This window comes from Rhodococcus sp. SGAir0479 (genome assembly GCF_005484805.1).
GTDB lineage: Bacteria > Actinomycetota > Actinomycetes > Mycobacteriales > Mycobacteriaceae > Prescottella.
The window spans coordinates 969,712-1,027,382 of the sequence record NZ_CP039432.1 but is presented as its reverse complement, the minus strand read 5'-3'; the positions used below and the strand labels follow the sequence as shown (position 1 = coordinate 1,027,382).

The following is a 57,671-nucleotide window of genomic DNA, read 5'->3' as shown; positions in this document are numbered from 1 at the left end:
GAGATGCTGCGCTCCGGCGTCGTGGGCCGGTTCGCCCCGATCACGTCGGGGCTGGCGGTGGTGCTGCTGGCGAACGTGGCGATCGGGGCGATCCTAGGGTTGGGTCTGACCGCCGTCGGCCTCCCGGCCCTGGGGTCGTGGAACCTCGCGGCCGCGGTGTGCATGGTGGGCCTCGTCTTCGGTGCCACGTCGGCGCTGTTCTCCCAAATCACCGAGCACGCCCGCACCGCGAGCGGATTCGGGTCGGTCGCCGTCGCGCTTGCCTACCTGCTGCGCGCGATCGGTGACGTCCGCGCCAAGGAGGACGGCAGTCTGTGGTCGTGGCTGTCCCCCATCGGCTGGGGACAGGCCACCCGTGCCTACGTCGACGAACGGTGGTGGCCGCTGCTGCTCGGCGCGGTCACGGTCCTCGTCGGGGTGGTGGCGGCGTACCTGGTGGTGGGCCGGCGGGACGTCGGCGCGGGGTTGGTGGCACCGCGCGGCGGCCCGCCCCGAGCGGGCGCCGCGCTCCGCGGGATCGCGGCGTTGACGATGCGGATGCAGCGCAACCAGATCCTCGCGTGGGCCGTCGGGGTGGCCGCACTCGCATTTCCCACCGGGGCGCTCGGCCGGCAGGTCGCCGACTTCGTCGACCAGGATCCGCGGCTGGCCGGGTTGTTGCCGGGTGGTGAGGGCAACGCGGCGCAGGGCGCGTTCGCGCTGTACCTGGTGTTCCTGACGATCATGGCGTGCATGTACGCGCTGACGGCGGTCCAGTCGATGCGGGGTGAGGAGAGCGCGGGCCGCGCCGAGGACGTGCTGTCGACCCCGGTGTCGCGGTTGCGGTGGCTCGGGGCGCAGCTGGCGGTGGTCACCGCCGCGACCGTGCTCATCACGCTGGCCGCCGGCGCCGCGATGGGAATCACCGCGGCCGCGACCCTGCACGACGGCTCGATGTTCGGTCGTCTCGTGGGCGCGGCCGCGAATCTGCTGCCGGCGACCCTGGCCGTGGTGGGCGGGACCGCCGCGGTCTACGCGTGGTTCCCACGGCTGCTCGCGGTGGTGTGGGTCTACCTCGGCTATGCGCTCGTCATCGGCATGTTCCTCGAGGTGCTGCCGGACTGGACCGGCTGGGCCTCACCGTTCCACTGGACGCCGAACCTGCCCGCCGACGAGTTCGACATCGTCCCGCTGATCGTGCTGGTCGTGCTCGCGGCCACGTTGTACGCGTCGGCCCTCATCGGCTTTCGGCGCCGCGACATCCAGTCCTGACTGCGTCCGGGAGGTCCCCGTGCCCGATATCGACTACCGGCTTTCCCAGCAACTGCTGCTGCGTACCGATCTGCCCGGGCCGCGCTCGCGCGACCTCGCCGCCCGCCGCCGCGCGGCCGTCGGCGCGTGCGTCGCCTCGGTGGTCCCCGTGTACGCGGCGGATGCCGACGGCGGCGTCATCGTCGACGTGGACGGCAACTCGCTCGTCGATCTGGGCTCGGGCATCGCGGTGACCGGGGTGGGCGCATCCAACCCCGTCGTGGCCGCCGCCGTGCGGGAGCAGGCGACGCGGTTCACACACACCTGCTTCATGGTCACGCCGTACGAGGAGTACGTCGCGGTCGCCGAGCGCCTGGTCGCGCTCACGCCCGGCGACCACGACAAACGGGCGGTGCTGTTCAACTCGGGCGCCGAGGCCGTCGAGAACGCCGTGAAGATTGCTCGGCACGCCACCGGACGCAACGCCGTCGTCGCGTTCGACCACGCGTACCACGGACGGACCAACCTCACGATGGCGCTGACCGCGAAGAACGTGCCGTACAAGGACGGTTTCGGCCCGTTCGTGCCCGAGGTGTACCGGATGCCGATGTCGTATCCGTTCCGGGAGCCGCCCGCCCCCGACGGGACGACGGTGACCGGGGCGCAGGCCGCCGCCCGCGCGATCGATCTGATGGACAAGCAGATCGGCGTCCGCCGGATCGCGGCGCTGGTCCTCGAACCGATCCAGGGTGAGGGCGGATTCATCGTGCCCGCACCAGGTTTCGTCCCGACGCTCGCCGGGTGGGCCCGCGCCCACGGAATCGTCTTCGTCGCCGACGAGGTACAGACGGGACTGGCCCGCACCGGCGCGTGGTTCGCGTGCGAGCACGAGGGTGTGGTCCCTGACCTCACCACGATCGCGAAGGGCATCGCGTCGGGCCTGCCCCTGTCGGCGGTCGTCGGCCGCGCCGACCTGATCGACGAGGTGCACACCGGTGGTCTCGGCGGCACGTACGGCGGCAACCCGGTCGCGTGTGCTGCGGCGCTCGCGACGCTGGACCAGATGCGGGATCTCGAACTGTGCGACCGAGCCCGTCGCATCGAGGAGCTCGCCCGGCCGCGCCTGCAGGCGCTCGCCGACGACGTCGGCATCGTCGGTGAGGTCCGCGGCCGCGGCGCGATGCTGGCGCTCGAGTTCGTCCGGCCCGGCACACGCGAGCCGAATCCGGAAGCCACCAGGGAAATCGCGGCCCGCGCCCTCGAACACGGCGTCGTGGTGCTCACGTGCGGTACCTACGGCAACGTGATCCGACTTTTGCCGCCGCTGGTGATTCCCGATGAACTTCTGTCAGCTGGGCTCGAAGTCCTCGAGAACGCGATCCGCGCGACCTGAGCGGCCGCGACCGGAAGCCGCCGTGGCCGCCGGCGCACGTCACACGTACGGCGCGGCTACCAGTCCCAACTCGGCGTCGGTGGCGAGCAGTCGGTGATGCGGCAGGACCCGGACCGTGTAGCCCACCGACCCCGACACCGGCAGCGGCGTGATCGCCTCGAACACCTCGCCGAGTCCGTCGGTCCCGGTGTGCGCCATCGGCACGGTCGTGACGTCGGTGAGGTCCTCGTTCGCACCGACCCGTCCCAGCACTGCCTGCACGACCACATCCTGCGGCGACAGGCCGCCGAGGCGGACGAACGCACGCAGCGAGAGGTCGGCGCCGATCTCCGGGTCGTCGGGCAGGCCCGCGCTGTCGACCTGCGCCACCTGCACCCCCGGCCAGGCGGTCTCGACCCGGCGTCGGTACCCGGCGATCTCCCGGGCGCCGGAGAAGTTGTCGGGCAGCACGTTCCGGGACGCGACCGCGGCGGGCGCGTAGTACTCGACCGCGTAGTCGCGGACCATGCGCGACGCCAGCACCTTCGGTCCGAGGCTCTGCAGGGTGTGCCGCACCATCTCGATCCAGCGGGTCGGCAGCCCGGTGTCGTCGCGGTCGTAGAACCGGGGCAGCACCGACCGTTCGAGCAGTTCGTACAGCGCCGTGGCCTCGAGGTCGTCCCGCCGGACCTCGTCGGCGACGCCGTCGGCGGTCGGGATCGCCCACCCGTTCCCGCCGTCGAACATCTCGTCCCACCAGCCGTCGCGGATGGACAGGTTGAGGCCGCCGTTGAGCGCCGACTTCATGCCCGACGTCCCGCACGCCTCGAGCGGCCGCAGCGGGTTGTTGAGCCACACGTCGCAGCCCCAGTACAGGTAACGGGCCATCGACATGTCGTAGTCGGGCAGGAACACGATGCGGTGCCGGACGTCGTGCTGGTCGGCGAACCGCACCACCTGCTGGATGAGGGCCTTGCCGCCCTCGTCGGCGGGGTGGCTCTTACCGGCGACAACCAGCTGCACGGGGCGATGCTCGTCGAGCAGCAGCGCCCGCAACCGTTCCGGATCGCGCAGCATCAGCGTCAGGCGCTTGTAGGTGGGGACGCGGCGCGCGAAGCCCACGGTCAGCACGTTCGGGTCGAACACCTGCGCGGTCCAGCCGAGCTCGGCCTCGGTGGCGCCGCGCTCGAGCCACGACGCGCGGACCCGTCGGCGCACCTCGTCCACCAGCCGCGCCCGCAGCACGCTGCGGGTGGACCACAGCTCGGCCGGATCGGCCTCGCGCAACCGTTCCCAGCCGCGGGCCTCCTCCAGCATGTCGGGACCCACCAGGCGCCGGCCCAGATCCATCCACTCCCGAGCCGCCCAGGTCGGGGCGTGGACCCCGTTGGTCACCGATCCGATCGGCACCTCCGCGGCGTCGAACCCCGGCCACAGCGACTCGAACATCTCCCGGCTGACCTCGCCGTGCAGTTTCGAGACGCCGTTGGCGCGCTGGCCCAGGCGCAGCCCCATGTGCGCCATGTTGAACACGCCGGGATCGTTCTCGGCGCCGAGCCCGAGGACGCGGTCGACCGCCAGCCCGGGCAACAGCGTCGACTCGCGTTCGCCCTCACTGCCACCGAAGTAGCGGCGCACCAGATCCGCCGGGAACCGGTCGATGCCCGCCGGGACCGGAGTGTGGGTGGTGAAGACGGTGCCCGCACGGACCGCGGCGAGGGCAGCGTCGAAGTCGAGACCGGAACCGGTGACCAGTTCGCGGATGCGTTCGAGACCCAGGAATCCGGCGTGCCCCTCGTTCATGTGGAACACCTCGGGATCGGGCAGACCGTGCGCGCGGGTGTAGGCGCGGACCGCCCGGACACCCCCGACCCCGGCCAGGATCTCCTGCTTGATGCGGTGGTCCTGATCGCCGCCGTACAGCCGGTCGGTGACCGCCCGCAGCTCCGGGTCGTTCTCGGCGATGTCGGAGTCCAGCAGCAACAGCGGCACCCGGCCCACCTGCGCGATCCACACCCGCGCACGCAACACCCGACCGCCCGGCATCGCGACGTGGACCAGCACGGGGGCGCCGCGGACGCCGTCGGTCCCGCTCTCGGTGAGCAGGCGCAGCGGTAGGCCCTGGGGGTCGTGCGCGGGATAGTGCTCGGCCTGCCAGCCGTCGGCGGTGAGCGACTGCCGGAAGTATCCCGACCGGTAGAGCAGCCCGACGCCGATGAGCGGGAGCCCCAGATCCGACGCCGCCTTCAGGTGGTCGCCGGCCAGGATGCCGAGCCCGCCGGAGTAGTTCGGCAACACCTCGGTGACGCCGAACTCCATGGAGAAGTACGCGACGCCGGTCGCCAGCTCGGCGCCCTTGCCGAGTTGATGCTGATACCACCGCGGGCGGGTCAGGTAGTCGTCGAGGTCCGCGGCGGCGCGGTCCAGATCCGCCAGGAAGGTGGAATCGACCGCGAGATCGTCGAGCCGGTACGGGTCTACCTCGCCGAGCATCCGGACCGGATCGTGGCGCAACCGCGCCCACAGCTCCGGATCGATCGACGCGAAGAGGTCCTGGGTCGGCGGATGCCACGACCACCGCAGGTTGGTCGACAGCGGCCCCAGCGCCGCGAGGCGCTCGGGCAGATGGGCTCGGACGGTGAACCGACGCAGGGCTTTCACGCCGCGAACACTACCGACAACCGCGCCCGGTGATCGAGCGGTGAAACCCGTCCCGCCGATTCGGTGCCGCGCGATCCCCGCGCCGCCCGAACCTCTGAACTACCGTTGACCCGTCACCATCCTGTCCCCGGGACAGCCGGAGCCCGAACGGAGTACGCGTGCCAGCTCGCCTCGCCATCGACGATGTGCTGCCCTCGATCGACGGAGGGCGGTTCCCGGCGAAGGCCGTGGTCGGTGAGGTCTTCCCGGTGTCGGCCACGGTGTGGCGGGAAGGGCATGCCGCGGTCGCCGCCACACTCGTGGTCCAGGGACCCGGCGGTCCGGGCGATGTTCTCCGCATCCCGATGCATCCGGGACCGCAGCTCGACGCGTTCCACGCCACCTTCACCCCCGCCGCCGTGGGCACGTGGAGCTACCGCATCGAGGCGTGGGGCGACCCGATCAGCACGTGGCGTCACGCCGTCGAAGCGAAACTGGGGGTGGGGCAGGGTCCCGCCGACCTCGCCAACGACCTCGAGGTCGGCGCGCAACTGTTCGAGCGGGCCGCCACCGAGGCCGAGCCTCGGGACCGCGACCGGTTCCTGGCCGTGGCGGCGTCGCTGCGATCGGATCGCCAGCTCCCCGTGCGCGTCGCGCCGGCGTTCGCCGGGGAGGTCGCCGAGGCGCTGCGAGCGCGACCCCTGCGTGAACTCGTGACGTCGTCGCGATCGTACGACGTCGTCGTCGATCGTCGCCGCGCGCTGTTCGGCTCGTGGTACGAGTTCTTCCCCCGGTCCACGGGCGGCTGGGACGAACACGGCGCACCCCGCCACGGCACGTTCGCGACGGCCGCCGAGGACCTGCCGCGGATCGCCGCGATGGGTTTCGACGTCGTCTACCTGCCGCCGATCCACCCGATCGGCGAGGTGAACCGCAAGGGGCCCAACAACTCCCTCACCGCCGGCCCGGACGACGTCGGGTCGCCGTGGGCGATCGGCTCGGCCGACGGGGGGCACGACGCGATCCATCCTCGGCTCGGGACCGAAGCCGACTTCGAGGCGTTCGTCGCCGACGCGCAGCGGCTGGGACTCGAGGTCGCGATCGACTTCGCGCTGCAGTGCGCCCCCGACCATCCCTGGGCGCGCGAGCATCCCGAGTGGTTCACCGAACTGCCGGACGGGACCATCGCCTTCGCCGAGAACCCGCCCAAGAAGTACCAGGACATCTACCCTCTCGACTTCGACCGCGACCCGGACGGACTGCACGCCGAGGTCCTGCGCGTCGTCCGGCACTGGATCCGGGCGGGCGTGAAGATCTTCCGGGTCGACAATCCGCACACCAAGCCGCCGGACCTGTGGGAGTGGCTCATCGCGGAGGTCAAGCGCAGCGACCCGGACGTGCTGTTCCTGTCCGAGGCGTTCACCCGGCCGGCGCGGTTGTACGGGTTGGCCAGACGCGGCTTCACGCAGTCGTACACGTACTTCACCTGGCGGGTGCACAAGTGGGAGCTCACCGAGTTCGGCAACGAGCTCGCCGCCAAGGCCGACGAGGCGCGTCCCAACCTGTTCGTCAACACGCCGGACATCCTCCACGAGAGTCTGCAGCACGGCGGACCGGGCATGTTCGCGCTGCGGGCCGCGCTGGCCGCGACCCTGTCCCCCACGTGGGGCGTGTACTCCGGTTACGAGCTGTTCGAACACGTCGCGGTGCGGCCGGGCAGCGAGGAGTACCTCGACTCGGAGAAGTACCAATTGCGCCCGCGGGACTTCGCCGGCGCCCGCGCGCGGGGTGAATCCCTCGAATCGTGGATCGCCACCCTCAACCGGATCCGGCGCGCCCATCCGGCGCTGCAGCAGCTGCGGAACCTGCACTTCCACCACGTCGACAACGACGCGCTCCTCGCGTACTCGAAGTTCGACCCCGTCACCGGGGATGCGGTGCTGACCGTCGTCAACCTGGACCCGTTCGGCGCACAACAGGGGTTCATCTCGCTCGATCTGCCGGCCCTCGGCCGGGACTGGCACGACCACCTGTCGGTGCACGACAAGGTCAGCGGCGAACAGTACGAGTGGGGGCAGCACAACTTCGTGCGGCTGGAGCCGTGGCGAGCGTGTGCGCACGTCCTGGCGCTGCCACCGGTCCCCCTGGAGGCTCGCCGCCGGCTCGCGGACCGGGACCACAACCCGTGAGCGCGCCCACGGCGGTCTGTCCCCCGGACCCACAGGACCTGACACTGCTGGCGCAGGGCACCCACCACGATCCGCACTCGGTGCTCGGCGCGCACCCGCACGCCGACGGCACGGTGATCCGCGCGCTGCGACCGGGGGCCGAGTCGGTGTCGGTGCGGATCGGCGGCCGGGACCATCCGCTGCACCCCGTCGCCGACGACGTCTTCAGCGCGCTGCTACCGGTGCGCGACCTCGCGGACTACCGCCTCGTGGTGACCTATCCGGGCGACCACGTCGTCGTGACCGCGGACGGTTACCGGTTCCTGCCCACCCTCGGTGAACTGGATCTGCACCTGTTCGGCGAGGGTCGGCACGAACGCCTGTGGGACGTCATGGGCGCGCACCGCCGCACCTACGAGACCCCGGACGGTGTCGTGCACGGGACGTCGTTCGCGGTGTGGGCGCCCGCCGCCCGTGGGGTGAGTGTGCTCGGCGAGTTCGACCTGTGGGGTGGGCGGACGTTCCCGATGCGGGCCCTGGGGGGCACGGGCGTGTGGGAACTCTTCGTCCCGGACGTCGGCCCCGGCGCGATGTACAAGTTCCGCATCCACGGCGGCGACGGCGTCGTCCGCGACAAGGCCGACCCGATGGCGTTCGCCACCGAGGTCCCACCCGCGACCGCGTCGATCGTCACCGAGCCGGCGCATCGCTGGAGCGACCACGAATGGATGACAGGACGGGCGGGGATCGACCCGAGCCGCGAACCGATGAGCGTCTACGAGGTCCATCTCGGCTCGTGGCAGCCGGGGCTGGGTTACACCGAACTGGCCGACGAGCTGAGCCGGTACGTCATCGAGGCCGGCTTCACGCACGTCGAGCTGCTGCCCGTCGCCGAGCACCCCTACGGCGGGTCGTGGGGCTACCAGGTGACCTCGTACTACGCCCCAACCGCCCGCTTCGGCACCCCGGACGACTTCCGCGCGTTCGTCGACCGTCTGCACCGCGCCGGGGTCGGCGTCATCGTCGACTGGGTGCCCGCGCACTTCCCCAAGGACGAGTGGGCGCTCGCGCGGTTCGACGGCACCGCCCTCTACGAGCACGCCGACCCCCAGCGCGGGGAACAACTCGACTGGGGCACCCACGTTTTCGACTTCGGACGCCGCGAGGTCCGTAATTTCCTGGTGGCGAACGCGCTGTTCTGGATCGACGAGTTCCACGTCGACGGGCTGCGCGTCGACGCTGTCGCGTCCATGCTCTACCTCGACTACTCGCGCCCGCCGGGACAGTGGACCCCCAACGTGCACGGCGGCCGGGAACACCTCGAGGCGGTGGCGTTCCTGCAGGAGATGAACGCGACCGTGCACAAGCTGCACCCCGGTGTCGTCACGATTGCCGAGGAGTCCACCGAGTGGCCCGGCGTCACCCGGAGCACCGGCGTGGGCGGCCTGGGATTCACGATGAAGTGGAACATGGGCTGGATGCACGACACACTCGGCTACCTGCGGCGCGATCCGATCCACCGCACCTTCCACCACAACGAGATCACGTTCTCGCTGATGTACGCGTGGAGCGAGCACTACCTGCTGCCGATCAGTCACGACGAGGTGGTGCACGGCAAGGGCACCCTGTGGTCCCGGATGCCCGGCGACGACCGAGCGAAGGCCGCCGGGGTGCGGGCGCTGTTGGCGTACATGTGGGCGCACCCGGGCAAGCAGCTGCTCTTCATGGGTCAGGAGTTCGGGCAGAGCACCGAATGGTCCGAGGAACACGGGCTGGACTGGGGCCAACTCGAGGACCCGGCGACCGGCGATCTGCACCGCGGCCTGTGGCAGTTGGTGTGCGAACTCAACGCGGTCTACCGCGCCTCCCCCGCTCTGTGGACGCTCGACACCACGCCCGGCGGGTTCTCGTGGATCGACGCCAACGACACCGCGAACAACGTGCTGAGCTTCCTGCGCTACGGCAGCGACGGTTCGATCGTCGCGTGCCTGTTCAACTTCTCCGGGTCGACGCATTCGAGCTATCGCGTGGGTCTGCCGGAACCGGGCGTGTGGTCTGAGATCCTCAACACGGACGCACGCGACTTCCGCGGATCGGGAACGGGAAACTTCGGTGCGGTGACGGCGACCGAGCATCCGTGGCACGGTCGTCCCGCGTCGGCGGAGGTGACGCTGCCGGCGAGCGCAGGTATCTGGATGAGGCTGGAACGTGGAGGGGGCACCGGGTGACTGGGCTCGACCGATGACGTCGCGCGTGCGGGCACTGCTCGCGCTGGTGGCTGTGGTGGCGACCGTCGTGACGGGGTGTGCGTCGACCGTCGGCGGACGCGCGGTCTCGATCTACGAGGACCCGTTCACCGTCGCGGGACTGCCCGCCCAGGGCGGGCCGAGCGGCCCCCGGCCCGGCGTTCCGGACTCCAACCGAGCGGTGGTCGGCACCGACCGAGGTGCGATCGACACCCTGGCGGCCAACGCGATCACCGACATCGAGTCCTACTGGGCGGGCCAGTACCCGACGATCTTCAAGGGCACCTTCCGTCCGGTCGGGACGCTGGTGTCGTGGAACCCCGACGATCCCGCGGCTCCCGAGTTCTGCGGCTTCCAGACCCGCGACGAGGTCAACGCCGGGTACTGCACCGAGGACGACGCGATCGGCTGGGACCGCGAATACCTGCTGCCGAGCTTGGTCGACGCGTTCGGGCCGATGGCGGCCGTCATGGTCCTCGCCCACGAGTACGGGCACGCGGTGCAGCAGAAGGCGGGCCTCGTGGGCGACGACGACCCCGGCATCGTGTTCGAGCAGCAGGCGGACTGCTTCGCCGGCGCCTTCGTCCGTTACATCGCCGAGGACGGCGCCGCGCACTTCACGCTCAACACGTCCGACGGCCTCAATTCCGTGCTGGCCGCGACGGTGTCGGTCCGCGACACCGACCCGAGCGATCCGGAATCGACGCACGGTTCGGCGTTCGAACGGGTCACCGCGGTGCAGCTCGGATTCACCGACGGGCCCAGCGCCTGCACCCGGATCGACACGAACGAGATCCTGTCTCGCCGCGCCGAACTGCCGCAGAGCTTCGACGGCACCGCCGACGACGGCGAACTGCCTGTCACCGAGGAGTCCGTGCGGGCGATCGTCGCGTCGTTCGGCGCCGTCTTCGCGCTGGCGGATCCGCCCACGTTGGACTTCGCGGGAGCCGACACCGGATGCGCCGACGGCGCAGCGACCGAGCCGGTCTCGTACTGTGCGACCACCAACACCATCGGGGTCGATCTGCCCGCCCTGGCCGAACGAGGACGCCCGCGAGACTCCGACAGCGACGCGATCATCAGCGTGGACATCACCGGCGACTACAGCGCGTACGTGCTGCTCGCGTCGCGCTACACCTTCGCGGTGCAGAAGGCGTCGGGGATGTCGCTGCGCGGTCCGCGGGCGGCGCTGCGCGCGGCGTGCCTGTCGGGCGCGGTCACCGCCGCGCTGAGTCCGGGCAACGCCCAGACCACCGACGGCAGCCGCGGGGTGTGGCTGAGTGCGGGCGACCTCGACGAGGCCATCTCCGGTCTGCTGTCGGACGGGCTGGCCGCGAGCGACGTGGACGGCAACACCGTGCCCAGCGGGTTCTCCCGCGTCGACGCGTTCCGCACCGGAGTGCTGGCCGGACAACAGGCGTGCGACGGCCGCTACCGGTGAGCCACTGCGTCGGGCCCGGCGGGGCCCGACGCTCGGCCGTCGAACACGGTGCTCAGTACAGGGCCGACGCCAGCTTCCGTCGAGCCGCGGTCACGACCGGCTCGGCAGGATCGAACAACTCGAAGAGCTCGAGCAGCCGCGTGCGCACCCGGGTCCGGTCGTCTCCGGCCGTCCGCCGCACGAGCGCGACGAGCCGGTCGAAGGCAGCCTCCGGACGCTGCGAGTACAGCTCGGCATCGGCGGCGGCGAACTGCGCGTCGATCGAGTCGGGTTGCGCGTCCGCCGCCTCGATCGCGTCGGTGGGCAGGTCCTGGACGCGGCCCAGGAACTTCACCTGCCGCAGCGCGGCCTGCGCCTGGGCGTTGTTGGGCTCGGAGTTGAGGATGAGTTCGTAGGCGGCCTCGGCGCCGGCGAAGTCGCCCTCGTCCAGTGCATTCTCGGCGGCCACGAAGCGCGGGTCCTCCGGCTCCGGTTCCGGCTCGGCGCCGGTGGGTGGGCCGGCGAGCTTGCCTTCGACCGCCTCCTGCAGCGCGGCGATCCACTGCCGCAGCTGCGGTTCGGGCTGGGCTCCGGCGAAGTCGGCCAGCGGCTGACCGCCGGCGATCGCGACGACCGTCGGCACGGACTGGACGCCGAAGGCCTGGGCTATGCCCGGATTCGCGTCGACGTCGACCTTGGCGAGCACCCAGGTGCCGCCGCCCTCGTGTGCGAGCTTCTCCAGCACCGGGGACAGCTGCTTACACGGCCCGCACCACGTGGCCCACAGGTCGACGACGACCAGGACCTGCATGGACCGCTCGAGAACCTCAGTCTGGAAGGTCGCATCGGTGACGTCGACGACCGGTGCCAGGCCGGTGCCGGTCGCCGGGGCGGAATCGCTGCCGGGGCCGGTGGGCGGCGCGCTCGGCGGTTGCATTGCGCGCTCCTTGAGACCGGAGAGGTCGACGGCTCCGGACATGGCCGCAGCGATTGCAGGGGACGGACGAGAACCGGGTCGAGTCACGGATTCAGTTTGTCACGAGATGCGGGCCGGCAGCCATTCCGGCCCGCATCCCTCGGCGTCAGCGCACCGACGAGGGGGTGGGCTCGCCGGCCGCACTCGGACCGGGAACGGACAGCTCACCCAGCCGGCCGTTCCGCGCGGCCCACCGCTCGAACCAGATGGTCATGAACGGCGGGACGCTCGAGACGAGCGCGAGGAGCAGGGTCTTCACGTCCCACTTGAGCGACCAGGCGGTCACCAGCGTCACGACGACGTACAGCATGAATCCGGCGATGCCGTGGACCATGCCGGGAATGCGGATGGCTTCCTCGTATCCGAGCACCCACTTGAAGAACATGGCGACCAGCAGCGCCGCCCAGGTGACGGCCTCCCAGAGGGCGACCAGGCGGAACCGCTTCGCGGCGGTGGACACGTCGAGGATGTTTGCCATGGCCGTCATTCTGCCTGATGACCTACGACGCCCCGTAGTTGAGACTGGTCACAGTCCCGGCCACGGGGCGTCGTGCGGGCACGGAGGCTACTTCGCGGGCACCCGGACGATGAGGGCGTCGCCCTGTCCGCCGCCGCCGCACAGTGCGGCCACACCGACACCGCCGCCGCGGCGCTGCAGTTCGAGCACCAGATGCAGCGTGATGCGTGCGCCGGACATACCGAGCGGGTGACCGATCGCGATCGCGCCGCCGTTGACGTTCACCTTCGCCGGATCGATGCCCAGTTCGCGCGTCGACGCGATACCGACGGCCGCGAACGCCTCGTTGATCTCGACGACGTCCAGATCCTTCGGGTCGATGCCCTCACGCTCGCACGCGCGGGCGATCGCGCGGGCCGGCTGCGACTGCAGCGTCGAGTCCGGGCCGGCGACGACGCCGTGCGCGCCGATCTCGGCGATCCACTCGAGCCCGAGCTCCTCGGCCTTGGCCTTGCTCATCACCACGACGGCGGCGGCACCGTCGGAAATCTGCGACGCGGTACCGGCGGTGATCGACCCGTCCTTGGCGAACGCTGGACGCAGCTTCGACAACGATTCGACGGTGGTGTCGGCGCGGATGCCCTCGTCGGTGCTCACCACGATCGGCTCACCGCGGCGCTGCGGGATCGTGACCGGCACGACCTCGTCCGCGAACAGCCCGTCCTTCCACGCGCGCGCGGCGTTCTGGTGCGACGCGGCCGCGAACGCATCCTGGTCTTCCCGGGCGATGCGCTGATCGTCGTCGGAGTTGCGCTGCTCGGTGAGGTTGCCCATCGGCTGGTCGGTGAAGATGTCGTGCAGGCCGTCGTACGCCATGTGGTCGCGCAGCGTCACATCGCCGTACTTGAAGCCCTCGCGGCTCTTCTCGAGCATGTGCGGAGCCCGCGACATCGACTCCTGACCGCCCGCGACGACCACGTCGAACTCGCCGGCGCGGATTAACTGGTCTGCCAGCGCGATGGCGTCGATACCGGACAGGCACACCTTGTTGACCGTCAGTGCGGGCACGCTCATCGGGATCCCCGCTGCGACGGCGGCCTGACGCGCCGGCATCTGGCCCGCACCGGCGGTGAGGACCTGACCCATGATCACGTAGTCGACCTGGTCGGGCGCGACACCGGCCTTCTCCAGCGCGCCCTTGATCGCTACCCCGCCGAGGTCGGAGCCCGAGAGATCCTTCAGGGTCCCGAGCAGTCGTCCGACCGGGGTCCGCGCCCCGGCAACGATGACAGAAGTGGTCAAGATTCCTCCAGCGGTCGATCTTGGTCCGAGCCGCGACGACGTGCCGTGACCCGGCGAGAACAACTCAAACGGTAGCGCTACCGTCTGATACATGACATCTTCGTCCCCCAACCCCGCCGCGAGCGGACTGTCCTCGCAGCTCGTGACCGCGATCGACCACGTCGGCATCGCCGTGCCGGACCTCGACGCCGCCATCGAGTGGTACAGCAAGCACCTCGGCATGGTCTCCACCCACGAGGAGGTCAACGAGGAGCAGGGTGTCCGCGAGGCGATGCTCACGGTCGTCGGCTCGCCCGCCGGCGCCCCCGCGATCCAGCTGCTGGCGCCGCTGAACGAGAACTCCACCATCGCGAAGTTCATCGACCGCAGCGGCCCGGGCCTGCAGCAGCTGGCGTACCGCGTCACCGACATCGAGGCGATCAGCGCGCAGCTCCGCGACGCCGGCGTCCGGCTGCTGTACGACGCGCCGCGCCGTGGCACCGCCGATTCGCGCATCAATTTCGTTCATCCCAAGGACGCCGGCGGGGTCCTGGTGGAGCTGGTCGAGCCGGCCGCCGACGGCGGCCACTGACCCGGTTTCCGGGCAGCACCGCGGAGTGGGCCCGCGTGAAGGGGCCGGTTCCACTCCGCGGGCGCTGCAGTGGGCGCCCCCGGTAGATTGGCGGGCATGGCCTACGACCGCGGCATGCCGTTCACCATCGTCCGCAAGGGATACGACAAGGACGAGGTTCGGCGCTATTTCGACCGTTTCGACACCGAGCTCCGGCTCATGGCGACCGACCGCGACGCGGCCGCCGCGCAGGCGCGGGAACTGGCCAACCAACTCGAGGACGCGCGCGACGAGATCGACGAACTGCGCCGCGACGTCGACCGTCTCTCGGTTCCGCCCACCACCGCGGAGGGCATGAGCGAGCGGATCTCCCGCATGCTGCGCCTCGCGTCGGACGAGGCGTCCGAGGTCCGCGCCAAGGCCGAGGCCGATGCCGCCGAGATGATCTCGGTCGCCGAGCAGGACAGCGAGAACCTCCGCCGTCAGTACGAGACGAAGTCGGCCGAGCTCGACGAGCGCCGCGCCGCGCTCGAACGCGAACACGAACGCACCATGGAAGCCGCGCGCGCCGAGGCCGAGCGCATCGTCGAGGCGGCCCGGGCCGAGCGTGATCGGCTCACCGCCGAGGCCGAGGCCAAGCGCGCCCAGGTGCAGCAGGACTTCGAGATCACGATGGCGGATCGACGGGCGAAGACGATCGCCGACATCGAGGAGCTCGAGGCCACGAGCAAGGCGGAGGCCGAGCGCCGGCTGGCCGAGGCCACCCAGGAAGCCCAGCGTCTGGTCCAGGAGGCCACCGAGCAGTCGGAGCGCAAGATCGCGCACGCGAAGGAACTGGCCGAGGAACTGCGCGTCCTGCGGAGCCGAATCCTCGCACAGCTCCTCGGTATTCGCGGTCAGCTCGATTCGGTGCCGGCCATGCTCGCATCGGTGAATCGGGAGGCCGAGCTGCTCGACAACGCCGAGAACGCGGCGGAGACCGACTCCGACGACGACGTCGACGCCCCCGCCGAGACCGGCGACGCGGAGGTCACCGCCCGCGCGTAGCGCTCAGGACCAGCGGCGGGTCAGACCTCGCGTGCGGCGTCCCGCCCAGCATCCGGTGTGCCAGTGCCGGCGGTCGTCGGCGCCGCCGGCGTCGACCGGCCACGCGACCACGTGCGCCACGCCGGGGCGCACCTCCTGATCGCAGCCCGGGCACCGATACGTCTTGGTCGCCCGCGCGCCCGGAATCCGACGCACCAGGTACCGCTCGTCGTCGTAGCCGGCGGGGCCGGCCTCCTCGCGGGCGAGGGCGTTCCCGAAGAGGCCGCCGGTACCCCCGTCGTCGGACCGACGGACGGGCTTGCGGGGCTGGTTTCGGCGCGGCACCCCACCAGTCTAGGGGGCGCCGAGACGTCAGAAGAGACGGAACTCGGTGCTCTCGGTGCCGCGCAGCGCCTCGTAGTCGAGGACCAGGCAGCGGATGCCGCGGTCGGTCGCCAGCGTCTTGGCCTGCGGCTTGATCTGCTGCGCCGCGAACACCCCACTCACCGGCGCGAGCAGTGGATCGCGGTTGAGCAGTTCGAGGTACCGGGTGAGCTGCTCCACCCCGTCGATCTCGCCGCGCCGCTTGATCTCGACCGCGACGGTCGCTCCGTCGGCGTTGCGGCACAACAGATCCACGGGGCCGATGGCCGTCATGTACTCACGGCGGATGAGGGTGTACCCCTCGCCCAGCGTCTCGACGTGCTCGGCCAGCAGCTCCTGCAGATGGGCCTCGACGCCGTCCTTGACGAGTCCGGGGTCGAGACCGAGCTCGTGACTCGAGTCGTGCTCGATCTCCTCGATCGTGATCCGGAGTTCCTCGCCGGCCTTGTTGGTGACGACCCACAACTGCGCGGCGGCACCGTCCTCGCCGGCACCGTCGGTGGTCTCCGTCAGCCAGCACGGCGGGCTCATCCAGTTGAGCGGCTTGTACGCGCGGTCGTCGGCGTGGATGCTGACCGATCCGTCCGCCTTGATGAGGAGCAGACGCCGGGCCATCGGCAGGTGCGAGGTCAGACGACCGACGTAATCGACACGGCAACGAGCAATGACAAGACGCACCAGCCCACCCTAGTGGATTGTTCGGACTAGTCTCGAACGACCATGCATCCGCGCCGATCCGCCGCCACGCCCCTCGGTTCCCGTCTGCTCGGAACCCCCACCGAGACTCCTCGTATCCGACGCATCCGGGTGCAGACCCTCCTCACGACGTCGCTCGTCGGGGCCAACGTCATCGGGGCCGCCGTCGTCGCCGTGCTGCTCACGTTCGTGGTGCCGGGCCCCGATCTGCTCGAACCCGAGTTCCGGTTCCTCAATTTCGTGGTCGTCCCGGTCTACCTGGCGATCGCGCTGCTGGTCGGGACGATCCGGGGAACGCGGCGGGCGCTGCGCAGTCTGCAGTGGATCGTGCAGGACCGCACACCCACCGACCGCGACCGCAGGAAGGCGCTCACGATGCCGTGGCGCCTCACCCGCATGCAGATCGGCCAGTGGAGCCTGGCGTTCGTCTCCCTCACCACCGCATATGCGTTCGTCGATCCGGAGGCCATCCCGAAGGTCGGCTTCACGATCGCGTTCGGGGGCATCACGATCTGCGCATTCAGTCACGTGTTCAGCGAGTTCGCGCTCCGGCCGGCCGCCGCGCGCGCCCTCGAGACCGGCATCCGCCCCAGCGCCCGCCTGGCCGGTGTGGTGGGCCGCACGCTGTTGGCCTGGATCCTCGGGACCGGTGTTCCGGTGGCCGGGCTGATGATCGTCGCGGTCTACAGCTACTTCAGCAAGGACACGTCGAGGAACCAGCTCGAAGTCGCGATCCTGGGACTCGGTGCCATCACCTTGTTCTTCGGACTGCTGTTGATCCTGCTCAACGCGCGGGCGACGGTCGCACCGATCAGATCCGTCGAGGTCGGCATGCGGCGCATCGAGGACGGGCGACTCGACACGGCGATCGTGGTCTACGACGGCACCGAGCTCGGTGAGCTCCAAGCCGGATTCAACCGGATGGCGGACGGACTGCGCGAGCGTGAGCGCATCCGCGACCTGTTCGGGCGCCACGTCGGCCACGATGTGGCCGCGGCCGCCCTGGTCTCGCCCCCGACCCTCGGCGGCGAGGAGCGCGAGGTGGCCGTCTTCTTCGTCGACCTGATCGGGTCCACCGAACTCACCGCCACCCGGCCGCCGCGGGAGGTGGTCACGCTTCTCAACCGCTTCTTCGACGTGGTGGTCGACGAGGTAGACCGCCACGACGGCTTCGTGAACAAGTTCGAGGGCGACGCCGCTCTCGCGATCTTCGGCGCACCGCGCGACCTGGACGACGCGGCCGGGCAGGCACTGTCGGCCGCGCGCGCCATCGCGTCGCGCCTGGCCGACGAGGTACCCGAGTGTCGTGCCGCGATCGGTGTCGCGGCAGGCACCGCGGTGGCGGGCAACATCGGCGCACGAGAACGGTTCGAGTACACCGTGATCGGCGATCCCGTGAACGAGGCGTCCCGCCTGTCGGAGCTGGCGAAGGCCGACCCCGCTCGACTCCTCGCCTCGTGGACCACCGTCGAGCGTGCGCGGGCGACCGAGGCGCGCAACTGGCACTGCGGAGAACGGGTGACGCTCCGGGGCCGGACGTCGGATACCCAGCTGGCGCGGGCGGTCGAGGAGGGCTCCGCCGTCGCCGACGCGCAGCCCTCGGTCGTCATCTCGTCCGATTGACCGCGGTCAGCGAGCGTCGTACTCCTCGCGGTGCCCGAGGACCTCGGGCATGTGGTTCTGGGCCCAGTTCCTGAGGCCGCGAGTCACCTCGTGCAACGACGAGCCCAGTTCGGTGAGTTCGTACGTGACGGTGACAGGAACCGTCGGCGTCACCGTGCGGGTGAGCAGGCCGTCGCGTTCGAGGGAGCGCAGGGTCTGGGTCAGCATCTTCTGACTGACCCCGGCCAGCAGACGCGCGAGCTCCGAGTACCGCAGTGGCCCGGGCGTTTCCGGCGCGCCGGCGCCGTCGCCGCCCAGCGCACACAGCACCAGCACCACCCACTTGTCCGAGATCCGGTCGAGCAGTTGGCGACTGGGGCACACCGCCAGGAACGCGTTGTACTCCGCCTTGGCCCGGGCCCTGTTCTGGGCGGCGTTCGTGGTCGTCACGAGATCTCCTCTCACCCGAGGGTGGGTTACGCACTCGAAAGTGCCTACTTTCCGACAGGAAGCAACTCTCCAATACTGGATCACGGAGGCGGAGGACGCCACCGCCCTCGACACGAAAGGCACCACGATGAATTCACCCTCGACCGACCTTCCCGGAGGCACCTGGACCCTGGGCGACGCGACCGTCACGCGATTCGGGTATGGCGCGATGCAACTCGCCGGGCCCGGGGTGATGGGTCCGCCGGCCGACCGCGTCGGCGCCCTGGGCGTCCTTCGGGAGGCCGTCGACCGCGGCATCACCCATATCGACACCAGTCACGCCTACGGACCGGGCGTCACCAACGAACTCGTTCGGGAGGCGCTCCGCCCCTACCCGGACACGCTGTTCATCGCCACCAAGGTCGGCGCGGACCGCGACGAGCAGGGTGGTTGGCCGCCGGCCCGTCGGCCCGAGGACGTGCGCAGGCAGGTCCACGAGAACCTCCGGACCCTCGGCGTGGACGCCCTGGACCTGGTGAACATGCGCATGGGCAATGCGCAGGGACCTCGGGACGGCTCACTCGCCCCGGCATTCGAGACCCTTGTCGAACTTCAGCGTGAGGGCCTGATTCGGCACCTGGGCGTCAGCAACGTCACCGCGGCGCAGGTCGCCGAGGCGCAGAGCATCGCCCCCATCGTCTGCGTGCAGAACATGTACAACCTGGCGCACCGCCAGGACGACGAACTGGTCGACCGACTGGCCGCCGACGGCATCGCGTACGTGCCGTTCTTCCCGCTCGGAGGGTTCACGCCTCTGCAGGCCGAGGCGCTGTCGGCGGTGGCCACCCGAGTCGGAGTCACGCCGATGGCAGTCGCACTGGCGTGGCTCCTGCAGCGCTCGCCCAATATCCTGCTCATCCCCGGTACGTCGTCGACCGTGCATCTGCGCGAGAACGTCGCCGGCGCGGCAGTAGCGCTCGCCCCGGAGGACATCGACCGGCTGGAGGGTATCGCCCGCTGATCCACGCCGCTGCCGGCGAAGACGTGGTGCGGACATGCGAAAAACGCCGAAGGCCCCCACCATTACTGGTGGGGGCCTTCGGGAAAGGATGTTCGGCGGTGTCCTACTCTCCCACACCCTGTCGAGTGCAGTACCATCGGCGCTGGAGGGCTTAGCTTCCGGGTTCGGAATGGGACCGGGCGTTTCCCCTCCGCTATGGCCGCCGTAACTCTATGAAACTGTCACACATTCAACTCCCCGCCCGAACCCACAATCCCTGACGGATCGTGGTAGGGGGTGAATGGTATCTGTGTGTTGTTTCAGATACCGCACAGTGGACGCGTAGCTTCTTTGTGGTAAGTCCTCGGCCTATTAGTACCAGTCACCTCCACACATTACTGTGCTTCCAGTTCTGGCCTATCAACCCGGTGGTCTGCCGGGGGCCTTACCCCCTCGAGGGGGTGAGAAACCTCATCTTGGAACAGGCTTCCCGCTTAGATGCTTTCAGCGGTTATCCCTTCCGAACGTAGCTAACCAGCAGTGCTCCTGGTGGAACAACTGGCACACCAGAGGTTCGTCCGTCCCGGTCCTCTCGTACTAGGGACAGCCTTCCTCAAGTTTCTGACGCGCGCGGCGGATAGAGACCGAACTGTCTCACGACGTTCTAAACCCAGCTCGCGTGCCGCTTTAATGGGCGAACAGCCCAACCCTTGGGACCTACTCCAGCCCCAGGATGCGACGAGCCGACATCGAGGTGCCAAACCATCCCGTCGATATGGACTCTTGGGGAAGATCAGCCTGTTATCCCCGGGGTACCTTTTATCCGTTGAGCGACACCGCTTCCACTTGCCGGTGCCGGATCACTAGTCCCGACTTTCGTCCCTGCTCGACCTGTCAGTCTCACAGTCAAGCTCCCTTGTGCACTTGCACTCGACACCTGATTGCCAACCAGGCTGAGGGAACCTTTGGGCGCCTCCGTTACATTTTGGGAGGCAACCGCCCCAGTTAAACTACCCACCAGGCACTGTCCCTGAACCAGATCATGGTCCGAGGTTAGATGTCCAATACGATCAGAGTGGTATTTCAACAACGACTCCACACACACTGGCGTGCATGCTTCACAGTCTCCCACCTATCCTACACAAACCGAACCGAACACCAATACCAAGCTATAGTGAAGGTCCCGGGGTCTTTTCGTCCTGCCGCGCGTAACGAGCATCTTTACTCGTAATGCAATTTCGCCGAGTCTGTGGTTGAGACAGCAGAGAAGTCGTTACGCCATTCGTGCAGGTCGGAACTTACCCGACAAGGAATTTCGCTACCTTAGGATGGTTATAGTTACCACCGCCGTTTACTGGGGCTTAAATTCTCAGCTTCGCCATTACTGGCTAACCGGTCCTCTTAACCTTCCAGCACCGGGCAGGCGTCAGTCCGTATACATCGTCTTACGACTTCGCACGGACCTGTGTTTTTAGTAAACAGTCGCTTCTCTCTGGTCTCTGCGGCCCCACCCAGCTCACACTGCAAGAGTGATCACCAGACGAGGCCCCCCTTCTCCCGAAGTTACGGGGGCATTTTGCCGAGTTCCTTAACCACAGTTCTCTCGATCGCCTTAGTATTCTCTACCTGACCACCTGTGTCGGTTTGGGGTACGGGCCGTGTGAAAGCTCGCTAGAGGCTTTTCTCGGCAGCATAGGATCACTGAATTCGCCTCAATCGGCTACGCATCACGTCTCAGGCGTCATGAGTGGCGGATTTGCCTACCACTCGCCCTACACGCTTACACCAGTATTACCACTGACTGGCTCAGCTACCTTCCTGCGTCACCCCATCGCTTGGCTACTACCAGATCAGGTCCCGTGCATCCACATCCAGGTTCCCCGAAGGGAAGTAAGGACGCTTCAGGACGGTTAGTATCACTGATTCACCAGGGGCGCGTTCACACGGGTACGGGAATATCAACCCGTTGTCCATCGACTACGCCTGTCGGCCTCGCCTTAGGTCCCGACTCACCCTGGGCGGATTAACCTGGCCCAGGAACCCTTGGTCATTCGGCGGACGAGTTTCTCACTCGTCTTTCGCTACTCATGCCTGCATTCTCACTCGTGCAGCCTCCACACCTGGATCACTCCGGCGCTTCCATGGCTGCACGACGCTCCCCTACCCATCCACACCACTGCACACAGGCCCGTAGACCCGCATGGGTGTTATGTGAATGCCGCGGCTTCGGCGGTGTACTTGAGCCCCGCTACATTGTCGGCGCAGGATCACTTGACCAGTGAGCTATTACGCACTCTTTCAAGGGTGGCTGCTTCTAAGCCAACCTCCTGGTTGTCTTCGCGACCCCACATCCTTTTCCACTTAGTACACGCTTAGGGGCCTTAGCCGGCGATCTGGGCTGTTTCCCTCTCGACTACGAAGCTTATCCCCCGCAGTCTCACTGCCGTGCTCTCACACTCTGGCATTCGGAGTTTGGCTGACGTCAGTAACCTTGTGGGGCCCATCGGCCATCCAGTAGCTCTACCTCCAGAGTGAAACACACGACGCTGCACCTAAATGCATTTCGGGGAGAACCAGCTATCACGGAGTTTGATTGGCCTTTCACCCCTACCCACAGCTCATCCCCTCAGTTTTCAACCTAAGTGGGTTCGGGCCTCCACGACGTCTTACCGTCGCTTCACCCTGGCCATGGGTAGATCACTCCGCTTCGGGTCTAGAACATGCCACTCAAACGCCCTATTCGGACTCGCTTTCGCTACGGCTACCCCACACGGGTTAACCTCGCGACATGCCGCTAACTCGCAGGCTCATTCTTCAAAAGGCACGCCATCACCCCCAACACCGAAGTGTTCGAAGGCTCTGACGGATTGTAAGCGCACGGTTTCAGGTACTATTTCACTCCCCTCCCGGGGTACTTTTCATCTTTCCCTCACGGTACTAGTCCGCTATCGGTCACCAGGGAGTATTCAGGCTTATCGGGTGGTCCCGACAGATTCACAGCAGATTTCACGGGCCCGCTGCTACTCGGGTGTCCGTCACGACAGTCACCATGTTTTCGTCTACGGGACTCTCACCCTCTACGACAGGCCGTTCCAGACCACTTCGACTAACACGATGATTTCTTACTGTCGGCCAATCCGGCAGAATTGACAAGACGGATCCCACAACCCCACGAATGCAACGCCCGCCGGCTATCACACACCCATGGTTTAGCCTCTTCCGCTTTCGCTCGCCACTACTCACGGAATCACATGTTGTTTTCTCTTCCTGTGGGTACTGAGATGTTTCACTTCCCCACGTTCCCTCCACACGCCCTATATATTCAGGCGCGGGTAACCACACATCACTGTGGCTGGGTTTCCCCATTCGGACATCCTCGGATCTCAGCTCGGTTGACAGCTCCCCGAGGCTTATCGCAGCCTCCTACGTCCTTCATCGGCTCCTGGTGCCAAGACATCCACCGTACGCTCTTAAACACTTACAACAAAGATGCTCGCGTCCACTGTGCAGTTCTCAAACAACACACCCCACTCGAATTTCACGTCAGCACCATGCCCACCACCGAAGCGATGCGGTCTGCCTGACATCCGAACAGGATCGTTTCTTGCCTGGAGAAAATCACTTGCGTGTTCTCTCAGGACCCAACAGTATGCCGATATATCACCCACCAGCCGGCACTCGGGCCGACCACAACGCGGATGAGGTAGTCAGTGTTCCACCCATGAGCACCACCGGATTACATGTGAATCCGAAGTGGCTCTGCCCTCACACCGGCCCCGACTGTTCGAGGCGGTATGGGGAGATGCTCCTTAGAAAGGAGGTGATCCAGCCGCACCTTCCGGTACGGCTACCTTGTTACGACTTCGTCCCAATCGCCGATCCCACCTTCGACGGCTCCCTCCACAAGGGTTAGGCCACCGGCTTCGGGTGTTACCGACTTTCATGACGTGACGGGCGGTGTGTACAAGGCCCGGGAACGTATTCACCGCAGCGTTGCTGATCTGCGATTACTAGCGACTCCGACTTCACGGGGTCGAGTTGCAGACCCCGATCCGAACTGAGACCGGCTTTAAGGGATTCGCTCCACCTCACGGTATCGCAGCCCTCTGTACCGGCCATTGTAGCATGTGTGAAGCCCTGGACATAAGGGGCATGATGACTTGACGTCGTCCCCACCTTCCTCCGAGTTGACCCCGGCAGTCTCCTGCGAGTCCCCGCCATTACGCGCTGGCAACACAGGACAAGGGTTGCGCTCGTTGCGGGACTTAACCCAACATCTCACGACACGAGCTGACGACAGCCATGCACCACCTGTATACCGACCACAAGGGGGCACCTATCTCTAGGTGTTTCCGGTATATGTCAAACCCAGGTAAGGTTCTTCGCGTTGCATCGAATTAATCCACATGCTCCGCCGCTTGTGCGGGCCCCCGTCAATTCCTTTGAGTTTTAGCCTTGCGGCCGTACTCCCCAGGCGGGGCGCTTAATGCGTTAGCTACGGCACGGATCCCGTGGAAGGAAACCCACACCTAGCGCCCACCGTTTACGGCGTGGACTACCAGGGTATCTAATCCTGTTCGCTACCCACGCTTTCGCTCCTCAGCGTCAGTTACTGCCCAGAGACCCGCCTTCGCCACCGGTGTTCCTCCTGATATCTGCGCATTTCACCGCTACACCAGGAATTCCAGTCTCCCCTGCAGTACTCAAGTCTGCCCGTATCGCCCGCAAGCTTGGGGTTGAGCCCCAAGTTTTCACGGACGACGCGACAAACCGCCTACGAGCTCTTTACGCCCAGTAATTCCGGACAACGCTCGCACCCTACGTATTACCGCGGCTGCTGGCACGTAGTTGGCCGGTGCTTCTTCTGCAGGTACCGTCACTTTCGCTTCGTCCCTGCTGAAAGAGGTTTACAACCCGAAGGCCGTCATCCCTCACGCGGCGTCGCTGCATCAGGCTTTCGCCCATTGTGCAATATTCCCCACTGCTGCCTCCCGTAGGAGTCTGGGCCGTGTCTCAGTCCCAGTGTGGCCGGTCGCCCTCTCAGGCCGGCTACCCGTCGTCGCCTTGGTAGGCCATTACCCCACCAACAAGCTGATAGGCCGCGGGCCCATCCTGCACCAGTAAACCTTTCCAACCCCCGCCATGCGACAGGAGCTCATATCCGGTATTAGACCCAGTTTCCCAGGCTTATCCCAGAGTGCAGGGCAGATCACCCACGTGTTACTCACCCGTTCGCCGCTCGTGTACCCCCGAAGGGGCCTTACCGCTCGACTTGCATGTGTTAAGCACGCCGCCAGCGTTCGTCCTGAGCCAGGATCAAACTCTCCGTTGAAGACTCTAGATTTCGCAGCCGAAGCCACTAATCAGTCATAGACATCGAGTCAAATCACTAGCAAAAAAACTCAAACTAGCTTTGCACTGACCATCTCAGACGGAAGAATGAGACGATCAGCAAATACCCACACCACGCTGCGCAAAAGCACTACACGATGGTGTGGAGTACCAAATAAATAATTGGCACTGACATTCATCGACACACTGTTGAGTTCTCAAAGAACACGCGCACACCATCACTCGAAACTTTGCAGTTCCTCGTTCCGGGGCAACCGTTCCAGCTTATCCCACCCGGGATCCGAGTGCAAACTCGGCTCTCATCCGGGCCACCCGGACGCGGCTCCACCACCCTACACGAGGGCGATTCGACCAAACCGGGTGTGCCAGGCGCTCCCCGTACAACCTCGTTTTCCCTCGCTGACCTGTGAAGATCGCGTCCGGGTCGGTGTCCGTGTCGCTCTGACCTGGAATAAGTTACGGGAGTGTTCACCGAGCGTCAAACCGCCAGGTAGCGGCGGTGCGGCCGCGCATTCGCCCAGGTCGCGTGGCGCTGCCGACCGAAATCGGCCGGAAACCTGCTCCTGTGACGCCTCACACACGGTCAGGCGGAGGGCTGTTCGCCGTCCACCCGGCGGATGTCGCCGCCCAGCCCGACCAGGTCTTCGACGAACCGCGGATACCCACGATCGATGTGGTAGACGTCGTGCACCTCGGTCTCGCCGTCGGCGACGAGGCCCGCGAGAACCAGGCCGGCGCCGGCACGGATGTCCGACGACCACACCGGTGCACTCGACAGCTCCGGCACTCCGCGGACGACGGCGTGGTGGCCGTCGGTGCGGGCGTCGGCGCCGAGACGGATCATCTCCTCCACGAAACGGAACCGCGCTTCGAAGACGTTCTCGGTGATCATCGACGTGCCCTCGGCGATCGCAGCCAATCCGATGGCCATCGGCTGGAGATCCGTCGGGAAGCCGGGATACGGCAGCGTCGCGAAGTTGACGGCGCTGGGGCGTCCCTCCTGGACCACGCGGAAGCCGTCGGCCTCCACCGTGATCCGGGAGCCCGCCGCGCGGAGCTTCTCCAGGACCAATGTCAGGTGCTTGGGGTTCACCCCGTGCACGCGGACGTCGCCGCGGGTCATGGTGGCGGCTATCCCCCACGTGGCGGCGACGATCCGATCGCCGATGACCCGGTGCGACGTCGGCTCGAGGCGTTCGACCCCGCGAATCGTCAGCGTGGTCGACCCCGCCCCGGCGATCTTGGCCCCCATGCGGGTGAGCATGTTGCACAGGTCGACGATCTCGGGTTCGCGGGCCGCGTTGTCGATCACCGTCTCGCCCTTCGCGAGGACGGCCGCCATCAGAATGTTCTCGGTGGCACCCACGGAAGGGAAGGCCAGCCGGATGTTGGCACCGTGCAGGTCGTCGGCTTCCGCGACGACGCATCCGTGCTCGATCTCGCTGTGCGCGCCGAGAAGCCGCAACCCGGACTGATGCATGTCGAGCGGACGCGACCCGATCGCGTCGCCGCCCGGCAGCGCCACGACCGCCTTCCGGCATCGGGCCACCAGCGGACCCAGCACGCAGACCGACGCACGGAACTGGCGCACCGCCGCGAAATCGGCGTGGTGCTTGGGCTGTGCCGGGGTCGTGATCGTGGCGACGTCGCCGTCGAGCACCACCTCGCACCCGAGCCCGCGAAGCACCTCGGCCATCAACGGGACGTCGAGGATGTCGGGACAGTTGCTGATCACAGTCGTGCCCTCGGCCAGCAAAGCCGCGGCCATCAGCTTCAGGACGCTGTTCTTCGCACCCCCCACCGGCACCTCACCGACGAGTCGGTTGCCACCAGTGACTAGAAAGCGCTCACTCACAGTCGGACAGCCTAGCCAGGGCTCCGCTCCCCGCGCTGGGCGGTACCGTAACCACATGGCTGTGCATTTGACGCGGATTTACACCCGGACCGGCGACGATGGAACCACCGGTCTCAGCGACTTCTCCCGTGTGTCCAAGAATGATCCGCGTCTCGTCGCGTACGCCGATTGCGACGAAACGAACGCGAGCCTCGGGGTGGCGCTGGCGATCGGTGTGCCGCCCGAAGAAGTCGTCGAAGTGCTTCGTCAGATCCAGAACGACCTGTTCGACGCCGGCGCCGACCTCTCCACCCCCATCGTTCCGGACCCGAAGTATCCGCCGCTGCGCGTCACCGAGGCATACATCGAACGCGTCGAGGGGTGGTGCGATCTGTTCAACGAGCGGCTCGAGCCGCTCCACTCCTTCATTCTCCCCGGTGGGACGCCGCTAGGCGCACTGCTGCACGCCGCACGAACCGTCGCTCGCCGGGCCGAGCGGTCGGCATGGGCGGCGGTGGAAGCCAGCCCCGAGGACACCAGTCCCCTGCCGGCGAAGTACCTCAACCGGTTGTCCGACCTTCTGTTCATCATGAGCCGCCTCGCCAACCCCGGCGGCGACGTGCTCTGGCAGCCCGGTGGCGGCCGCACCCACTGACCGACGCGGAGACGCCGAAAGGGAGGCCGAATGGCCTCCCTTTCGTGTCGATCGTCCGGATCGGTCCGGGGTCAGGCGGGACGTCCCCGCATCGAGCGGCCCGACGGCCTCGACTCCACCCACGACAGGAAAGCCGTGAGGGCGCCGCGATCGAGCGCGATCTCGTACGTGCGCGCACCGTCGGAGACCTCGAGGATCACGATCTCGTCGGTCATGATGTCGTACTCGTTGCCGACCGGGCCGCGGCGGGCACCGATCTCGATTCCCTGCCGGCTCATTCGCGTGTCCGGTCCGGGCCGCAGACTCGACAGCTTGTAGAAGACGAGCGACGAGTCGCCGTACCGCACCACGCCGTGGCGCCAACCGCTGCCGCCGGGGGCCGGCGTGATCCGCAGGATCGCGGCGGTGCCCCCACGGCGCAATACCGTCAGTCGATACACGAAAGCCGCGACGCAAGCCGCGAGCAGCACTACCAGAATGATGAGAACTACCATCCCGATCGTCACTACTCGTCGGCTCCGTCGCGGCTCTTCGTGAACTGACTAGGCGCGCTCGACCGCACGCAGCTGACCCTTGGCGACCGCAATCGCCTCGAGGTCGTCGGTGGTCTCCGCCAGGACGGCCTTGGCCGCCTCGACGTCGACGTCCTGCGCCATGTCGGCCGACTCGGCGAGGATCGTCACCGTGGTGGCGGTCACCGAGAGGAAACCACCGTGCACGGCCGCGACCACACGCTCGCCGTCGACGGTCGTGATCGACACCACGCCGCCTTCGACGAGCTGGCCCAGGACCGGCTCGTGACCGGGCATGACACCGATCTCGCCCTCGGTCGTCTGGGCGCTGACCAGCTTCGCCGATCCCGACCAGAGTCGCTGCTCGACGGCAACGAGTTCAACGGTCATCTCAGCCATGTCGGTCTACTTTCCGGCGATCTTCTTGGCTGCGGCCTCGACGTCGTCGAGTCCACCGCAGCTGTTGAACGCCTGCTCCGGCAGGTGATCGAACTCGCCCTTGCAGACGCGGTCGAACGCCTCGATGGTGTCGCGCAGCGGCACGACCGAACCGGGCTCACCGGTGAACTTCTCGGCGACGATGAAGTTCTGGCCGAGGAACTTCTGGATACGGCGGGCGCGACCGACGAGGACCTTGTCCTCTTCGGAGAGCTCGTCCATACCGAGGATCGCGATGATGTCCTGCAGCTCCTTGTACTTCTGCAGGATGCGCTTGACCTCGTTCGCGACGCGGAAGTGCTCGGCACCGACGATGCCGGGCTCCAGGATGCGCGAGGTCGACGTCAGCGGATCCACAGCGGGGTAGATACCCATCTGCGAGATCGGACGCGAGAGCTCGGTGGTCGCATCGAGGTGCGCGAACGTGGTGGCCGGCGCCGGGTCGGTGTAGTCGTCGGCGGGGACGTAGATCGCCTGCAGCGAGGTGATCGAACGGCCACGGGTCGAGGTGATGCGCTCCTGCAGCTCACCCATCTCGTCGGCCAGCGTCGGCTGGTAACCCACGGCCGAAGGCATACGACCCAGCAGGGTCGAGACCTCGGAACCGGCCTGGGTGAACCGGAAGATGTTGTCGATGAACAGCAGCACGTCCTGGCCCTGGACATCGCGGAAGTACTCCGCCATGGTCAGCGCGGACAGGGCGACGCGCATACGCGTTCCCGGCGGCTCGTCCATCTGGCCGAAGACGAGGGCGGTGTCCTGGAGGACGCCCATCTCTTCCATCTCCAGCTTGAGGTCGGTGCCCTCACGGGTGCGCTCGCCGACGCCGGCGAACACCGACGTACCGGAGAACTCACGCGCGATACGGGTGATCATCTCCTGGATCAGAACGGTCTTGCCGACACCGGCACCACCGAACAGACCGATCTTGCCGCCCTTGACGTACGGGGTCAGCAGGTCGATGACCTTGATGCCGGTCTCGAGGATCTCGGTCTTGCCCTCGAGCTGATCGAAGGCCGGGGGCTTGCGGTGGATGCCCCACTGCTCACCGTCGCGACCGGTGCCCGGCGCGTCGAGGCAGTCACCCAGGGCGTTGAACACGTGGCCCTTGACGACGTCACCGACGGGAACCGAGATCGGCTTGCCGGTGTCGTGCACTGCGGCACCACGGACCAGGCCGTCGGTCGGCTGCATCGAGATGGTGCGGACCAGGTTGTCACCCAGGTGCTGCGCAACCTCGAGGGTCAGCGTCTTCGCCACGGACGGGAGAGTGATCTCCGAGTGCAGGGCGTTGAACAGATCGGGAACGGCACCGCGCGGGAACTCGACGTCCACGACGGGGCCGATGACGCGCACGACGCGGCCGGCAAGTGCCGACGCCGCCCCGGCGTTGCTATCGGTTACTGCTGCGGTCATGTGCTTTAGTCACTTCCTGCACTCGATGCGAGTGCGTCAACGCCGCCGACGATCTCGCTGATTTCCTGGGTGATCTGAGCCTGGCGCGCCTGGTTGGCCTGCCGACTCAGGGTGTTGACCAACTCCGTCGCGTTGTCGGTGGCCGCCTTCATGGCGGTACGACGAGCGGCGGACTCCGACGCAGCGGAGTCCAGCAGCGCCGCGAAGATGCGCGTGCTGATGTACTTCGGCAGCAGGGACGCCAGCAGCGTCCCGGCCTCGGGCTCGAAGTTGTACACCGCGGTCGGGCCGGTCTTGCCCTCCTGCTGACCGTTGGACAGCATGTCCTCGCCCAGCTCGATGCGCTCCTCGGCGTAATCGACCTCGAGCGGTGCCATCCGGCGGACCTGGGGCTGCTGGGTCAGCATCGACACGAAGCGGGTGTAGACGATGTGAAGCTCGTCGACGCCCTCGATCGTGCCCTCGCCGTTGGCGGCCTCGACCTCGGAACCGGAACCGGCCATGAACAGCTCGACCAGGTGCCGGCTCGCCCGCGCGGCGTCCGCGTAGGTGGGGGCCTGCGAGAAGCCCGTCCACGCGCCGCCGATCGTGCGGTCACGGAAGGTGTAGTAGGCGAGGCCCTTGGCGCCGAGCACGTAGACGACCGGCTCCTTGCCCTCGGAACGCAGGAGCTGCAGCAGCTCCTCGGTCTCCTTGAGGACGTTGGAGTTGTAGCCGCCCGCCATGCCGCGGTCACTGGTGACGACCAGGACCGCAGCACGCTTCGGGTTGGGACGCTCGTTGAGCAGCGGGTGGTCGAGCGAAGCCGACGCACTCGCAAGCTCGGACAGCACCTTCGTGATCTCCTCGGCGTACGGCTTGGAGGCCGCGACGCGCGCCTGCGCCTTCGTGATCCGCGAGGTCGCGATCAGTTCCTGCGCTTTGGTGATCTTCTTGGTCGAGTTGACCGACTTGATGCGGGAACGCAGTTCGCGAATGCTTGCCATCGAGCGGTCACTCTCCCTTCGGGTGTCGTTGAGTCATGGGGTCCACGCTCACTTGCTGACAGTGGTGCGCTTGACGGTGACCTTCTCCTGGCCGACCGCGGACGCGTCCAGAGCATCGGCCTCGGCCTCGTTGACGACACGCTGGCCGTCGGAGGTGAGGAAGCCGGCCTTGAACTTCTCGGTCGCAGCCATCAGCGTCTCGATCGAGGCGTCGTCGAGGGCCTTGCCGCCCTTGATCTGCTCGTAGACGCTGCCTGCGTTGCGGCGCAGGTCGTCGAGGAGCTCGGCCTCGAAGCGGCGGACGTCGTCGACCGGAACCGAGTCGAAGACACCCTCGCCGGCGAGGTAGATCGAGATGATCTGGTCCTCGACCGCGATCGGCGAGTACTGGTCCTGCTTGAGCAGCTCGACCAGACGCTGACCGCGCTCGAGCTGGGCCTTGGAGGCGGCGTCGAGGTCCGAGGCGAAGGCCGAGAAGGCCTCAAGCTCACGGAACTGCGCCAGCTCCAGACGCAGCGAACCGGAGACCTTCTTCATGCCCTTGGTCTGCGCGGCGCCACCGACTCGGGAAACCGAGATACCGACGTTGATCGCCGGGCGGATGCCCTTGTTGAACAGGTCGGACTCGAGGAAGACCTGGCCGTCGGTGATGGAGATGACGTTGGTCGGAATGTACGCCGAGACGTCGTTGGCCTTGGTCTCGATGATCGGCAGAGCCGTCAGCGAACCGCCACCGAGCTCGTCGGACAGCTTGGCCGAACGCTCCAGCAGACGAGAGTGCAGGTAGAAGACGTCGCCCGGGTAGGCCTCACGTCCCGGCGGACGACGCAGCAGCAGCGAGATGGCGCGGTACGCCTCTGCCTGCTTGGTCAGGTCGTCGAACACGATGAGGACGTGCTTGCCCTGGTACATCCAGTGCTGGCCGATGGCCGAGCCGGTGTACGGAGCCAGCCACTTGAAGCCGGCGGAGTCGGACGCCGGGGCGGCGACGATGGTGGTGTACTCCATCGCGCCCTGCTCCTCGAGGGCAGCCTTGACGCCCGCGATGGTGGAGCCCTTCTGGCCGATGGCGACATAGATGCAGCGGACCTGCTGCTTCGGGTCGCCGGTCGCCCAGTTCGCCTTCTGGTTCAGGATGGCGTCGACGCAGACCGCGGTCTTGCCGGTCTTGCGGTCGCCGATGACGAGCTGACGCTGACCGCGACCGATCGGGGTCATGGCGTCGATGGCCTTGATGCCGGTCTGCAGCGGCTCCTCGACGGGCTGACGCTCGAGCACCGAGGCGGCCTGCAGCTCGAGAGCGCGGTTCTCCGTGGTCTCGATCTCGCCGAGGCCGTCGATCGGGCGGCCGAGCGGGTCGACGACACGGCCCAGGTAGCCGTCGCCGACCGGCACCGACAGAACGTCGCCGGTCCGCTTGACTTCCTGGCCTTCTTCGATGTGCTCGTAGTCACCCAGGATGACGGCACCGATCTCGGTCGCATCCAGGTTCAGGGCCACGCCGAGGACGCCGCCCGGGAACTCCAGCAGTTCGTTGGCCATCGCCGACGGCAGGCCGGTGATGTGTGCGATGCCGTCGCTGGTGTCGGACACCACGCCGACCTCCTCGCGGGAGGCCTCCGGTGAGTAGCTCGCGGTGTAGTTCTCGATCGCGCTACGGATCTCGTCGGAGGAGATCGTCAGCTCCGCCATGTTTTTCCTGCTCTCGGTATCTGGTCTTCGAAAAGATCGGGAGTATGTGTTCGGTCGTCGGCTACTTGAAAGTCTTCCGCACGGCAGCGAGGCGGCCGGCCGCGCTCCCGTCGATGACCTCGTGACCAACCCGCACGACCATGCCGGCGAGGAGGGCGGGATCGACCTCCACGTGGACGGTGACGGGCTTGCCGTAGGTGCGGGTCAGCGTCGCCGCAAGCCGATCGACCTGCTCACTCGACAACGCCGAGGCGCTGCGCACGTGCGCAACCGCCTTGTTCCGCTGCGCCGCGGCCAGGGCCGACAGCTCGTCGAAGGCATCGGCGGGCGCCGTCTTCAGGCGGCCCACGGCCTGGATGGCCAGAGCCTCCGTGATCGCGGTGACCTTGCCGTACAGCAGCTTCGACAGCAGTTCGCGCTTGCCGGCGACCGGCGTCGAACGATCCGAAAGGACCTGCTCCAGCTGCGGGTTGCCCGCGACGATGCGACCGAGGCGGAAGAGTTCGTCTTCGACCGCGTCGCTCTGGTTCTGGTCGGCCGCAGCCCGAAGCAGGGACTCACGTCCGAGCGTGACCAGGGAGTTCAGCAGGTCTGCCGCAGACGACCAGTCCTGGCCCACAGCGGCCTCGAGGGCTGCCAGCGCCTCGGCGCCGACCTTCCCCGAGAACACCGTGCGGGCCAGGCCCTGGCGCGCAGCGGCAGGCGTGGACGCGTCGGCCAGAGCACTCCGGAGAGTGCGCTGGCCGTCGAGAACCTCGACCACCGAGAACAGCTCGGATCCAGCCTGCGCCGCGGCCGCAGTGGCCGCGCCGGCGGAAACGGAATCCAACGCCGCGGTGAGCGCAGAACGGGTCTGCGTCAGGGCTTCACGGCTCGCTGCGTACATGGTGCTCACTTTCCTGCTGCGGAATCGGCGCTGACTGCGTCCAGCTCGTTGAGGAAGCGATCGACCGTTCCGGCGCGCTTGACGTCGTCGGCCAGCGACTCTCCGATGACCTTCTCGGCCAGGTCGACCGCGGTCTTACCGAGGTCGGCCCGCAGCTCGGTCACGATCTGCTGACGCTGTGCGACCAGCTGGCTGTGACCGGCGGCGACGATGCGGTCGCTCTCCTCCTGAGCCTGAGCCTTCATCTCGGCGATGATCTGCTGGCCCTGGGTACGTGCTTCCTCGCGGATCTGGGCGGCCTCGGTACGAGCCTCGGCGAGCTGGGCGTGGTACTGCTCCAGCGCGGCCTTGGCCTCGGACTGAGCCTCTTCGGCACGCTTGATGCCGCCGTCGATCTGCTCGGTGCGCTCGGCGAGAACCTTCTGGAACATCGGAAGAACAAACTTCCAGAAGACGAACCCGACGACCACCAGGGCAACGATCGACCAAGTGATGTCATACGTCGCGGGCAGGAGGGGGTTGTGATCCTCCCCCTCGGCCGCGAGCAATGCAATGGTGGTTGACATGGTGTGTTCTTAGAAGATGAAGCCGGCGACGAGGCCGATCAGCGCCAGGGCCTCGGTGAAGGCGATACCGAGGAACATCGTGGTACGAACCTGGCCGGCCATCTCGGGCTGACGGACCATGCCCTCGATCGCCTTACCGACGACGATACCCACGCCGATGCCGGGGCCGATGGCCGCGAGGCCGTAGCCGATGGCGCCGTAGCCCTTGACCTTCTCAGCTTCCTGCGCGAGAACCTCAGCGGCCTGCAGCGAAACGCTCATGTGGTGTTCCGTTCCCTTTCTGTTGCCCACCGCCGGTCGGCCGGTGGGTCAGGTCTATCGATGTGAGTGGTCAGTGAGAGTCGGCGTGCAGGGCCAGGTCGATGTACACCGCGGTGAGCAGTGCGAAGACGTAAGCCTGCAGGCCGATCACCAGGAGTTCGAAGAACGTCATCGCGACGCCGGCGATGATCGACGGCACGCCGAAGATCGCCTGGAACCCACCGGAGGTGAAGAAGAAGTACTGCGTGGCACCGAAGAACAGCACCAGCAGGATGTGCCCGGCCAGCATGTTGGCCATGAGTCGGACCATCAGCGTGAACGGCCGGAGCACGAACGTCGAGAGGAACTCGATCGGGATCAGCAGCACGTGCAGCGCCGGCGGCACGCCGGGGACGACGATGCTCGACTTCACGTACTTGAAGAAGCCGTACTTCTTGATACCCACGTAATTGAACGTGATGTATGCCAGCGCCGCGAGGACGAGTGGCATACCGATTCGCGCGTTCGGCGAGATGTTCAGGAAAGGAATGATGCTCGCCACGTTGCTTGCCAGCACGATGAAGAAGATCGTCGTGATGATCGGCAGGAAGCGCTTGCCCTGCTCCTTGCCGAGGATCTCCTCCGCGATGTTGATCCGAACGAAATCGAGCGCGTACTCGGCGACATTCTGGACACCGCGCGGAACGATCTTCGGGCTGCGCATCGCGATGATGAAGAACAGTGCAACCACTGCCGACATCAGGAGACGGATCAGCATCAGACGGTCGAGTTCGAAGGGGGTGCCCTCGAACAGCACTGCGGGCGGGTAGAAATCATCGAGTGACGGCGGATGGTATTCACCCGCGGCCATGAAGGTGACGCTCAGCGGTCTCTCCCGTAGTCGGCCGCAGGCATCGCTGTCTGCGGTTCGATCGGACATTGACGAACTAACAAGTCGACCAGGTCGGCTCGCTTATTCGTCAGCAGCTGAAGACTCGGGCGAACCGGTCCTGGCGTCTGTCGGTGTCGGCGACTGTCGTCGACTCGGCAACTCGAGGGCGGCTCCGCCCGAATCTCGAATTCGGGCAACTCCGACAGCCCTTGCTGCCTGCAAGCGCCACCGGGACAACCAGTGATCTGGACTTTCCGGTCGTCGGCGCACTCGCTTGGCCCAGAGACTATCAAGACATCTACGACGTTGTGTAGACGGGGTCCCCGGAAACCTGCAACCGGTTCCAGGGACGGCTCCGGACCGTGCTCAGTTGGTCCCACGGTCCCCTTCCGCCTCCGGAGTCACGTACGGCACCCGCGTCTGCACGACGCCGTACGTCTCGGCACCGAGCACCACGACGAGCGACATCACGATGACGATCACCATCGCCTCACGATTGTAGAAATCGAGAGGGTCGAGGAGGGCCAGCACCACGATGGCCAGGATCATCTTCAGCAGCCAGCTGCCCAGCAGGACCGCACCGGCGGTGACCGCGGGCAACTTGGCCGTCAGCAGCACCGCCAGCGCGGTGCACAGGATGAATCCGCCGCCCACGGCGGCCCCGATCAGAGCGCCCCACAGTCCCGCGGTGCCGGCGAACAGGCTCGCGACGATCGCGCCGCCGACAGCGAGGACGAGCAGGCCGAGCACGCCGTAGCGGATTCCTCGGCGGAGAGCTGCGGTGGGATCGGTGGAGAACGGCGCTGGGGTCGAAGTCACGCACCCCAGGTTAGAGGAACGCCGGGAGAGGGCGGCTGCCGTGCCTCCGCTACCGGCGCCGGTCCTCCTGCAGCCCGCGCCACGACGGCACCGCCGTGACGACGAGGGCGAAGACCAGACCGCCGGCGACGAGCAGCACCACGACCCGGCGGTCGATGATCGCCGACCCGACGGCACCGAACGCGAGGATCGCGACCCACAAGTAGATCAGCAGCACCACGCGGCGGTGGGAGTGGCCGATCTGCAGCAGCCGATGATGCAGGTGCATCTTGTCGGGGCTGAAGGGGCTCACGCCGGCGCGGGTCCGGCGCACGATCGCCAACAGCAGGTCGAGGATCGGGATGAACATGACCGCACCCACCAGCAGCAGCGGCGAAAGCAGACCGAGCAGATCGCGGGAGCCGTACGCGCTCAAGCTGATCCGCCCCGACGCACTGGTCGACACGGCAGCGAGCGTGAGACCGATCAGCATCGAACCGGAGTCGCCCATGAAGATGCGGGCCGGCTGGAAGTTGTGTGGGAGAAATCCCAGGCACGCGCCGGCGAGCGCGGCCGCGATCATCGCGGGCGGGTAGGCGCTCACGTCGCCGCCCTGGTCGTGCAGCAGCCCCACCGAGAACGCGCAGATCGCCAGGGACGCGATCAGTCCCAGCCCGGCGGCGAGCCCGTCGAGTCCGTCGACGAAGTTCATCGCGTTGATCATGACGACCGCGACCGCGACGGTGACGAGACCGGCCTGGAGCTGGTCCAGGATCACCGTGGTGTCACCGAACGGTTGGTAGATGATGTACCAACTGACGCCCATGACCGCGAGGATTCCCGCGGCCGTGACCTGACCGACGAACTTGGTGAGCGCATCCAGTCCCCAGCGGTCGTCGATGATCCCCACCAGGACGATCACGAAGCCCGCGACCAGCACGGCCGTGATGTCACTGGAGAACTCGAAGCCCCGCGTCAGGGCCGGAAGCTGCCCGGCGAACAGCAGCGCCACCAGCATGCCCAGGTACATCCCCACGCCGCCGAGACGCGGGGTGGGCTGGACGTGGACGTCACGATCGCGTGGGATCGCCACCGCACCGAACCGGAGCGCGATCAGTCGGACGGCGCCGGTGCCGAGGAAGGTCACGACCGCGGCGGTGAGAAGTACCAGGAGCAGCTCGCGCAGCGGCACACCCGCCCCGTTGCTTCCTTCCTGGGCGAGCGCCAGCAACGCCGTATCCGCAGAACTCACCTCGACGACGCTACCGGCACGTCCGCCCGCGAACGGGACCTACCGACGACGAGTCCGCTCACCGGTCACGCCCCCGCCCGCAGGAGGGTCTCGACGGTCGTTCCGAGCACCTCGGCGACGTCGGCCGCCGGGACGGCACCGTCCCGGAGGATGCGCGGCTCGTCCGCGGTGAGGTCGACGATCGTGGACGCGACCGCATGGGTGGCCGGACCACCGTCGAGGTAGACGCTGGCGGCGCCGCCGAGCTGGTCCCGGGCCTCGTCGACCGTGGTCGCCGGGGGGCGGCCGGAGATGTTGGCGCTCGACACCGCCATCGGGCCGACCTCGCGCAGCAGTTCGAGCGCGACCGGGTGCAACGGCATCCGCAGCATCACGGTGCCGCGGCTGTCACCGAGGTCCCACGCGAGTGAGGGAGCTTGCTGCACAACGATACTGAGGCCACCGGGCCAGAACGCCTTGATCAGATCGCGGGCCTGCGGACGCACCGAGTACACGAGCCCGTCGATCGTGGTCCACGACCCGACCAGCACCGGCACCGGCATGTCGCGGCCGCGGCCCTTGGCGCGCAGCAGGCTGGCGACGGCCTCACCGTCGAAGGCGTCGGCGCCCAGCCCGTAGACGGTGTCGGTGGGGAGAACGACGAGGCGACCGGCCTTGAGCGAGTTCTTCGCGGCGGTCAGGCCTGCTTCGCGGTTGCCGGGATCCTTGCAGTCGTAGACAGTGCTCACTCCCCTATCCTTTCACCCGCGTCGGTGCCGCCGTCATCGTGCCGCCTCCGTCTCGGTCGCGACGCGTTCGGCGACGACGAAGCGCGGGCGGCCCGCGAGGTCCGGGTGCTCGGCGACGTGATCGAAGACCCGACGGGCCCGGAACAGCTCGGCGACCTGGCCGCCGTTGGTGTCGTCGTGCTCGACGCCGACCGCTCCCCCGATCCGCAGCCACCGCGCGATGTTGTTGATCATCGGTTTGATCACCGACAGTCCGTCGGCACCACCGAACAGTGCCGAGTGCGGATCGTGCTCGCCGACCTCGGGCTCGAGTACCGCGCCCTCCGGGATGTACGGCGGGTTGGAGACGACCAGGTCGACCGCGCCCTCGAGGTCGGTGAGCAGGCCGCGGTCGGTGACGTCGCCCCGCACCAGTGTGATCGGGGTGTCCCCCGCCTCGCGGCGACGGTCCGCGTTCCGGCGGGCCCACGCGAGCGCCTGCGGCTCGAGTTCGACGGCATGCACCGCCGCGTCCGGACGTGCGTGCGCGATGGCGAGCGCCAGCGCTCCCGAACCGGTGCACAGGTCCAGCACGACGGGGGCGCGTAGGCCCGAGGCCTCCAGGTGCGCCAACGCCCACGCGAGCAGCAACTCGGTCTCGGGACGCGGCACGAACACACCGGGCCCCACCTCGAGCGTGACGTTGCCCATCGCGGTGGAACCGACGATGTGCTGCAACGGAACTCGCTCGGCGCGGCGCGCAACCAGCGCCCGGTACTCGTCGATCACGGCCGGATCGACGAGCGGCACGAGCCCGAGCCGGGTGCGTTCGACTCCCAGGAGGTGGGCGGCGAGCAACTCGGCGTCCACGCGGGCGGAGGGAACCCCCGCCCGTTCCAACTCGGCGGCGGCGTCGATGATGGCCAGGCGGAGAGGTTGTCGACTCACGCGATACAGACTGCCACGCCGGTCATCGACACGGCACGGACAGGTGCCACGCGACCGGCCTCAGGCCGTCCCGGTCCTCATTCGGCCGCGAGACGGGCCTCACGGTCGGCCTGCCCCAGCGCGTCGAGGAGAGCGCCCATCTCGCCGTCGAGCACGGCGTCGAGGTTGTGCGCCTTGAACCCGATGCGGTGATCGGTGATGCGGTTCTCGGGGAAGTTGTACGTGCGGATGCGCTCGGAACGGTCGACCGTGCGGATCTGGCTCTGGCGGCCGGCCGACGCCTCCGCGTCCGCGGCCTCCTCCGCCGCCGCCTGCAGTCGGGCGGCCAGCACCTGCATCGCACGCGCCTTGTTCTGCAGCTGCGAGCGCTCGTTCTGGCAGGTCACGACGATACCGGTCGGCAGGTGCGTGATCCGGACCGCGGAGTCGGTGGTGTTGACGCCCTGTCCGCCCTTGCCCGACGAGCGGTAGACGTCGATGCGCAGATCGGACTCGTCGATCTGCACCTCCTCGACTTCCTCCGGCTCGGGGTAGATCAGCACTCCCGCCGCCGAGGTGTGGACGCGGCCCTGCGACTCGGTCACGGGAACTCGCTGCACGCGGTGGACGCCGCCCTCGAACTTGAGCCGGGACCACACTCCGTCACGGACGTCGCCCTTCGACTTGATCGAGATCGTCGCGTCCTTGTAACCGCCGAGGTCGGAGACGGTCGCGTCCAGGATCTCGACGCGCCACCCGGCGCGCTCGGCGTAGCGGACGTACATGCGTGCGAGGTCGGACGCGAACAGCGCCGACTCCTCACCGCCCTCACCGGACTTGAGCTCGAGCACGACGTCGTCGCCGTCGTGCGGATCGCGAGGCGCGAGCAGGTCGGTGAGCGTCTTGTCGAGCTCGGCCACCTGCGCCTCGAGCGCGGGGATCTCGGCGGCGAAGGCGGCATCGTCGGCGCCCAGCTCGCGCGCCGCCTCCAGATCCTCCTGAGCGGCCTCGAGCTTGGCGTACGTGGCCATGACAGGCGCGAGCTCGGCGAACCGCTTGCCCGCCTTGCGTGCCGCCGCCGGATCGTTGTGCAACGCCGGATCGGCCAGCTGCTGCTCCAGGCCCGCGTGCTCGGCCAGGATGTCGTCGATCGCCGACGGCTTCGTCGTCCCTGCCATGGTTCGCTCCTGCTTTCGCGATTCGCGCACTTGTCGGTGTTGTCGAGGCCTCCGAACCGCGGCAAGTGCGCAAAACGCGGGATCGGGGACGGCGCTGCGGCCCGGAACGGGCCACAAAAACGCCGACGCCCGGCCTGCAGATTTCGCAGGACGGGCGTCGGCGGGGCAGCTACTGGTCGGCAGCGGCCTTCTTCGGAGCACGCTTGCCGTAGCGCGCCTCGAAGCGAGCAACGCGTCCGCCGGTGTCCAGAATCTTCTGCTTACCGGTGTAGAACGGGTGGCACTGCGAGCAAACTTCGACGTTGATCCGTCCGCTCTGAGCGGTGCTGTGGGTCTCGAACGTGTTGCCGCAACCGCACACGACGGTCGTCGCAACGTACTCGGGGTGAATTCCAGCCTTCATGGTGTCCCTTTCGATGGCCGCCGGGTCGACCTCGCCACTCGAGGCCGTGAACCGGAACCGGACATAGTTGTCACGCGGTCGATCATTCTGCCAGATCGCCGGCGCTTTCTCCTAAACGATCGCGGTGCGATCTCGTCGACACGATCGCGGTGCGATCCGGTCGACAATCTCGGCGACGCGATCCTGTCAACACGACACCGGGCGAGTTGATTCCCGCCCGGTGTCGGCGACGTCAGTCCTCGAGCGCGCCCGGAGCGGTCTTCGAGACCTGCAGCAGGAACTCGACGTTGCTCTTGCTCTTCTTGAGGCGGTCGATCAGCAGGTCGATCGCCTGATGCGAATCCAGCCCGGAGAGCACGCGCCGCAGCTTGTGCACGACGGCGAACTCGTCGGGGCTCATCAGGAGCTCGTCCTTGCGGGTGCCCGACGGGTTGACGTCGACCGCCGGGAACACACGACGCTCCGCGATCTTGCGATCGAGCTTGAGCTCGGCGTTGCCGGTGCCCTTGAACTCCTCGAAGATCACGGTGTCGCCGGTGGAGCCGGTCTCGACCATCGCGGTCGCGATGATCGTCAGCGACCCGCCGTTCTCGATGTTGCGCGCGGCACCGAGGAAACGCTTCGGCGGGTACAGCGCGGTCGAGTCGACACCACCGGACAGGATGCGTCCGGACGCCGGCGACGAGTTGTTGTACGCGCGGCCGAGACGGGTGATCGAGTCGAGCAGCACGACGACGTCGCGGCCCTGCTCGACCAGGCGCTTGGCCCGCTCGATCGCGAGTTCGGCGACCGACGTGTGATCTGACGGCGGGCGGTCGAACGTCGAGGCGATGACCTCGCCGTTCACCGAACGCTGCATGTCGGTGACCTCTTCCGGACGCTCGTCCACGAGGACGACCATCAGGTAGCACTCGGGGTTGTTCACCGAGATCGCGTTCGCGATGTCCTGCAGGACCGTCGTCTTACCGGCCTTCGGCGGCGACACGATGAGCGCACGCTGCCCTTTGCCGATCGGCATGATCAGGTCGATCACGCGGGTCGTCAGGATGTTCGGCGTGGTCTCGAGGCGCAGACGCTGGTTCGGGTACAGCGGCGTCAGCTTGTTGAACTCGGGGCGCTTGCGCGCCGCCTCGGGCTCGTGCCCGTTGACGGTGTCGAGACGCACCAGCGGGTTGAACTTCTGCCGCTGGTTGCTCTGCTCACCCTCGCGGGCGACGCGGACGGCACCGGTGATGGCGTCGCCGCGGCGCAGACCGTTCTTGCGGATCAGGTTCATCGACACGTACACGTCGTTCGGGCCGGCCAGGTATCCGGACGTGCGGACGAACGCGTAGTTGTCCAGTACGTCGAGGATGCCGGCGACCGGCTGCAGGACGTCGTCCTCGCGGATCTCGGGCTCGCGACCCTCGCCGCCTTCGCCACGGTCACGTCCACGGCGACGCTCGCGGAAGCGACGCCCCCGGCGACCGCGGCCGCCCTCTTCGTCGTCCGCGTCGCGGCGCTCCCCGCGGCCCTCGCCGCGCGGACCGTTGCCGCCCTGGCCCCGGTCGCCACGGTCACCGCGCTCGCCACGGTCACCGCGCTCGCCACGGTCACCGCGCTCGCCACGGTCACCGCGCTCGCCACGGTCACCGCGCTCGCCCTGGCCCCGCTCGCCCCGGTCACCACGCTCGCGCCGGCCGCCACGCTCACCACGGTCGTCGGACTGCTGGTCCTTGGCCTGGTCACGGTTCTGGTCGCGGGTGTCGGCCTGCTTGGCGTCGCCGTCCTTCGCGGCCCCGTCCTTCTCCTTGGGCTCGGCGGTGCGAGCCTCGGAGGTGCCGTCGGCGGCAGCGGTCTCGGTGTCCGAACCGGCCTGCTCCGGAGCACCGGCCCGGCGGGAGGATCCGCGGCGCTGACGACTGCGACGCGGCGCCTGCTCGGCGGTGGCGTCGTCCTGGCTCTCGGACGCGGCGGGCTCGGTGGCCGTCCGCTCCTTGCGCGGGGCCTGCTCGGCGGCCGGCGCATCGGCGGCCGGGGACGACGACTCGGCGTTCGCGGCCTTGGGGGCGCCGCCGCCCTGTCGCTCCTTGATGGCGGCGATCAGATCGCCCTTGCGCATACCCGAGGTGCCCTTGATACCGAGTTCACCCGCGAGCGAGCGCAGCTCGGCCAGCACCATGCCGGAGAGTCCGGCTCCACGCCTGGACTCGGCGCGCTTGGTGGACGCTGCCACGGCACCCTCGCGCGGTGCAGCGTCGGAGGTCTGTGCAGAATTGCCCGCCCGGGCACCCGCGGCCTCGGCCGGGGAATCTTGAACGGGCGTGGCAATCAGGTCCGTATCGGTCACGGAGGTCCTTTCCTTCCCTCGCTCGCGCTGCGCAAAGCCGAGGGTTCGTCCCGCAGTCCAGTCGACAACTGAACTCGGATGTGCCGTATCCGCTGGATGGAATGTCGGCTTGTCCCCCATCACATCACCCGAGAAGGCGAGTGCTGTCGATCGATCAACGCACAACGAATTGCGTGAGGATCACGCCAGGTATACCCCGAGAATTGGAGCGATTGCCCTGGTGAAGCACCGGCGTCTGAAGCGCACGATGGAAGGACACGCTCAGGATAGCGGCGAATGCCCTACTCGGCAAGAACCGGTGAGTAACCGGCCCTGAGCGTGTCCACCCGATCAGTTCACCTGGACGCCGTCGGCGATGTCGAGCTCGAGAACGCGCAAACCCTCGGCCTCGGCGGCGCGGCGCAGCTCGTCCGGGAACGGCCGGCTCGACAGCGCCAGGACGGTCGGTCCCGCGCCCGACACGGCCGCCGCGATACCGGCCTCGCGCAGCCGCGCGATCCAGCGGGTGGTCAGCGGCAGCGCCGGTGCGCGCTGCGTCTGGTGCAACCGGTCCTCGGTCGCCGTCATCAGTAGGTCCGGACGCTGGGTGAGCGCGACCACTGCCAGCGCGCCGCGGCTCACGTTGAACGCCGCGTCCCGGTGCGGCACCGTCTCCGGCAACAGTCCGCGGGTGAGCGCGGTCGACGACCGCTCCGCCGGCACCAGCGCCACCACCCGCACGTCCGGGTGCACCGCCAGCCGCACCGCGTGGAAATCCCGCTGCGACTGGTCGTCGGCGTTGACCTCGCTCCACGACACGACCGCACCACCCAGGACACTCGCGGACGCGTTGTCCGGGTGTCCCTCGAACTCCGACGACAGCTGCACCAGCTGGGCATCGGTCAGCGCCAACTCGGGCGCCGCCTTGCGCGCCAGGCCGTTGGCGGCCGCGAGACCGCCGACCGCCGCCGACGCCGACGACCCGAGCCCCCGCGAGTGCGGAATGACGTTCCGGCAGACCACGTCCAGCCCGTCCGCCCACAGACCGGCAGCCTCGAGTCCCCGCTCGATGGCCCGGACGACGAGGTGGGACGGGCCCCACGGCACGTCGTCCGCGCCCTCACCCTCGACACGGATCGACAGTCCCGAATCCGTGGTCGTGACGGTGATCTCGTCGTACAACCCGAGCGCGAGACCCAGCGTGTCGAAGCCCGGGCCGAGGTTCGCGCTCGACGCGGGCACACGTGCGGTCACCGTCAGTCCGGTGGGGAGGGTCTGTGTCATCGCCTGGTTCACTGCCGTGTCCGGAGCCGCGGTCACTATGCCAGCTCGAGAGCGGACGCCACAGCGACGGGATCGACCGGAATCGGCTGCACTGCAGGCATACCCGCGAGAGCGGTGTCGGGATCCTTGAGGCCGTTGCCGGTGACCGTGCACACGACGGTCAGGCCGGAGTCCAGCCAGCCCTCCTTGCGGGCCGCCAGCAGACCCGCGACGCTCGCGGCGGACGCGGGCTCGACGAAGACGCCCTCGGTCGCGGCGATCAGGCGGTACGCCTCGAGGATCTCCTCGTCGGTCGCGGCGCGGAACGCGCCGTTCGACTCCTCCTTGGCGGCCACGGCACCGTTCCACGACGCCGGTGCGCCGATGCGGATCGCGGTGGCGATGGTCTCGGGGTCCTTCACCGGCGCACCGTTGACCAGCGGCGCGGCGCCGGCGGCCTGCACACCCAGCATGCGCGGGCGCACCGAGGTGATGCCGTCGGCGTAGTACTCGGAGTAGCCGCGCCAGTAGGCGGTGATGTTGCCGGCGTTGCCGACGGGCAGCGCGTGCACGTCCGGCGCCTTGCCGAGCGCGTCGCAGATCTCGAACGCGGCGGTCTTCTGGCCCTCGATACGGACCGGGTTGACCGAGTTGACCAGGCCGATCGTCGGGAACTCCGCGGTGGTCTTGCGCGCGAGCTCGAGGCAGTCGTCGAAGTTGCCCTGCACCTGGATGATTCGCGCGCCGTGCATGACGGCCTGGGCGAGCTTGCCCATCGCGATCTTGCCCTGCGGCACCAGCACCGCGCAGCCCATGCCGGCCTTGGCCGCGTATGCCGCCGCCGACGCCGAGGTGTTACCCGTCGACGCGCACAGCACGGCGCGCTGGCCGCGGGCCAGGGCGTCGGTCACGGCCATCGTCATGCCACGGTCCTTGAACGAACCGGTCGGGTTGAGTCCCTCGACCTTGAGGTACACCTCGCACCCCGTCAGCTCCGACAGGTGCGCGGCCGGCAGCAGCGGCGTGCCACCCTCGCGCAGCGTCACGGTCTTCCAGTTCGATCCGATCGCGAGCCGGTCGCGGTAGGCCTCGATCAGTCCCGGCCACGGGGTGTGCACGGGGGCGGTCTTCTTGTCGGCCTCGGGGTGGGCGCCGGTCATTCGGAGGTACCTTCCAGTCGGAGCACGCTGGTCACAGCGGTTACGGATTCGAGTTCGGCAAGGGCGGCAACCGTTTCCGAGAGTGCCGCGTCGCTGGCGAGGTGGGTGACGACCACCAGACGCGCGCCGTCACCGGCGCCTTCCTGCCGGACGGTGGAGATGCTGACGCCGCGCTTGGCGAATTCGGCGGACACCGCCGACAGCACGCCCGCGCGATCGGCGACCTGCATGTTCACGTAGTAGCGGGTCGGGATGTCGCCCATGGGGGCGATCGGCAGCTTCGCGTACCGCGACTCGCGCGGTCCCCGGCCACCGTGCACCTTGTTGCGCGCGGCCATCACCAGGTCGCCCATGACGGCGGACGCGGTGGGGGCGCCGCCGGCGCCCTGGCCGTAGAACATCAGTCGACCGGCGTTGGCGGATTCGACCACCACGGCGTTGTAGGCACCGTTGACCCCGGCCAGCGGATGCTCGCGCGGCACCAGCGCCGGGTACACACGCGCCGACACGCGCTCGCGCCCGTCCGCGGAGACGATCCGCTCGCAGATCGAGAGCAGCTTGATCGTGCAGTCCAGGGCCTTGGCGGCGTCGAGGTCGGCGGAGGTGATGTTCGAGATGCCCTCGCGGTAGACGTCGGCCGCGGTGACGCGCGTGTGGAACGCGATCGAGGCGAGGATCGCCGCCTTCGACGCGGCGTCGAAGCCCTCGACGTCGGCGGTGGGGTCGGCCTCGGCGTACCCGAGCCGGCCGGCCTCGGCGAGCGTCTCGGCGTAGTCGGCACCGGTCTCGTCCATCGCGGAGAGGATGAAGTTGGTGGTGCCGTTCACGATGCCGAGCACGCGGTCGACGCGGTCCCCGGCGAGCGACTGGGTCAGCGGGCGGATCACCGGGATCGCGCCGGCCACCGCGGCCTCGAAGTACAGGTCCACCCGCTGCCGCTCGGCGGCCTCGGCAAGCTCGCCGGTGTACTCGGCCAGCAGGGCCTTGTTCGCGGTGACGACGGACTTGCCGGCGTTGAGCGCCGCGAGCACCAGCTTGCGCGGCAGCTCGATGCCCCCGATGACCTCCACCACGACGTCGACGTCGTCACGGGTCACCAGCGACTCGGCGTCGGTCGTGAGCAGTTCCGACGGCACGCCGCGGTCGCCGTCGAGGCGCCGCACCGCGACACCTCGCAACTCCAAGCGTGCGCCGACCCGGGCCTCCAGGTCGGCCGCGTGCTCGCGGATGATGCGAGCCACCTCGCTGCCCACCGTCCCGAGGCCGAGAACAGCCACCCCGATGGCGCGCTGCGCCGATTCGCTGGTCACTCCGAAACCTCCAAGCTGAGCAGATCTTCCACAGTTTCCCTACGCAAGATTAGGCGTGAGGCGCCGTCCCGTACTGCCACCACCGCGGGGCGGGTGAGCAGGTTGTACCGGCTGGACATCGAATAGCAGTATGCGCCCGTGGCGGCCACCGCGAGCAAGTCGCCGGGACCGAGGTCGTCCGGCATCCAGGCGTCGCGGATGACGATGTCGCCGCTCTCGCAGTGCTTGCCCACGACCCGGGCCACGACGGGCCCGCCGTCGCTGTCGCGGGAGACCAGACGCGCGTCGTATTCGGCCTGGTAGAGCGACGTCCGGATGTTGTCGCTCATACCGCCGTCGACGCTGACGTAGCGCCGGGTGGCGCCCGCGTCGAGGGTGACGTCCTTGATGGTGCCCACCTCGTACAGCGTGACGGTGCCGGGGCCGGCGATGGCGCGGCCCGGCTCGACCATGAGCGTCGGCGCGGGCAGACCCGCGGCCGCCGACTCGGTCGCGACGATGTGCGTGAGCTTGGCCGCGAGTTCCTCGACCGGGGGCGGGTTGTCGCTGGGCAGGTACGAGATACCGAGGCCGCCACCGAGATCGACGACCGACAGTTGCGACGTCTTCTCGGCACCGAAGCGGTCGACGATCTCACGCATCAGTCCGATCACCCGGTGCGCGGCGAGTTCGAAGCCGTCGACCTCGAAGATCTGCGAACCGATGTGGCTGTGCAGCCCCACCAGGCGCAGGTTGTCGGTCGCGAAGACGCGGGCGACCGCGTCCATGGCCTTGCCACCGGACAGCGAGAACCCGAACTTCTGGTCCTCGTGCGCGGTCGCGATGAACTCGTGGGTGTGGGCCTCGACGCCGACCGTGATGCGGATCAGGACGTCCTGGACCGCACCGAGCCGGCCCGCGACCTCGTCGAGCCGTTCGATCTCGAGCATCGAGTCCAACACGACGTGCCCGACTCCCGCCGACACCGCGGTCTCGAGTTCCCCCACCGACTTGTTGTTGCCGTGCATCGTGATGCGCTCGGCAGGAAAGCCGGCGTGCAGCGCGACGGCCAGCTCACCGCCGGAGGCGACGTCCATCGACAGGCCCTCGTCGCGCACCCAGCGCGCGATCTCGGCCGACAGGAACGCCTTGGACGCGTAGTGCACTCGATCGGCGCCGCCGAAGGCGCGGGCCATCTCGCGGCAGCGGGACCGGAAGTCGTCCTCGTCGACGACGAACAGCGGGGTGCCGTACTTCTCCGCGAGCTCGGTCACCGGGACACCGGCGAGGGTCACGACGCCGTCGTCGCCGCGGCGGGCACCACGCGGCCACACCTGCGGCGGCAGCGCGGTCATGTCCGACGCCGCCGCGGGCCGCGGCGGCAGGCCCGGGGCGTGCTGGATCTCAGCGTGCCGGGGTCCGGCCGGGTGCGCGTTCACATCCGCTCCGGAGCGCTCACGCCCAGCAGCTCGAGCCCGTTGGCGAGGACCTGCCGCGACGCGTCGCACAGCGCCAGCCGCGCGGTGTGCAGCTCGGTGGCGTCCTCGTCGCCCTGCGGCAGGATGCGGCACGCGTCGTAGAAGCGGTGGTAGGTGCCGGCGAGCTCCTCGAGGTACCGCGCGATGCGGTGCGGCTCGCGCAGGTCGGCGGCCTTGGCGACGACGCGCGGGTACTCGCCGATCGTGCGGATCAGGTCGCCCTCGCGGTCGTGGGTCAGCAGCGCCAGGTCCGGGTTCTCGGCGCTCAGGCCCAGGTCGGCGGCGTTGCGGGCGATCGAGCAGAGCCGGGCGTGCGCGTACTGCACGTAGTACACCGGGTTCTCGTTGGTGGTGCTCGCCCACAGCTCGAGATCGATGTCGATGCTCTGGTCCACCGACGAGCGCACCAGCGAGTAGCGGGCCGCGTCGACACCGATCGCCTCGACCAGGTCGTCGAGGGTGATCACGGTGCCGGCCCGCTTGCTCATCTTCACCGCGACGCCGCCGCGGACGAGGTTGACCATCTGGCCGATCATGACCTCGACGGTGTCCGGGTCGTCGCCGAACGCGGCCGCGGCGGCCTTGAGGCGGCCGATGTACCCGTGATGGTCGGCGCCGAGCATGTAGATGCACAGGTCGAAGCCGCGAGAGCGCTTGTCCTGGAAGTAGGCGATGTCGCCGGCAATGTACGCGGCGTTGCCGTCGGACTTGATGACGACCCGGTCCTTGTCGTCACCGAAATCGGTGCTCTTGAGCCACCACGCGCCGTCCTCGTGGTACAGGTTGCCGGATTCCTTGAGGGTCTCGACGGCCTTCTCCACCGCACCGGATTCGAACAGCGAGTTCTCGTGGAAGTAGACGTCGAAATCGACGCCGAATTCGTGCAGGGTCCGCTTGATGTGGGCGAACATCAGCTCGACGCCGATGGACCGGAACGTCTCGTGACGCTCGGCCTCGGGCTGCCCGAGCGCGCCGGGCGCCTGCTTCTGCACCTCGGCCGCGATGTCGGCGATGTACGCGCCGGCGTAGCCGTCCTCGGGAGCGGGTTCGCCGTTCGCTGCGGCGATGAGCGACCGGGTGAAGCGGTCGATCTGGGCGCCGTGGTCGTTGAAGTAGTACTCCCGCGTCACGTCGGCGCCCTGCATCGACAGGATGCGACCGAGCGCGTCACCGACCGCCGCCCAGCGGGTACCACCGAGGTGAATGGGCCCGGTGGGGTTCGCGGACACGAACTCGAGGTTGATGCGCTTGCCGGCGAGCGCGTCGCCGGACCCGAAGGCGGCGCCGGCCTCGAGGGCCTTGGCGACGATCGCGCCCTGCGCGTCGGCGGCAAGGCGGATGTTGAGGAACCCCGGCCCGGCAACCTCCGCGGACTCGATGCCCTCCGCGGCGGTCAGCGCGGCCGCGAGCCACGTCGCCAGGTCGCGGGGATTGGTGCCGGCCTTCTTGGCGACCTGCATCGCCACGTTGGTGGCGTAGTCACCGTGCTCGGGGTTGCGGGGACGCTCGACCGTGAGTGTCGCAGGCAGTACGGAAACGTCGAGGCCGTGCTCTGCGAGCACCTTCGCGGCGGTCCCTCGGAGCAGTTCGGCAAGGTCGGCTGGAGTCACAGGAGTCCATCTTATTGCGTGCACCGTGTGGGTGGATAACCAGTGCCGATTACCCGTTCCCGCCTCTCCAAGCTTTCCCTCAGGGTCGGAACGTACAGTGATGGAGCCTGAGGGGAGCCTGGGAAGCTCACTACCCCTCGAGGGCGCCCTTGTCCAATCACCGAAAGAGCACTCATCGATGCCCAGCGGTTCGGAAAATCGCGGCCCCGGCAGTAAGAACACGGGGGCGAAGTCAGCCAAGGCGATCAAAGCGATCAACAAGAAGAAGCAGGGTGGCGTGCCGTCGTCCACCCGGAGCGGCGGAGGTCGCCAGCTGCCGTGGCTGACGATCGGCGCCGTCGTCGCCGTGGTCGCGCTCATCGCCGTCCTGGCCGTCAACCTGGTGCCCAAGTACCAGGACCAGCAGGCCGTCGCCAAGTTCACGCCGTCGGAATCCAATCAGGATCCCTCGACGGGGATCGACGGCGTCGTCAAGGTCGACTACCCCGCCGGTGTGCACGTCCAGGCGACGCAGCGCGTCGCGTACGACCAGTCCCCGCCGTTCGGCGGTCCGCACGACGCGGTGTGGGCGACGTGCACCGGCACCGTGTACCAGGACGCGATCCGCTCCGAGAACGCCGTCCACTCGCTCGAGCACGGCGCGATCTGGATCGCCTACAACCCGGACAAGGTCGACGACACGCAGCGCCAGCAGCTCGCGGACCGGGTCTCGAAGGAGAGCGGCTACATGCTGATGTCGCCGTACCCGGGTCTGGACACGCCCGTCTCGCTGCAGTCGTGGGGCCACCAGCTCAAGGTCGACAGCGCCGACGACGAGCGCATCGACCAGTTCATCAAGGCGCTGCGCCTCAACCGCTACGCCTACCCCGAGGTCGGCGCCAGCTGCTCGACCATCCCGGACTCGTTCGATCCGGCCAACCCGCCGCCGTTCGATGCGACCGCACCCGGCCCCGACGCCGTCCCGATGGACGGCGGCAACATCGAGCCCGACACCTCCGAGCTCGGTGGCGCGACGGGTCTGCCGACCGACATGCAGCTGCCCGCGGGCGCGGGCCAGCAGGCACCGGCGACCGGCGGAAACGGCTGAGGCAACCATGACCGACACCGAATCGACCCCCCCGTCACCGACGGCGCCGAGCAGCCGCAGCCAGCGGACCGCGCTGGCGGTCGTCGGTCTCGTCGGCGTCCTGGCGATCGGGTTCGCGCTCGGCTTCTTCGCGCGGCTCCCGTTCCAGGACAAGGGCTCGCCGATCCCGGCCGCCGATTCGGTCGACGTCGGCTTCTCCCAGGACATGACGGCGCATCACAACCAGGCGATCGACATGTCCACGATCACGCTCACCAAGTCCTCCGATCCGGCGGTGAAGAACCTGGCGTACGACATCCTCACCACGCAGCAGAACCAGGTCGGCCAGATGCAGGGCTGGCTGGCGCTGTGGGATCAGGCGCCGTTGCCCACCGGCGGGTACATGACGTGGATGACGGAGGACGGGGGCCACGGGCACTCCGGGCACGCCGCGGGCGCGGCCGACGCGCCGGCGGCGCACGACAGCAGCGCGATGCCGGGTATGGCCTCGGCCGAGGAGATGTCGGCTCTGGGCCGGGCGTCCGGGCCCGCGCTGGACGTGATGTTCCTGCAGTTGATGCTGCGGCACCACCAGGGCGGCCTGCCGATGATGGAGTACGCGCAGCAGTACGCCGACGTCCCGGCGGTGCGCAATCTGTCGCAGACCATGGTGGCCACCCAGCAGAGCGAGGCCACGCTCATCACGAGCATGCTCGCCGAGCGGAACGCCTCACCGCTTCCCATGAACTGAACCGATCGCCTCGATAGCGAGAGTTGCCCCGGGCGGCGCATCCCACGGATGCGCCGCCCGGACTCGTTCCGGCCGAGGATCCGATCCGAAAAACGTCGATCTACCAGCGGATGTGGATGATCGCCGACAATGCGCTACGCTAACTCCGCCCACTGGCACACCGGAGAATTCCGGTGCGCCCCCGTAGCTCAGGGGATAGAGCGTTCGCCTCCGGAGCGAAAGGCCGCAGGTTCGAATCCTGCCGGGGGCACCCGAGAAGGCCCCACTCTTTCGAGAGTGGGGCCTTCGGCCGTTTCCGGGTCGTTCGTCAGCGCGGCCCGGACCGCAGGTCCAGCCCCCAGGCGCCGACGGCGCACACCACGATCACGGCGACGGACGTAAGCGCGACGGCCGTCGGAACAGCCTCCGGCGAGTCGAACGGCGCGGGCGCGTAGTCCGCGTACCGGGTCTCGGTCGCCCACGCCGTGGACAGGGCCGCCGGAACGCCGATCGTGAACGGCAGTGACAGTCCGACCGTCGTCGCCGGCGCCGACGTCGGCAGGCACGAGCCGACGACGTACCCAACCCCGGCGGGCAGCGCGATCGCGTAGACGAAGGCAGAGACGTCCGAGTGGTCGAAACCGACAAGGGAAACTGCGACCGCCGCCGCCAAGAGGCCGAACCCGGCCGCCGGGACGGGCCACCGCAGTCCCACCGCGGCACCGGCCACGATCAGTACGGCGGGGACGGCGAGCGCCCACCACTCGCCGCTCGTCCAGGGTGTTCTCACAGCCGCTGCAGCGAGAATCGCCGCTCCGGCGAAAATCAGCTGCCCGTCGCGCCCGGGTAGCTGCCACGCGAGCCACGCCACGAGCACCGTCGCCAGACCGGCGTAGGGGTACCACCACTGCGGCTGCAGCAGTTCCGCTGACTCCGTGAGGATCTGGACGGCACCGAAGGCCGCGACGGGCAGCGCGGCGGCGACCGCCAACCAGCGGGTGTCGACACGCGCGACCCACGACGTCCTGCGGTCGAGCACGGCCGCCAGGACGACGAGCACCGCCGCGACGACGGCGGGCCACAGACCCACCACGCCTGAGCGCTCGACCGGGTGCGAGGTCAGCGGGGTATACGCGGTCCAACCGAAGTCCGCCGTACCACCTCGATTCACGTCGGCCACCGCCCCCGACAGCAGGAAGGCACCTACGGCACCCACCGCGAGCGCCACCTGCGCGCTCAGCTCGCGCGCGGCCAGAGGCGAAACCGCACCGAGAATCACCCCTGCGGCAACGGCATTCGAGTACAGGAGCACCGCAGGCTCGTCCGGGTAGCCCAGCACGTCCGGCAACGCGAGGAGCAGCAGCCCGGCCACGACAGCCGCTGTCAGTAGGGTCACCGATCGCCGCCGGACGAGCACCACAGTGACCAGCACCGCCACGACAGCCGCGGCCGCGACGCCTGCACCGTTCGTGACGAGGGCCGCCGGCAGCGCACTCTCGGCCCAGAGATAGTGCTCGGGCACCGGGGACGACAGCACGCGACCGGCGAGCGCGCCGCACACCAGCGCGGCGAGCAAGGGCACGATCCGGGCGAGACGACTCATTCCTCTTCCTGCACCTTTCGCGAAGCTATCCGGCGTGTAGTTCGGCGATCACGTCGGCCATGCAGCGATCCTGATCAGCGTTCTCGGGGAGCGCCAGCGTGACACTCTGCGCGATACCGTCCAGGCGCTCACGGACCGCGCCGGCGAGCGCGTCGTACCGGGCCGTCGGCACGATGGTGGCGAGGACTTCGTCGGTAACGATGTCCTCGAGCCTTTCCCAGTCGTCGCACCGGACGCGGTCGGCCAGTTTCGCCTGCAGGTCGGGAAACCCGTGCCGTACGAGCGCACCCCGATAGGCCGGAGTGGAGTACAGGAACGCGAACAGTCGACGCCGGCGGTCACGTTCGGCGGCGACGTCCGCGTCGGTGGCCCCGGTGATCACCTGCAGTCCCGCGACCACGTCGAACCCGTCGAGCGAGCGTCCCGCCGCGGCGGCGCCCTCCGCGAGTGCCGGCCGGCATTCGTCGAACAGGAACTGCGGGTCGGAATTGGTGGGGTGGGTGATCAGGCCGTCGGCCGTCGCCCCCGCGACCGCGAGCATCCGCCGGCCCACGGCACCCAGGTAGATCGGCGGCGTCACCGTGTCCTGGTCGGGACCGGGATTGAAGTAGGGCTGCATCCGGGTGAACCGGTACCGCTCCCCCTCGTACGGGACGAGTTCGCCCGTGCGGAACGACTCGAACGCGGCACGGACCACCCCGACGTAGTCGCGCATGCGCGCGGCCGGCGCGGACCACTCCATCGCGTACCGCTCCTCGATGTTCTGGCGGATCTGGCTGCCCAGCCCGAGGTGGAACCGTCCACCCGACATCCTCGACAGGTCCCACGCGGTGTACGCCGTCAGCAGCGGGCTGCGGACGAATGCCAATGCGACCGAGGTGCGTACGACGATCCGCTCCGTCGCCTGCAACGCCAGGAGCGCCAGCAGGAACGGGTCGTGCACGGTCTCGGACACGTGCAGCCCGTCGTACCCGGCGGCCTCCGCACGACGGGCGAACCCGGCCACCGCCGCCGGATCGATCGCGGCATCGGTTCCGGTGAATACCTTCATCCGTCCGTTCTACCCGGCGAATTGCCGGATTCGGCGACGGCACGCAAGTCGGCCGAAACCGGCTCTCGTGCGGTTACGATGCCTTCTCGTGGTCGACAGCATGGTGGGGACGGGGTCGGTATCCGCGAAGGTGCCGCCTCGGCGCACGGCCCCGGCGGCCCCGACGAGGCGGGGACCGACCCGGCCGCGGCTGATCGCGATCGTCGCCGCGCTGATCGGGGTGCTCGCGGCCGTCGCGATACCGCTGCTGCCCGTCGACCAGCAGCAGGCGTCCGTGTCGTGGCCGCAGAACGGCGTCGCCACGAGCGTCGAGGCACCGCTGGTGTCCTACGCCCCGCAGAGCTTCGACGCGCGCATCCCGTGCACCGCAGCGCGAGAACTCGATTCGGGCGGGTTCGTGGCCGCGACCATCCCGTCCGGGGCGCCCGGCACGGAGCAGTACGGTTTCGTCGCCAAGACCACTGCCGCGTCCGCGGACTCTCCGGCGCGCCTGGACGTGATCCTGCGCGACACCGCACTGCTGTCCGTGCCCCTGCCCGAGCTGACCGGACCCGACTGCGCCGTGACCGTCTCGTCGGACGCCACCCGCACCACGCTGGAGGTGACCGGACGTACGGGCGCGCAGCCCCTTCCGGCGAAGACACTCGACGGCGACCACCGCCCCCAGATCGTCGGCATCTTCAGCGACATCGACGGCGCCGCGCCCGCCGGACTCCAGGTGCGGGCCGAACTCGATTCGCGGTTCTCGTCGTCGCCCGCGCCGGTCAAGGTCGTCGCGATGATCGTGGCAGTCCTCGCGACGCTCGCGAGTCTGGTTGCGCTGCACAGCCTCGACGGTTCCGACGGCCGCCGTGCGCGACGGTTCCTGCCCGCCCGCTGGTGGCGTTTCGGTGTGACCGACGCCGTCGTGGTCGGCACGCTGGTGCTGTGGCACTTCATCGGCGCGACCACCGCCGACGACGGCTACCAGTACACGATGGCCCGGTCGGCGCAGTCGTCCGGCTACATGTCGAACTACTTCCGCTACTTCGGGGTTCCCGAGACCCCGTTCGGGACGCCGTACTACTACCTGTTCGGCCTGCTCGACGACATCTGGAACGCGAGCATCTGGGTCCGCCTGCCCGCCCTCCTCGCCGGCATCGTCACGTGGATGGTGCTCAGCCGCGAGGTCGTTCCCCGGCTCGGTGCCGCGGCCCGCACCAGCCGGGTCGCGCTGTGGACCGGCGCGCTCGGCTTCCTGGCGGTGTGGCTGCCGTACAACAACGGGCTGCGTCCGGAGCCCGTGGTGGCGGCCGGCGTGCTGTTGACGTGGTGTTCGGTCGAGCGGGCCATCGCGACCCGACGGCTGCTGCCGGCGGCCGTCGCGATCGTCGTCGCCGCCGCCACTCTCTCGGTCGGGCCTTCCGGCATCATCTGTTTCGCGGCGCTGCTCGCCGGGGCCCGTCCGCTGTACCGGATCGTCGTGGCCCGCGCGGAGAGCGTCGGCTACCCGGCGCTGCTGCTGCCGATGATCGCGTCGGGGACCGCGATCCTGGTCGCGGTGTTCGCCGACCAGACCCTCGCCTCGGTCCCCGTGATGCAGGACGCCCACGTCGCCGCCGGCCCCGACGAGAAGTGGTTCAGCGAGAATCTGCGCTACCAGTGGCTGCTCAACGACACCGCCGACGGCTCGCTCGCGCGCCGATTCGGCATCTTCGTGATGTTCCTGGGGATCGCGGTGTGCACGCTGGCGATGGTGCGCAGGAGCGGGCGGATCCCCGGCACCGCGGCCGGGCCGTCGCGCCGGATCATCGGGGTGACGTTCGGCGCTGTCGCGCTGATGATGTTCACCCCCACCAAGTGGACGCACCATCTCGGCGTGTTCGCCGGGCTGGCCGGCGCGCTGGCGGTGCTCACCGCCGTCGCCGTCGGCACGGCCGTGCTGCGCTCTCCCCGCAACCGCGCGCTGTTCGCGGCCGGGGTGCTGTTCCTGCTGGCCATGACGTTCATCGGGACCAACAACTACTGGTACGTCTCGGCGTGGGGTGTGCCGTGGTGGGACAAGCCGCCCTCGACCGCCGGCACCGGCGCCGCGACCGTGCTTTTCGGTGGCGCGCTGCTGTCGCTCGCGGTCGCGGCGTGGTGTCATCTGCGCGATTCCCGCGCTCCCGTTCCCGGCTCCCGCCTCCGCCCGCTCTGGGCGCTGCCACCGCTCACGATCGCCGCGGCCGCGATGGTGCTGTTCGAGGTGCTCTCGCTCGCCAAGGGCGCCGTCACGCAGTATCCGGCGTACTCGCTGGCGCGCTCCAACGTGGACGCGTTGCGCGGACAGAACTGCGGACTCGCGCGCGATGTCCTGCTCGAGATGGACCCCGACGCGTCCATGCTGCAACCGCTTTCCGGGGACGTCGCGACGGCGCTCGCCGGCGACGGGTCCACCGGGTTCACGCCCGACGGTGTCGCATCCGACCTGAGCGCGGATGCCGACACCGCCAAGACCGGGGCGGCCAATCTGGTCGATACCGACACCGACGGGGCGCCGACGTCCACCGACGCGACCGCAGGCACGGGCGGCGGCGAGGGTGAGACCGGCGTGGGTGGCAGCACCGTCGCGCTCCCCTACGGTCTCGACCCGGCCACCACGCCCGTGTTGGGCAGCTACAGCCGCACCGAGCAGACGGACGCCGCCCTGACCAGCGGGTGGTACGGGCTGCCGGGTGTCGGCGCCGACGGGACCCGCGGCGACCTCGTCGCGATCGCGGTGGCCGGACGGATCCGGAGCGTCGATCCCGACGGCGTCGAGACCCCGGGCCGGGACCTCGAACTCGAGTACGGCGCCCGGCAATCGGACGGCTCGGTCACCGCTCTCGGTCGCGCGCTGCCGCTCGACATCGGTCCCGCGCCGTCGTGGCGAAACGTGCGGGTGCCGCTGGACCAGCTGCCCCTCGAGGCCGACGCCGTCCGGCTGGTCGCCTCCGACGACAACCGCGACCCCGACCAGTGGCTGGCGTTCACGCCGCCGCGCGTGCCGCAGACGCGGACCCTCGACGACGTGGTCGGTTCCGACACCCCGGTGCTCGCGGACTGGGCGGTGGGACTCCAGTTCCCGTGCCAGCAGCCGTTCTCGCACCGCAACGGCGTCGCGGAGGTGCCGCAGTACCGGATCCTTCCGGACCGGGGCGGCGCCGTCTCGACCAATCTGTGGCAGGACCACGCCGGCGGCGGGCCGCTGGGCTGGACCGACCAGCTGCTGACCGCCCGCACCATCCCGTCGTACCTGAACCACGACTGGCGGCGCGACTGGGGACAGATCGAGCAGTTCACCCCGCGGGACCGCTCGGCGGTGCCCGCCGAGATCGACACCGTGACCGAACGCCGGTCCGGGCTGTGGAACCCGGGGCCGATGACGCTGCACTACTGACACTCACGCGGTCCGGCGTTTTCGCCTTCACCGCTTGACTTCTCGACCGGCGCAGCGATACTTAAGAATGTGCTTAAGTATTCTGCACCGCTCGATCAGGTGTTCCACGCCTTGTCGGATCCGAGCCGGCGCGGAATGGTCGAGCGACTCGGTCGCGGCCCGGCCTCGGTCAGCGAGCTGGCGGCCCCGCTCGACATGTCACTGCCCGCCGTCGTCCAGCATCTCCAGGTTCTCGAGGCCAGCGGACTGGTGCGCACCGAGAAGGTCGGACGCACCCGCACCTGCCATCTGGTTCCGGACGCGCTCGACGGTGCCGGGCAGTGGATCGCCCAGCGGCGCACGAACGTGGAGCGCCGTCTCGACCGACTCGGCGAGTACCTCGCCGAGACCGACCAAGTCACACGAGTCGAGGAGTCACCATGACCACCCGATCGGTCGTTCATTCCACATTCGTCGTCGAACGCATCTACGAGGCAAGTCC

The 57,671-nt window shown here is 68.3% G+C and carries 46 protein-coding genes, 1 tRNA gene and 3 rRNA genes (2 of these 50 only partly in view); 16 read left to right on the top strand and 34 right to left on the bottom strand.

The window, feature by feature from the left end; genetic code table 11:
* Both E7742_RS04745 and gabT read left to right on the top strand, forming a co-directional pair.
* Nucleotides 1-1,251, top strand: the 3' portion of a protein-coding gene (locus E7742_RS04745) for an ABC transporter permease (protein ID WP_441346910.1). The gene continues 333 nt to the left of window position 1, outside the view; only the last 1,251 of its 1,584 coding nucleotides appear in the window; its start codon lies off the left edge, out of view; it ends in the stop codon at nucleotides 1,249-1,251.
* A 19-nt stretch (nucleotides 1,252-1,270) separates the two neighbouring features.
* On the top strand, nucleotides 1,271-2,623 hold the full coding sequence (gene gabT / locus E7742_RS04740; RefSeq protein ID WP_137797891.1) for a 4-aminobutyrate--2-oxoglutarate transaminase: 1,353 nt from the start codon (nucleotides 1,271-1,273) through the stop codon (nucleotides 2,621-2,623).
* 39 nt (nucleotides 2,624-2,662) lie between these two features.
* Here gabT and glgP read toward each other — a convergent pair whose 3' ends face one another.
* Nucleotides 2,663-5,263 carry an alpha-glucan family phosphorylase gene (glgP, locus tag E7742_RS04735; protein WP_137797890.1) on the bottom strand — a complete coding sequence of 867 codons (2,601 nt, stop codon included), beginning with the start codon at nucleotides 5,261-5,263 and terminating at the stop codon, nucleotides 2,663-2,665.
* Between the two features lie 158 nt (nucleotides 5,264-5,421).
* Between glgP and E7742_RS04730 the strand changes: the two genes are divergently transcribed.
* Genes E7742_RS04730 through E7742_RS04720 form a run of 3 tightly spaced genes read left to right on the top strand, consistent with a single transcriptional unit; the run spans nucleotide 5,422 to nucleotide 11,097 of the window.
* Nucleotides 5,422-7,431, top strand: coding sequence for a maltotransferase domain-containing protein (locus tag E7742_RS04730; RefSeq protein WP_137797889.1), 2,010 nt, complete (start codon nucleotides 5,422-5,424; stop codon nucleotides 7,429-7,431).
* Nucleotides 7,428-9,638 carry a 1,4-alpha-glucan branching protein GlgB gene (glgB, locus tag E7742_RS04725; RefSeq protein WP_137797888.1) on the top strand — a complete coding sequence of 737 codons (2,211 nt, stop codon included), beginning with the start codon at nucleotides 7,428-7,430 and terminating at the stop codon, nucleotides 9,636-9,638. Before E7742_RS04730 ends, glgB begins: the two co-directional genes overlap by 4 nt.
* 13 nt (nucleotides 9,639-9,651) lie before the next feature.
* Nucleotides 9,652-11,097 (top strand): neutral zinc metallopeptidase, encoded by a 1,446-nt coding sequence (locus tag E7742_RS04720; protein ID WP_137797887.1) that lies wholly within the window; start codon nucleotides 9,652-9,654, stop codon nucleotides 11,095-11,097.
* 52 nt (nucleotides 11,098-11,149) lie between these two features.
* Here E7742_RS04720 and E7742_RS04715 read toward each other — a convergent pair whose 3' ends face one another.
* The 3 genes from E7742_RS04715 to E7742_RS04705 all read right to left on the bottom strand — a co-directional run bounded on the left by E7742_RS04715 (nucleotide 11,150) and on the right by E7742_RS04705 (nucleotide 13,811).
* Complete coding sequence (locus tag E7742_RS04715; RefSeq protein WP_137797886.1) at nucleotides 11,150-12,055, bottom strand: tetratricopeptide repeat protein; 906 nt, start codon at nucleotides 12,053-12,055, stop codon at nucleotides 11,150-11,152.
* A 103-nt stretch (nucleotides 12,056-12,158) separates the two neighbouring features.
* Entirely contained in the window at nucleotides 12,159-12,530 is a 372-nt protein-coding gene (locus E7742_RS04710) for a DUF3817 domain-containing protein (RefSeq protein ID WP_137797885.1), read from the bottom strand.
* 87 nt (nucleotides 12,531-12,617) lie between these two features.
* Nucleotides 12,618-13,811 carry an acetyl-CoA C-acetyltransferase gene (locus tag E7742_RS04705; RefSeq protein ID WP_137797884.1) on the bottom strand — a complete coding sequence of 398 codons (1,194 nt, stop codon included), beginning with the start codon at nucleotides 13,809-13,811 and terminating at the stop codon, nucleotides 12,618-12,620.
* Nucleotides 13,812-13,902: 91 nt separating this feature from the next.
* Between E7742_RS04705 and mce the strand changes: the two genes are divergently transcribed.
* Together mce and E7742_RS04695 are read left to right on the top strand one after the other, a co-directional pair.
* A complete protein-coding gene (gene mce, locus E7742_RS04700; protein WP_137797883.1) occupies nucleotides 13,903-14,382 on the top strand; it encodes a methylmalonyl-CoA epimerase in 480 nt (159 codons plus the stop codon).
* A 96-nt stretch (nucleotides 14,383-14,478) separates the two neighbouring features.
* The gene (locus tag E7742_RS04695; RefSeq protein ID WP_137797882.1) at nucleotides 14,479-15,408 is read left to right on the top strand and encodes a hypothetical protein; all 930 of its coding nucleotides are present in this window, start codon (nucleotides 14,479-14,481) and stop codon (nucleotides 15,406-15,408) included.
* Nucleotides 15,409-15,411: 3 nt separating this feature from the next.
* Here E7742_RS04695 and E7742_RS04690 read toward each other — a convergent pair whose 3' ends face one another.
* A complete protein-coding gene (locus E7742_RS04690) occupies nucleotides 15,412-15,732 on the bottom strand; it encodes an ATP/GTP-binding protein (RefSeq protein WP_137797881.1) in 321 nt (106 codons plus the stop codon).
* 27 nt (nucleotides 15,733-15,759) lie between these two features.
* Entirely contained in the window at nucleotides 15,760-16,449 is a 690-nt protein-coding gene (gene nucS / locus E7742_RS04685; RefSeq protein ID WP_137797880.1) for an endonuclease NucS, read from the bottom strand.
* Between the two features lie 42 nt (nucleotides 16,450-16,491).
* Here nucS and E7742_RS04680 point away from each other — a divergent pair, with 42 nt between their 5' ends.
* Nucleotides 16,492-18,090 carry an adenylate/guanylate cyclase domain-containing protein gene (locus E7742_RS04680; protein WP_137797879.1) on the top strand — a complete coding sequence of 533 codons (1,599 nt, stop codon included), beginning with the start codon at nucleotides 16,492-16,494 and terminating at the stop codon, nucleotides 18,088-18,090.
* Nucleotides 18,091-18,096: 6 nt separating this feature from the next.
* On the opposite strand, the gene E7742_RS04675 is transcribed toward E7742_RS04680, so the two are convergent.
* Nucleotides 18,097-18,519, bottom strand: a complete 423-nt coding sequence (locus E7742_RS04675) for a winged helix-turn-helix transcriptional regulator (RefSeq protein ID WP_137797878.1) — start codon at nucleotides 18,517-18,519, stop codon at nucleotides 18,097-18,099.
* A gap of 127 nt (nucleotides 18,520-18,646) precedes the next feature.
* Here E7742_RS04675 and E7742_RS04670 point away from each other — a divergent pair, with 127 nt between their 5' ends.
* Nucleotides 18,647-19,519: an aldo/keto reductase family oxidoreductase gene (locus E7742_RS04670; RefSeq protein ID WP_137797877.1), complete on the top strand. Its 873-nt coding sequence runs from the start codon at nucleotides 18,647-18,649 to the stop codon at nucleotides 19,517-19,519.
* 90 nt (nucleotides 19,520-19,609) lie between these two features.
* Here the strand turns inward: E7742_RS04670 and rrf are convergent.
* The 4 genes from rrf to murA all read right to left on the bottom strand — a co-directional run bounded on the left by rrf (nucleotide 19,610) and on the right by murA (nucleotide 26,705).
* Nucleotides 19,610-19,726 (bottom strand): 5S ribosomal RNA (gene rrf / locus E7742_RS04665).
* A 124-nt stretch (nucleotides 19,727-19,850) separates the two neighbouring features.
* Nucleotides 19,851-22,982 (bottom strand): 23S ribosomal RNA (locus E7742_RS04660).
* Nucleotides 22,983-23,311: 329 nt separating this feature from the next.
* Nucleotides 23,312-24,830: ribosomal RNA gene (locus E7742_RS04655) — 16S ribosomal RNA — on the bottom strand.
* Together the 16S, 23S and 5S rRNA genes form the textbook arrangement of a ribosomal RNA operon.
* Before the next feature lie 603 nt (nucleotides 24,831-25,433).
* Entirely contained in the window at nucleotides 25,434-26,705 is a 1,272-nt protein-coding gene (murA, locus tag E7742_RS04650) for a UDP-N-acetylglucosamine 1-carboxyvinyltransferase (protein WP_137797876.1), read from the bottom strand.
* 55 nt (nucleotides 26,706-26,760) lie between these two features.
* On the opposite strand from murA, the gene E7742_RS04645 reads away from it, so the two are divergent.
* The gene (locus tag E7742_RS04645) at nucleotides 26,761-27,339 is read left to right on the top strand and encodes a cob(I)yrinic acid a,c-diamide adenosyltransferase (protein ID WP_137797875.1); all 579 of its coding nucleotides are present in this window, start codon (nucleotides 26,761-26,763) and stop codon (nucleotides 27,337-27,339) included.
* Between the two features lie 71 nt (nucleotides 27,340-27,410).
* On the opposite strand, the gene E7742_RS04640 is transcribed toward E7742_RS04645, so the two are convergent.
* The 21 genes from E7742_RS04640 to argS all read right to left on the bottom strand — a co-directional run bounded on the left by E7742_RS04640 (nucleotide 27,411) and on the right by argS (nucleotide 49,340).
* Nucleotides 27,411-27,833: a DUF2550 domain-containing protein gene (locus tag E7742_RS04640; protein WP_137801043.1), complete on the bottom strand. Its 423-nt coding sequence runs from the start codon at nucleotides 27,831-27,833 to the stop codon at nucleotides 27,411-27,413.
* 48 nt (nucleotides 27,834-27,881) lie between these two features.
* Nucleotides 27,882-28,250: a F0F1 ATP synthase subunit epsilon gene (locus tag E7742_RS04635; RefSeq protein ID WP_114722173.1), complete on the bottom strand. Its 369-nt coding sequence runs from the start codon at nucleotides 28,248-28,250 to the stop codon at nucleotides 27,882-27,884.
* A gap of 6 nt (nucleotides 28,251-28,256) precedes the next feature.
* On the bottom strand, nucleotides 28,257-29,705 hold the full coding sequence (atpD, locus tag E7742_RS04630; RefSeq protein ID WP_137797874.1) for a F0F1 ATP synthase subunit beta: 1,449 nt from the start codon (nucleotides 29,703-29,705) through the stop codon (nucleotides 28,257-28,259).
* Nucleotides 29,706-29,710: 5 nt separating this feature from the next.
* The gene (locus tag E7742_RS04625) at nucleotides 29,711-30,691 is read right to left on the bottom strand and encodes a F0F1 ATP synthase subunit gamma (RefSeq protein WP_137797873.1); all 981 of its coding nucleotides are present in this window, start codon (nucleotides 30,689-30,691) and stop codon (nucleotides 29,711-29,713) included.
* A 48-nt stretch (nucleotides 30,692-30,739) separates the two neighbouring features.
* Nucleotides 30,740-32,383, bottom strand: coding sequence for a F0F1 ATP synthase subunit alpha (gene atpA, locus E7742_RS04620; RefSeq protein WP_137797872.1), 1,644 nt, complete (start codon nucleotides 32,381-32,383; stop codon nucleotides 30,740-30,742).
* Between the two features lie 61 nt (nucleotides 32,384-32,444).
* A complete protein-coding gene (locus E7742_RS04615; RefSeq protein ID WP_137797871.1) occupies nucleotides 32,445-33,269 on the bottom strand; it encodes a F0F1 ATP synthase subunit delta in 825 nt (274 codons plus the stop codon).
* Nucleotides 33,270-33,274: 5 nt separating this feature from the next.
* Complete coding sequence (locus E7742_RS04610; RefSeq protein ID WP_137797870.1) at nucleotides 33,275-33,835, bottom strand: F0F1 ATP synthase subunit B; 561 nt, start codon at nucleotides 33,833-33,835, stop codon at nucleotides 33,275-33,277.
* Nucleotides 33,836-33,844: 9 nt separating this feature from the next.
* Complete coding sequence (locus E7742_RS04605; protein ID WP_137797869.1) at nucleotides 33,845-34,096, bottom strand: ATP synthase F0 subunit C; 252 nt, start codon at nucleotides 34,094-34,096, stop codon at nucleotides 33,845-33,847.
* Nucleotides 34,097-34,166: 70 nt separating this feature from the next.
* On the bottom strand, nucleotides 34,167-34,946 hold the full coding sequence (atpB, locus tag E7742_RS04600; RefSeq protein ID WP_175420404.1) for a F0F1 ATP synthase subunit A: 780 nt from the start codon (nucleotides 34,944-34,946) through the stop codon (nucleotides 34,167-34,169).
* 387 nt (nucleotides 34,947-35,333) lie between these two features.
* Nucleotides 35,334-35,795 (bottom strand): hypothetical protein, encoded by a 462-nt coding sequence (locus E7742_RS04595; protein ID WP_175420574.1) that lies wholly within the window; start codon nucleotides 35,793-35,795, stop codon nucleotides 35,334-35,336.
* 40 nt (nucleotides 35,796-35,835) lie between these two features.
* Complete coding sequence (locus E7742_RS04590; protein WP_137797867.1) at nucleotides 35,836-37,017, bottom strand: MraY family glycosyltransferase; 1,182 nt, start codon at nucleotides 37,015-37,017, stop codon at nucleotides 35,836-35,838.
* Between the two features lie 65 nt (nucleotides 37,018-37,082).
* Nucleotides 37,083-37,745 (bottom strand): L-threonylcarbamoyladenylate synthase, encoded by a 663-nt coding sequence (locus tag E7742_RS04585; RefSeq protein ID WP_137797866.1) that lies wholly within the window; start codon nucleotides 37,743-37,745, stop codon nucleotides 37,083-37,085.
* Between the two features lie 33 nt (nucleotides 37,746-37,778).
* Nucleotides 37,779-38,672, bottom strand: a complete 894-nt coding sequence (gene prmC, locus E7742_RS04580) for a peptide chain release factor N(5)-glutamine methyltransferase (protein ID WP_137797865.1) — start codon at nucleotides 38,670-38,672, stop codon at nucleotides 37,779-37,781.
* Nucleotides 38,673-38,749: 77 nt separating this feature from the next.
* A complete protein-coding gene (gene prfA / locus E7742_RS04575) occupies nucleotides 38,750-39,829 on the bottom strand; it encodes a peptide chain release factor 1 (RefSeq protein ID WP_137797864.1) in 1,080 nt (359 codons plus the stop codon).
* A 169-nt stretch (nucleotides 39,830-39,998) separates the two neighbouring features.
* Nucleotides 39,999-40,232 carry a 50S ribosomal protein L31 gene (gene rpmE / locus E7742_RS04570; protein WP_137797863.1) on the bottom strand — a complete coding sequence of 78 codons (234 nt, stop codon included), beginning with the start codon at nucleotides 40,230-40,232 and terminating at the stop codon, nucleotides 39,999-40,001.
* Between the two features lie 232 nt (nucleotides 40,233-40,464).
* The gene (rho, locus tag E7742_RS04565; RefSeq protein ID WP_137797862.1) at nucleotides 40,465-42,561 is read right to left on the bottom strand and encodes a transcription termination factor Rho; all 2,097 of its coding nucleotides are present in this window, start codon (nucleotides 42,559-42,561) and stop codon (nucleotides 40,465-40,467) included.
* 330 nt (nucleotides 42,562-42,891) lie between these two features.
* Nucleotides 42,892-43,824, bottom strand: a complete 933-nt coding sequence (gene thrB / locus E7742_RS04560) for a homoserine kinase (protein ID WP_137797861.1) — start codon at nucleotides 43,822-43,824, stop codon at nucleotides 42,892-42,894.
* A gap of 35 nt (nucleotides 43,825-43,859) precedes the next feature.
* A complete protein-coding gene (gene thrC / locus E7742_RS04555) occupies nucleotides 43,860-44,963 on the bottom strand; it encodes a threonine synthase (RefSeq protein WP_137797860.1) in 1,104 nt (367 codons plus the stop codon).
* On the bottom strand, nucleotides 44,960-46,273 hold the full coding sequence (locus tag E7742_RS04550; protein ID WP_137797859.1) for a homoserine dehydrogenase: 1,314 nt from the start codon (nucleotides 46,271-46,273) through the stop codon (nucleotides 44,960-44,962). The genes thrC and E7742_RS04550 overlap by 4 nt, the downstream gene beginning before the upstream one ends.
* Nucleotides 46,270-47,691 (bottom strand): diaminopimelate decarboxylase, encoded by a 1,422-nt coding sequence (gene lysA / locus E7742_RS04545; RefSeq protein ID WP_137797858.1) that lies wholly within the window; start codon nucleotides 47,689-47,691, stop codon nucleotides 46,270-46,272. Before lysA ends, E7742_RS04550 begins: the two co-directional genes overlap by 4 nt.
* Entirely contained in the window at nucleotides 47,688-49,340 is a 1,653-nt protein-coding gene (gene argS / locus E7742_RS04540; protein WP_137797857.1) for an arginine--tRNA ligase, read from the bottom strand. Before argS ends, lysA begins: the two co-directional genes overlap by 4 nt.
* 178 nt (nucleotides 49,341-49,518) lie before the next feature.
* Here argS and E7742_RS04535 point away from each other — a divergent pair, with 178 nt between their 5' ends.
* The 3 genes from E7742_RS04535 (at nucleotide 49,519) to E7742_RS04525 (ending at nucleotide 51,407) form a co-directional block, all read left to right on the top strand.
* Nucleotides 49,519-50,427, top strand: coding sequence for a DUF3105 domain-containing protein (locus E7742_RS04535; RefSeq protein WP_137797856.1), 909 nt, complete (start codon nucleotides 49,519-49,521; stop codon nucleotides 50,425-50,427).
* Between the two features lie 7 nt (nucleotides 50,428-50,434).
* Nucleotides 50,435-51,157 carry a DUF305 domain-containing protein gene (locus E7742_RS04530; RefSeq protein ID WP_137797855.1) on the top strand — a complete coding sequence of 241 codons (723 nt, stop codon included), beginning with the start codon at nucleotides 50,435-50,437 and terminating at the stop codon, nucleotides 51,155-51,157.
* A 177-nt stretch (nucleotides 51,158-51,334) separates the two neighbouring features.
* Nucleotides 51,335-51,407 (top strand) — tRNA-Arg (locus tag E7742_RS04525).
* A gap of 57 nt (nucleotides 51,408-51,464) precedes the next feature.
* Here the strand turns inward: E7742_RS04525 and E7742_RS04520 are convergent.
* Nucleotides 51,465-52,739 carry a hypothetical protein gene (locus E7742_RS04520; RefSeq protein WP_137797854.1) on the bottom strand — a complete coding sequence of 425 codons (1,275 nt, stop codon included), beginning with the start codon at nucleotides 52,737-52,739 and terminating at the stop codon, nucleotides 51,465-51,467.
* A 25-nt stretch (nucleotides 52,740-52,764) separates the two neighbouring features.
* Nucleotides 52,765-53,790: a TIGR03617 family F420-dependent LLM class oxidoreductase gene (locus tag E7742_RS04515; RefSeq protein WP_137797853.1), complete on the bottom strand. Its 1,026-nt coding sequence runs from the start codon at nucleotides 53,788-53,790 to the stop codon at nucleotides 52,765-52,767.
* Nucleotides 53,791-53,890: 100 nt separating this feature from the next.
* Here E7742_RS04515 and E7742_RS04510 point away from each other — a divergent pair, with 100 nt between their 5' ends.
* The 3 genes from E7742_RS04510 to E7742_RS04500 form a co-directional block, all read left to right on the top strand.
* Entirely contained in the window at nucleotides 53,891-57,190 is a 3,300-nt protein-coding gene (locus tag E7742_RS04510; RefSeq protein WP_137801041.1) for an arabinosyltransferase domain-containing protein, read from the top strand.
* 69 nt (nucleotides 57,191-57,259) lie between these two features.
* Complete coding sequence (locus E7742_RS04505; protein WP_137797852.1) at nucleotides 57,260-57,613, top strand: ArsR/SmtB family transcription factor; 354 nt, start codon at nucleotides 57,260-57,262, stop codon at nucleotides 57,611-57,613.
* Nucleotides 57,610-57,671: the 5' end (the start) of an SRPBCC family protein gene (locus E7742_RS04500; protein WP_137797851.1), read on the top strand. It continues 412 nt past the right edge of the window; only the first 62 of its 474 coding nucleotides appear in the window; the start codon lies at nucleotides 57,610-57,612; its stop codon lies off the right edge, out of view. The genes E7742_RS04505 and E7742_RS04500 overlap by 4 nt, the downstream gene beginning before the upstream one ends.

Bases quoted from the DNA above. Each gene is read 5' to 3' on its own strand.
- E7742_RS04720 (WP_137797887.1), top strand. From the start codon at position 9,652: ATGACGTCGCGCGTGCGGGCACTGCTCGCGCTGGTGGCTGTGGTGGCG.
- E7742_RS04715 (WP_137797886.1), bottom strand. From the start codon at position 12,055: ATGTCCGGAGCCGTCGACCTCTCCGGTCTCAAGGAGCGCGCAATGCAA.
- E7742_RS04710 (WP_137797885.1), bottom strand. From the start codon at position 12,530: ATGGCAAACATCCTCGACGTGTCCACCGCCGCGAAGCGGTTCCGCCTG.
- mce (WP_137797883.1), top strand. From the start codon at position 13,903: ATGACATCTTCGTCCCCCAACCCCGCCGCGAGCGGACTGTCCTCGCAG.
- E7742_RS04695 (WP_137797882.1), top strand. From the start codon at position 14,479: ATGGCCTACGACCGCGGCATGCCGTTCACCATCGTCCGCAAGGGATAC.
- E7742_RS04680 (WP_137797879.1), top strand. From the start codon at position 16,492: ATGCATCCGCGCCGATCCGCCGCCACGCCCCTCGGTTCCCGTCTGCTC.
- E7742_RS04670 (WP_137797877.1), top strand. From the start codon at position 18,647: ATGAATTCACCCTCGACCGACCTTCCCGGAGGCACCTGGACCCTGGGC.
- E7742_RS04645 (WP_137797875.1), top strand. From the start codon at position 26,761: ATGGCTGTGCATTTGACGCGGATTTACACCCGGACCGGCGACGATGGA.
- E7742_RS04640 (WP_137801043.1), bottom strand. From the start codon at position 27,833: ATGGTAGTTCTCATCATTCTGGTAGTGCTGCTCGCGGCTTGCGTCGCG.
- E7742_RS04635 (WP_114722173.1), bottom strand. From the start codon at position 28,250: ATGGCTGAGATGACCGTTGAACTCGTTGCCGTCGAGCAGCGACTCTGG.
- atpD (WP_137797874.1), bottom strand. From the start codon at position 29,705: ATGACCGCAGCAGTAACCGATAGCAACGCCGGGGCGGCGTCGGCACTT.
- E7742_RS04625 (WP_137797873.1), bottom strand. From the start codon at position 30,691: ATGGCAAGCATTCGCGAACTGCGTTCCCGCATCAAGTCGGTCAACTCG.
- atpA (WP_137797872.1), bottom strand. From the start codon at position 32,383: ATGGCGGAGCTGACGATCTCCTCCGACGAGATCCGTAGCGCGATCGAG.
- E7742_RS04615 (WP_137797871.1), bottom strand. From the start codon at position 33,269: ATGTACGCAGCGAGCCGTGAAGCCCTGACGCAGACCCGTTCTGCGCTC.
- E7742_RS04610 (WP_137797870.1), bottom strand. From the start codon at position 33,835: ATGTCAACCACCATTGCATTGCTCGCGGCCGAGGGGGAGGATCACAAC.
- E7742_RS04605 (WP_137797869.1), bottom strand. From the start codon at position 34,096: ATGAGCGTTTCGCTGCAGGCCGCTGAGGTTCTCGCGCAGGAAGCTGAG.
- atpB (WP_175420404.1), bottom strand. From the start codon at position 34,946: ATGGCCGCGGGTGAATACCATCCGCCGTCACTCGATGATTTCTACCCG.
- prfA (WP_137797864.1), bottom strand. From the start codon at position 39,829: ATGGCAGGGACGACGAAGCCGTCGGCGATCGACGACATCCTGGCCGAG.
- rpmE (WP_137797863.1), bottom strand. From the start codon at position 40,232: ATGAAGGCTGGAATTCACCCCGAGTACGTTGCGACGACCGTCGTGTGC.
- thrB (WP_137797861.1), bottom strand. From the start codon at position 43,824: ATGACACAGACCCTCCCCACCGGACTGACGGTGACCGCACGTGTGCCC.
- thrC (WP_137797860.1), bottom strand. From the start codon at position 44,963: ATGACCGGCGCCCACCCCGAGGCCGACAAGAAGACCGCCCCCGTGCAC.
- E7742_RS04535 (WP_137797856.1), top strand. From the start codon at position 49,519: ATGCCCAGCGGTTCGGAAAATCGCGGCCCCGGCAGTAAGAACACGGGG.
- E7742_RS04530 (WP_137797855.1), top strand. From the start codon at position 50,435: ATGACCGACACCGAATCGACCCCCCCGTCACCGACGGCGCCGAGCAGC.
- E7742_RS04520 (WP_137797854.1), bottom strand. From the start codon at position 52,739: ATGAGTCGTCTCGCCCGGATCGTGCCCTTGCTCGCCGCGCTGGTGTGC.
- E7742_RS04515 (WP_137797853.1), bottom strand. From the start codon at position 53,790: ATGAAGGTATTCACCGGAACCGATGCCGCGATCGATCCGGCGGCGGTG.
- E7742_RS04510 (WP_137801041.1), top strand. From the start codon at position 53,891: ATGGTGGGGACGGGGTCGGTATCCGCGAAGGTGCCGCCTCGGCGCACG.